The 57671-nt window shown below is 35.5% G+C and carries 59 protein-coding genes, 1 pseudogene and 4 riboswitches (2 of these 64 cut by a window edge); of the genes and pseudogenes, 37 read left to right on the top strand and 23 right to left on the bottom strand.

Translation table 11 applies throughout. The features are described from left to right. On the top strand, nucleotides 1–338 hold the final stretch of the coding sequence (locus NSQ59_RS18085) for an endonuclease/exonuclease/phosphatase family protein (protein ID WP_340832368.1). It extends 376 nt beyond the left edge of the window; the window shows 338 of its 714 coding nt (coding positions 377–714); its start codon lies beyond the left edge, outside the window; it ends in the stop codon at nucleotides 336–338. A gap of 96 nt (nucleotides 339–434) precedes the next feature. Further along, nucleotides 435–1922, top strand: coding sequence for an alkaline phosphatase family protein (locus tag NSQ59_RS18080; RefSeq protein WP_340832367.1), 1488 nt, complete (start codon nucleotides 435–437; stop codon nucleotides 1920–1922). Between the two features lie 252 nt (nucleotides 1923–2174). Here the strand turns inward: NSQ59_RS18080 and NSQ59_RS18075 are convergent, their stop codons facing one another. Next, complete coding sequence (locus NSQ59_RS18075) at nucleotides 2175–2306, bottom strand: YjcZ family sporulation protein (RefSeq protein WP_083489376.1); 132 nt, start codon at nucleotides 2304–2306, stop codon at nucleotides 2175–2177. A gap of 35 nt (nucleotides 2307–2341) precedes the next feature. After that, on the bottom strand, nucleotides 2342–2464 hold the full coding sequence (locus NSQ59_RS18070; RefSeq protein ID WP_083489375.1) for a YjcZ family sporulation protein: 123 nt from the start codon (nucleotides 2462–2464) through the stop codon (nucleotides 2342–2344). A gap of 180 nt (nucleotides 2465–2644) precedes the next feature. Here NSQ59_RS18070 and NSQ59_RS18065 point away from each other — a divergent pair, with 180 nt between their 5' ends. Beyond that, nucleotides 2645–2971 carry a PepSY domain-containing protein gene (locus tag NSQ59_RS18065; RefSeq protein ID WP_340832366.1) on the top strand — a complete coding sequence of 109 codons (327 nt, stop codon included), beginning with the start codon at nucleotides 2645–2647 and terminating at the stop codon, nucleotides 2969–2971. 226 nt (nucleotides 2972–3197) lie between these two features. On the opposite strand, the gene NSQ59_RS18060 is transcribed toward NSQ59_RS18065, so the two are convergent. Continuing rightward, entirely contained in the window at nucleotides 3198–4439 is a 1242-nt protein-coding gene (locus tag NSQ59_RS18060) for an MFS transporter (RefSeq protein WP_340832365.1), read from the bottom strand. A 173-nt stretch (nucleotides 4440–4612) separates the two neighbouring features. Between NSQ59_RS18060 and NSQ59_RS18055 the strand changes: the two genes are divergently transcribed. The 7 genes and pseudogenes from NSQ59_RS18055 (at nucleotide 4613) to ribH (ending at nucleotide 9058) form a co-directional block, all read left to right on the top strand. Next, nucleotides 4613–4921: a hypothetical protein gene (locus NSQ59_RS18055; protein ID WP_055740672.1), complete on the top strand. Its 309-nt coding sequence runs from the start codon at nucleotides 4613–4615 to the stop codon at nucleotides 4919–4921. 22 nt (nucleotides 4922–4943) lie between these two features. Continuing rightward, nucleotides 4944–5093, top strand: a complete 150-nt coding sequence (locus tag NSQ59_RS18050) for a hypothetical protein (protein ID WP_340832364.1) — start codon at nucleotides 4944–4946, stop codon at nucleotides 5091–5093. 56 nt (nucleotides 5094–5149) lie between these two features. Beyond that, on the top strand, nucleotides 5150–5605 hold the full coding sequence (locus tag NSQ59_RS18045) for a DUF2243 domain-containing protein (RefSeq protein WP_055740671.1): 456 nt from the start codon (nucleotides 5150–5152) through the stop codon (nucleotides 5603–5605). Between the two features lie 99 nt (nucleotides 5606–5704). Continuing rightward, nucleotides 5705–5851: riboswitch (FMN riboswitch) on the top strand. A gap of 327 nt (nucleotides 5852–6178) precedes the next feature. Continuing rightward, nucleotides 6179–7270, top strand: coding sequence for a bifunctional diaminohydroxyphosphoribosylaminopyrimidine deaminase/5-amino-6-(5-phosphoribosylamino)uracil reductase RibD (gene ribD, locus NSQ59_RS18040; RefSeq protein ID WP_055740670.1), 1092 nt, complete (start codon nucleotides 6179–6181; stop codon nucleotides 7268–7270). Nucleotides 7271–7276: 6 nt separating this feature from the next. Beyond that, nucleotides 7277–7933 carry a riboflavin synthase gene (gene ribE / locus NSQ59_RS18035; RefSeq protein ID WP_055740669.1) on the top strand — a complete coding sequence of 219 codons (657 nt, stop codon included), beginning with the start codon at nucleotides 7277–7279 and terminating at the stop codon, nucleotides 7931–7933. A 4-nt stretch (nucleotides 7934–7937) separates the two neighbouring features. Beyond that, a pseudogene (gene ribB, locus NSQ59_RS18030) lies at nucleotides 7938–8558 on the top strand (3,4-dihydroxy-2-butanone-4-phosphate synthase); the annotation flags it as partial. Nucleotides 8559–8590: 32 nt separating this feature from the next. Further along, nucleotides 8591–9058, top strand: coding sequence for a 6,7-dimethyl-8-ribityllumazine synthase (gene ribH, locus NSQ59_RS18025; RefSeq protein ID WP_055740668.1), 468 nt, complete (start codon nucleotides 8591–8593; stop codon nucleotides 9056–9058). A gap of 48 nt (nucleotides 9059–9106) precedes the next feature. On the opposite strand, the gene NSQ59_RS18020 is transcribed toward ribH, so the two are convergent. From NSQ59_RS18020 to NSQ59_RS18005, 4 genes are all read right to left on the bottom strand, one after another. Continuing rightward, the gene (locus NSQ59_RS18020; protein WP_161809264.1) at nucleotides 9107–9250 is read right to left on the bottom strand and encodes a hypothetical protein; all 144 of its coding nucleotides are present in this window, start codon (nucleotides 9248–9250) and stop codon (nucleotides 9107–9109) included. A 313-nt stretch (nucleotides 9251–9563) separates the two neighbouring features. After that, nucleotides 9564–10649: a tetratricopeptide repeat-containing glycosyltransferase family 2 protein gene (locus tag NSQ59_RS18015; RefSeq protein WP_055740667.1), complete on the bottom strand. Its 1086-nt coding sequence runs from the start codon at nucleotides 10647–10649 to the stop codon at nucleotides 9564–9566. Nucleotides 10650–10715: 66 nt separating this feature from the next. Next, nucleotides 10716–12188 carry an NTTRR-F1 domain gene (locus NSQ59_RS18010; protein WP_055740666.1) on the bottom strand — a complete coding sequence of 491 codons (1473 nt, stop codon included), beginning with the start codon at nucleotides 12186–12188 and terminating at the stop codon, nucleotides 10716–10718. A 219-nt stretch (nucleotides 12189–12407) separates the two neighbouring features. Further along, the gene (locus tag NSQ59_RS18005; protein ID WP_055740665.1) at nucleotides 12408–13238 is read right to left on the bottom strand and encodes a thermonuclease family protein; all 831 of its coding nucleotides are present in this window, start codon (nucleotides 13236–13238) and stop codon (nucleotides 12408–12410) included. 271 nt (nucleotides 13239–13509) lie between these two features. Here NSQ59_RS18005 and NSQ59_RS18000 point away from each other — a divergent pair, with 271 nt between their 5' ends. Beyond that, nucleotides 13510–14790: an ArsB/NhaD family transporter gene (locus tag NSQ59_RS18000; protein ID WP_055740664.1), complete on the top strand. Its 1281-nt coding sequence runs from the start codon at nucleotides 13510–13512 to the stop codon at nucleotides 14788–14790. Nucleotides 14791–14805: 15 nt separating this feature from the next. Next, complete coding sequence (locus tag NSQ59_RS17995) at nucleotides 14806–15090, top strand: hypothetical protein (protein ID WP_055740663.1); 285 nt, start codon at nucleotides 14806–14808, stop codon at nucleotides 15088–15090. Nucleotides 15091–15121: 31 nt separating this feature from the next. Here the strand turns inward: NSQ59_RS17995 and ytvI are convergent, their stop codons facing one another. Together ytvI and NSQ59_RS17985 are read right to left on the bottom strand one after the other, a co-directional pair. Next, entirely contained in the window at nucleotides 15122–16204 is a 1083-nt protein-coding gene (gene ytvI / locus NSQ59_RS17990) for a sporulation integral membrane protein YtvI (protein WP_055740662.1), read from the bottom strand. A gap of 316 nt (nucleotides 16205–16520) precedes the next feature. Continuing rightward, on the bottom strand, nucleotides 16521–16832 hold the full coding sequence (locus tag NSQ59_RS17985) for a hypothetical protein (RefSeq protein ID WP_055740661.1): 312 nt from the start codon (nucleotides 16830–16832) through the stop codon (nucleotides 16521–16523). 164 nt (nucleotides 16833–16996) lie between these two features. Here NSQ59_RS17985 and NSQ59_RS17980 point away from each other — a divergent pair, with 164 nt between their 5' ends. The 8 genes from NSQ59_RS17980 (at nucleotide 16997) to NSQ59_RS17945 (ending at nucleotide 27152) form a co-directional block, all read left to right on the top strand. Then, complete coding sequence (locus tag NSQ59_RS17980) at nucleotides 16997–17806, top strand: YitT family protein (RefSeq protein ID WP_055740660.1); 810 nt, start codon at nucleotides 16997–16999, stop codon at nucleotides 17804–17806. Nucleotides 17807–17926: 120 nt separating this feature from the next. After that, entirely contained in the window at nucleotides 17927–18865 is a 939-nt protein-coding gene (locus NSQ59_RS17975; protein ID WP_055740659.1) for a manganese-dependent inorganic pyrophosphatase, read from the top strand. A 208-nt stretch (nucleotides 18866–19073) separates the two neighbouring features. Next, nucleotides 19074–19829 (top strand): DeoR/GlpR family DNA-binding transcription regulator, encoded by a 756-nt coding sequence (locus NSQ59_RS17970; protein ID WP_055740658.1) that lies wholly within the window; start codon nucleotides 19074–19076, stop codon nucleotides 19827–19829. Beyond that, complete coding sequence (gene pfkB / locus NSQ59_RS17965) at nucleotides 19826–20743, top strand: 1-phosphofructokinase (protein WP_055740657.1); 918 nt, start codon at nucleotides 19826–19828, stop codon at nucleotides 20741–20743. Before NSQ59_RS17970 ends, pfkB begins: the two co-directional genes overlap by 4 nt. An 11-nt stretch (nucleotides 20744–20754) precedes the next feature. Then, on the top strand, nucleotides 20755–22626 hold the full coding sequence (locus tag NSQ59_RS17960) for a PTS fructose transporter subunit IIABC (protein ID WP_340832362.1): 1872 nt from the start codon (nucleotides 20755–20757) through the stop codon (nucleotides 22624–22626). Between the two features lie 513 nt (nucleotides 22627–23139). Continuing rightward, nucleotides 23140–23760, top strand: a complete 621-nt coding sequence (locus NSQ59_RS17955; RefSeq protein WP_321198428.1) for a DUF47 domain-containing protein — start codon at nucleotides 23140–23142, stop codon at nucleotides 23758–23760. A 14-nt stretch (nucleotides 23761–23774) separates the two neighbouring features. Then, on the top strand, nucleotides 23775–24773 hold the full coding sequence (locus NSQ59_RS17950; protein WP_055740654.1) for an inorganic phosphate transporter: 999 nt from the start codon (nucleotides 23775–23777) through the stop codon (nucleotides 24771–24773). Between the two features lie 207 nt (nucleotides 24774–24980). Beyond that, nucleotides 24981–27152, top strand: a complete 2172-nt coding sequence (locus NSQ59_RS17945; protein WP_340832360.1) for a DNA topoisomerase III — start codon at nucleotides 24981–24983, stop codon at nucleotides 27150–27152. Nucleotides 27153–27721: 569 nt separating this feature from the next. Here NSQ59_RS17945 and NSQ59_RS17940 read toward each other — a convergent pair. Further along, the gene (locus NSQ59_RS17940; RefSeq protein ID WP_161809286.1) at nucleotides 27722–27808 is read right to left on the bottom strand and encodes a YjcZ family sporulation protein; all 87 of its coding nucleotides are present in this window, start codon (nucleotides 27806–27808) and stop codon (nucleotides 27722–27724) included. A gap of 465 nt (nucleotides 27809–28273) precedes the next feature. Between NSQ59_RS17940 and NSQ59_RS17935 the strand changes: the two genes are divergently transcribed. Beyond that, a complete protein-coding gene (locus tag NSQ59_RS17935; RefSeq protein WP_055740652.1) occupies nucleotides 28274–30199 on the top strand; it encodes an LTA synthase family protein in 1926 nt (641 codons plus the stop codon). Between the two features lie 61 nt (nucleotides 30200–30260). Here the strand turns inward: NSQ59_RS17935 and NSQ59_RS17930 are convergent, their stop codons facing one another. From NSQ59_RS17930 to NSQ59_RS17915, 4 genes are all read right to left on the bottom strand, one after another. Further along, on the bottom strand, nucleotides 30261–30722 hold the full coding sequence (locus NSQ59_RS17930) for a YndM family protein (protein ID WP_055740651.1): 462 nt from the start codon (nucleotides 30720–30722) through the stop codon (nucleotides 30261–30263). A gap of 280 nt (nucleotides 30723–31002) precedes the next feature. After that, nucleotides 31003–31992 (bottom strand): Gfo/Idh/MocA family protein, encoded by a 990-nt coding sequence (locus NSQ59_RS17925; protein ID WP_055740650.1) that lies wholly within the window; start codon nucleotides 31990–31992, stop codon nucleotides 31003–31005. An 89-nt stretch (nucleotides 31993–32081) separates the two neighbouring features. Beyond that, nucleotides 32082–32498, bottom strand: a complete 417-nt coding sequence (locus NSQ59_RS17920) for a hypothetical protein (protein ID WP_055740649.1) — start codon at nucleotides 32496–32498, stop codon at nucleotides 32082–32084. Between the two features lie 22 nt (nucleotides 32499–32520). Beyond that, the gene (locus NSQ59_RS17915) at nucleotides 32521–33015 is read right to left on the bottom strand and encodes an Hsp20/alpha crystallin family protein (protein WP_055740648.1); all 495 of its coding nucleotides are present in this window, start codon (nucleotides 33013–33015) and stop codon (nucleotides 32521–32523) included. 140 nt (nucleotides 33016–33155) lie between these two features. Here NSQ59_RS17915 and NSQ59_RS17910 point away from each other — a divergent pair, with 140 nt between their 5' ends. Next, nucleotides 33156–33413 (top strand): hypothetical protein, encoded by a 258-nt coding sequence (locus NSQ59_RS17910; RefSeq protein ID WP_055740647.1) that lies wholly within the window; start codon nucleotides 33156–33158, stop codon nucleotides 33411–33413. A gap of 7 nt (nucleotides 33414–33420) precedes the next feature. Here NSQ59_RS17910 and NSQ59_RS17905 read toward each other — a convergent pair whose 3' ends face one another. Together NSQ59_RS17905 and NSQ59_RS17900 are read right to left on the bottom strand one after the other, a co-directional pair. Next, entirely contained in the window at nucleotides 33421–33579 is a 159-nt protein-coding gene (locus tag NSQ59_RS17905) for a hypothetical protein (protein WP_163258593.1), read from the bottom strand. 91 nt (nucleotides 33580–33670) lie between these two features. After that, complete coding sequence (locus tag NSQ59_RS17900) at nucleotides 33671–34120, bottom strand: OsmC family protein (RefSeq protein WP_055740646.1); 450 nt, start codon at nucleotides 34118–34120, stop codon at nucleotides 33671–33673. Nucleotides 34121–34462: 342 nt separating this feature from the next. Here NSQ59_RS17900 and NSQ59_RS17895 point away from each other — a divergent pair, with 342 nt between their 5' ends. From NSQ59_RS17895 to NSQ59_RS17845, 11 genes are all read left to right on the top strand, one after another. Further along, a complete protein-coding gene (locus NSQ59_RS17895; protein WP_055740645.1) occupies nucleotides 34463–35518 on the top strand; it encodes a M42 family metallopeptidase in 1056 nt (351 codons plus the stop codon). A gap of 188 nt (nucleotides 35519–35706) precedes the next feature. After that, nucleotides 35707–36207 (top strand): type I restriction-modification system subunit M N-terminal domain-containing protein, encoded by a 501-nt coding sequence (locus tag NSQ59_RS17890; protein WP_055740644.1) that lies wholly within the window; start codon nucleotides 35707–35709, stop codon nucleotides 36205–36207. Nucleotides 36208–36519: 312 nt separating this feature from the next. Beyond that, a complete protein-coding gene (locus NSQ59_RS17885) occupies nucleotides 36520–37032 on the top strand; it encodes a hypothetical protein (RefSeq protein WP_055740643.1) in 513 nt (170 codons plus the stop codon). 60 nt (nucleotides 37033–37092) lie between these two features. Next, complete coding sequence (locus tag NSQ59_RS17880; RefSeq protein WP_055740642.1) at nucleotides 37093–38136, top strand: DmpA family aminopeptidase; 1044 nt, start codon at nucleotides 37093–37095, stop codon at nucleotides 38134–38136. Between the two features lie 40 nt (nucleotides 38137–38176). After that, the gene (locus tag NSQ59_RS17875; RefSeq protein WP_055740641.1) at nucleotides 38177–38419 is read left to right on the top strand and encodes a YueH family protein; all 243 of its coding nucleotides are present in this window, start codon (nucleotides 38177–38179) and stop codon (nucleotides 38417–38419) included. A 70-nt stretch (nucleotides 38420–38489) separates the two neighbouring features. Next, nucleotides 38490–40058, top strand: a complete 1569-nt coding sequence (locus tag NSQ59_RS17870) for a peptide chain release factor 3 (protein WP_055740640.1) — start codon at nucleotides 38490–38492, stop codon at nucleotides 40056–40058. A 332-nt stretch (nucleotides 40059–40390) separates the two neighbouring features. Continuing rightward, nucleotides 40391–40543 carry a hypothetical protein gene (locus NSQ59_RS17865; RefSeq protein ID WP_161809261.1) on the top strand — a complete coding sequence of 51 codons (153 nt, stop codon included), beginning with the start codon at nucleotides 40391–40393 and terminating at the stop codon, nucleotides 40541–40543. Between the two features lie 3 nt (nucleotides 40544–40546). Beyond that, nucleotides 40547–41017, top strand: a complete 471-nt coding sequence (locus NSQ59_RS17860) for a hypothetical protein (protein ID WP_055740639.1) — start codon at nucleotides 40547–40549, stop codon at nucleotides 41015–41017. Between the two features lie 81 nt (nucleotides 41018–41098). Further along, nucleotides 41099–41262, top strand: a riboswitch (yybP-ykoY riboswitch). A gap of 23 nt (nucleotides 41263–41285) precedes the next feature. Further along, the gene (locus NSQ59_RS17855; protein ID WP_055740637.1) at nucleotides 41286–42053 is read left to right on the top strand and encodes a TerC family protein; all 768 of its coding nucleotides are present in this window, start codon (nucleotides 41286–41288) and stop codon (nucleotides 42051–42053) included. A gap of 320 nt (nucleotides 42054–42373) precedes the next feature. Continuing rightward, complete coding sequence (sigI, locus tag NSQ59_RS17850) at nucleotides 42374–43114, top strand: RNA polymerase sigma-I factor (RefSeq protein WP_055740636.1); 741 nt, start codon at nucleotides 42374–42376, stop codon at nucleotides 43112–43114. After that, nucleotides 43111–44175, top strand: a complete 1065-nt coding sequence (locus tag NSQ59_RS17845) for an anti-sigma factor domain-containing protein (protein WP_055740635.1) — start codon at nucleotides 43111–43113, stop codon at nucleotides 44173–44175. Before sigI ends, NSQ59_RS17845 begins: the two co-directional genes overlap by 4 nt. Nucleotides 44176–44213: 38 nt before the next feature. Here the strand turns inward: NSQ59_RS17845 and NSQ59_RS17840 are convergent, their stop codons facing one another. Continuing rightward, a complete protein-coding gene (locus NSQ59_RS17840) occupies nucleotides 44214–45668 on the bottom strand; it encodes a PAS domain-containing sensor histidine kinase (protein WP_055740634.1) in 1455 nt (484 codons plus the stop codon). A gap of 227 nt (nucleotides 45669–45895) precedes the next feature. On the opposite strand from NSQ59_RS17840, the gene NSQ59_RS17835 reads away from it, so the two are divergent. Continuing rightward, nucleotides 45896–47641, top strand: coding sequence for a B12-binding domain-containing radical SAM protein (locus NSQ59_RS17835; RefSeq protein WP_055740633.1), 1746 nt, complete (start codon nucleotides 45896–45898; stop codon nucleotides 47639–47641). A gap of 6 nt (nucleotides 47642–47647) precedes the next feature. Here the strand turns inward: NSQ59_RS17835 and NSQ59_RS17830 are convergent, their stop codons facing one another. Further along, entirely contained in the window at nucleotides 47648–47800 is a 153-nt protein-coding gene (locus NSQ59_RS17830; protein ID WP_163258591.1) for a hypothetical protein, read from the bottom strand. After that, nucleotides 47793–47960, bottom strand: coding sequence for a hypothetical protein (locus NSQ59_RS17825; protein WP_055740632.1), 168 nt, complete (start codon nucleotides 47958–47960; stop codon nucleotides 47793–47795). The genes NSQ59_RS17830 and NSQ59_RS17825 overlap by 8 nt, the downstream gene beginning before the upstream one ends. A 188-nt stretch (nucleotides 47961–48148) precedes the next feature. Between NSQ59_RS17825 and NSQ59_RS17820 the strand changes: the two genes are divergently transcribed. Next, entirely contained in the window at nucleotides 48149–48346 is a 198-nt protein-coding gene (locus tag NSQ59_RS17820; RefSeq protein ID WP_055740631.1) for an alpha/beta-type small acid-soluble spore protein, read from the top strand. A gap of 157 nt (nucleotides 48347–48503) precedes the next feature. Here NSQ59_RS17820 and mtnA read toward each other — a convergent pair whose 3' ends face one another. The 4 genes from mtnA to NSQ59_RS17800 form a co-directional block, all read right to left on the bottom strand. Then, complete coding sequence (mtnA, locus tag NSQ59_RS17815; protein ID WP_055740630.1) at nucleotides 48504–49568, bottom strand: S-methyl-5-thioribose-1-phosphate isomerase; 1065 nt, start codon at nucleotides 49566–49568, stop codon at nucleotides 48504–48506. 21 nt (nucleotides 49569–49589) lie between these two features. Continuing rightward, nucleotides 49590–50783, bottom strand: coding sequence for an S-methyl-5-thioribose kinase (gene mtnK, locus NSQ59_RS17810; RefSeq protein WP_055740629.1), 1194 nt, complete (start codon nucleotides 50781–50783; stop codon nucleotides 49590–49592). A gap of 392 nt (nucleotides 50784–51175) precedes the next feature. Continuing rightward, nucleotides 51176–51331, bottom strand: a riboswitch (SAM riboswitch). 317 nt (nucleotides 51332–51648) lie between these two features. After that, on the bottom strand, nucleotides 51649–53475 hold the full coding sequence (gene ltrA / locus NSQ59_RS17805) for a group II intron reverse transcriptase/maturase (RefSeq protein ID WP_340829483.1): 1827 nt from the start codon (nucleotides 53473–53475) through the stop codon (nucleotides 51649–51651). A 730-nt stretch (nucleotides 53476–54205) separates the two neighbouring features. Continuing rightward, nucleotides 54206–54883: a carbon-nitrogen family hydrolase gene (locus NSQ59_RS17800; protein WP_340832358.1), complete on the bottom strand. Its 678-nt coding sequence runs from the start codon at nucleotides 54881–54883 to the stop codon at nucleotides 54206–54208. 154 nt (nucleotides 54884–55037) lie between these two features. Between NSQ59_RS17800 and NSQ59_RS17795 the strand changes: the two genes are divergently transcribed. Further along, nucleotides 55038–56210, top strand: coding sequence for a pyridoxal phosphate-dependent aminotransferase (locus tag NSQ59_RS17795; protein ID WP_055740627.1), 1173 nt, complete (start codon nucleotides 55038–55040; stop codon nucleotides 56208–56210). A gap of 102 nt (nucleotides 56211–56312) precedes the next feature. Then, nucleotides 56313–56420: riboswitch (SAM riboswitch) on the top strand. A 68-nt stretch (nucleotides 56421–56488) separates the two neighbouring features. Beyond that, nucleotides 56489–57671, top strand: partial view of a 2,3-diketo-5-methylthiopentyl-1-phosphate enolase gene (locus NSQ59_RS17790; RefSeq protein ID WP_055740626.1) — the 5' portion only. Its footprint extends 29 nt past the window's final position; 1183 of the gene's 1212 nt are visible here — the first part of the coding sequence; it begins with the start codon at nucleotides 56489–56491; its stop codon lies beyond the right edge, outside the window.

Raw genomic sequence — 57671 nt, 5'->3', positions numbered from 1 at the left:
ATGTTTCACATTTAAGTTTAAATACATTTCTTCATCGAAAACAAACGAATTTTATCCTTCAGAAGTTTAATAAGTCTTCATATCCAACGATAATTATGGGGGATTGGAATATGAAGCCTGGATCAAAAAAATGGTGTCATATAACGAAATCATTTCAAGATGTTTGGGAAATTGCTGGTAGTGGGACAGGCTTTACATATCCATCACAGAAGCCAAGATTAAGATTAGACTATCTTTTTGTGAGCCAAGAGGTTCAAGTAGTTAATGTAGAAGTTTTTAACTTATTATCCATATCATCTGATCATTTGCCTTTAAAAGCAACACTTTTCATTTATTAATTAATGATTTGTCCGGTACCCCAATATTCATATGAATCCGTTATTTGTTCATACTAAAAGCTATACAAAATTCATTCTATGGAAGGAGAAGGATGAATGGCATCATTACAATCTCCGAAAAAAAGAGTTATGTTACTTATGATTGATACATTAATGGATTCTGCATTACAAGCAGCATTAAATTCAGGAAATGTTCCTGCCTTTCAATTTTTTATGGAAAGTGGTTGTTATTATCCTAATGTTGTCAGTCCGTTTCCAACCATGTCTGTTAACGTGGATAGTACATTATTAACAGGTGTTTACTGTGATAAACATAACGTACCAGGACTTGTCTGGTATAATCAAAAAGAAAAAAGAATTGTTAATTATGGCAGTCATGTGAGAGAACTTTATAAACTTGGACTAAAGCAATCCGTGGAGGATGTATTTTTTAATTTAAATCATGTTCATTTAAACCAACAACATAAAACCATTCATCAAATCCTGCATAATGAAGGATTGAAAACGTCATCTATCAATGCACTTCTATATAAGGGAAATCATCCAACTATTTTAAAAACACCATTTCTTTTATCCAAGATAACAGGAATGGAACGGAGAATGGAGGTCGGGTCACCGGAACTATTTTCATATGGAGCTTTTCAATGGTTGAATCCTGTCAAAAAATATGCTTCCTCATGGAGAAAATATGGTTTTAACGATAAATTTTCTGCAAATGAAATGGGTTATCTTATTAAACAAAACAAACTACCGAATTTCACAATTGTTTATTTTCCAGATTTAGATCAAAGTGTGCATAAAAACGGAAGAACAGATATAAAAGGCATACAAAAGGTAGATAAACAATTACAAAAGATCCTCAATCAATACTCATCTTGGGAGGAGGCTTTAACTAACAACATATGGATTATTTCTGGAGACAATGGTCAATCCTGGATTAGCGGCAATAAAAAAGAAGCGTTGATAGATCTTAGGGATCTTTTGAGTTCTTACAAAATCGTCAAATTAAAAAACGGGGTTACATCCCAGGATGAAATCGTACTAGGTGTGAACGAAAGAATGACATTTATTTATAGCCTTGATAATCAAAAAGCACCATTACAGGAAATCGCCAAAATCCTAAAAAATGATGATCGGATTGATGTGATTGCCATTAGAAACGGAAAAACTATTACTGTAACCTCAGGATTACATGAAGGAAGTCTTCAATTTTATCCAGATGGAGAATTTGTCGATGAGTATGAACAAAATTGGTTCTTAGAAGGAAATACAGAAATATTAAATCTATCTATTACGAATAAAAAAGTAACATATGGGGATTATCCTGATGCATTAGCAAGATTATATTCTTCCTTTTTCTCACACGAAGGGGAGTACCTCATTGTAAGTGCAAAACCAGGGTACGAATTTATCGGTGAAGGTTCTCCTACACATGTGGGCGGTGCAAGTCATGGCGGTTTACACAAGGAAGACTCCCTGGTGTCTTTGATTGTTAGTGGCACCACTTCCATGCCCAAGCACTTACGTATCATTGACTATAAGAATTGGATTTTGTCAATGATGGTCAATTGTAACAATCAATGAGGTATAATTTTGAAAAATAAAAGGGTCAGAGTTTATTATTAGAATTTATCTCTTTCAATTGTAATAGTAGGATATATAATACTTCGGAAGTAGCCCAATTTCTAAGTAATTGCTTAGCGTAATTGGGTTTTTATCGTTAATTAAACCCTTCTTTAGGTGCATTAAAGTGTGTACAAAATAAAAAGAAGCCTATTAAAAGGCTTCCTTGATAAATTATTTTTCCGTCGATAACAAACAAGAGTCTAGCTTATCTTAAGCCCAACAAACTGCTCCAACAATAATTAGTAGAATAAACAGCACAACGATAAGGGCAAATCCGGCACCCATACCAGTTGGAGCTGGTGTATAAGCGTATCCTCGATATCTACATCCACCGCACCACATAAAAGTCACCTCCATTTATGAAGTATGATTATTTTTTAGTAATATCCCATACCACCGCCATAGCCGCCACCAACAAAAGCAGCACCAACAATGATAAGCAGGATAAATAATACAACAATTAGAGCAAAGCCTGCTCCATATCCTCCGCCGTCTGACATTCATAAAACCTCCTTTTTGTTCGGATAAAATAGGATATGTCATATCAGAAAAAGGTGGAAAGGCATCAAACTAATTTTGAAAAGTAAAGTAAAATATGATGATTTAGACCAAAAGGCTTAATCGAAAGGATATAAATTCCCTTTATAAAGCAAAATAAAGAAAAAGAGGGGAGTGTGACAATGAGAAAACTATTGTTATCGTTTTGTATATTTATTCCAGTCAGCTTTAATGTTTTCAATACTAATGGGAATGCGGAATTAGCTGGCCAATCAACAGTGAAAAAAAATATAATTTCAGAAAAACAAGCGGAAGATATTGCTTTAAAAAGAATAAAAGGGGATGTTTTAAATGTTGAAATGGAAAAAGAAGATGGGAAAACCTACTACGAGGTAAAAATGATAACTTCTAACAAAGTACTTTTTGAAGTTGAGATAGATGCACATACTGGTAAGATTGTAGAAGTAGAAAATGAGGGCAAGCATAGTCGCAAAAAGGAAAAAAAGTGAAATAAATTTTGACTGCATATCATTTACGATGTGCAGTTGCCACCATGGATGCATTGTTAAAATTGGTGCCATCGGGGGATGTTTTTAACGATACATTAATATTTGTATCGAATGGATTACATCAGTAAATCAAAAAATACAAGAAAACAACTGAAGTTGTGGTCTTCTTGTATGAAAAACAGTTATTATTTTTTTGATTGCTGTTACCTCTATATGAACAGTATTGTTATTGTTCCAGTGTTTCAGTTTTAAAAGAAACCTTTTGTTTGGACTGTAAGAAAAACCAAATAAGAGCCAGGAATAGAAAAATACTAGCGACTCCAAAATAAAGATATAAAAATCCAGATTTAAAGCCAATAAAGAAATAACCAATAAAAGGTCCTAATGCTGCGCCAATATCTTGCACTACGGAGTAAAGTGTTAAGAAAGAAACAGCGTTGAATGATTTTGCAATATCCCCTGCTAATGCATCTATTAATGTCGTGATTCCGGTTGCAGAGACCATGAAGATAAGAGTAATAAATATCCAAGAAGTAATGGTAATTTGGATGGATAGAAAACCATAAGAAACAGCTGCTAAAAGTAATGATCCGATAAATAATGGTTTTCTTCCTTTTGGCCCATCAGACCACTCTCCAATTCGGCTCCCTAAAAAGGGTTCCCAAACCCAGCGAATAGATTGAAGGACACCGGAAAGTGCTGTAACACTGATTATTACCCCTGCTAATTGAATGCTTTTTCCATAATGATGTTCAATTAAGGAGCTCAAGGTTGAAGTGAATATCCCTTGTATGAACATAGTAATGAAAAAACTGCTAATAACTAATATCGCTATGTAAGATTTTGACTGATAGGATGAGCGTATATTTATTTTATGTTGTTTCTTTCGGGACTCGAGAGACTTTGTTTGTAAATATTTGTATATCAATGGAAGTCCCATAAAAGAAAAAATCCCGAAAATAATGGAGACAACATGCAATCCAAGGATCGGAGCAAGAATACCGCCAATCAACATTCCGACTAAACTTCCCGTTCTATACAATCCATTATAAAGTCCCATTGCTTTGCCGCGATCATGATCATTAGAATATTGGACAACTACTGCTAATCCGCCTATTCGAAAAAAGGACCATGCGATTCCCCATAAGCTGCGGAGAATAATCCATCCAAGAAACCCTTTCACGACCCCGTACCCTAATGTACTAATTGACCCGATGATAATAGCAAAAATTAATCCACTTTTTAAAGATATCCTATTATAAAGCCAACCTATTAACGGATTTGCGGGTAGCCGTACAAAACGATTGATGGATAATAGAAAACCTACCTGCCATAAGGAACTAAGTCCTGCTTCTTTCCAAAAAATCGGCAAGGTAATATATAACATGGAGTCTCCCACTAAGCTCAATGCTGTCACTATCGAAACGATCTTTATTGGAAGGTGAACATTTTTCATCTTTTCTCCCAATTACTTCCTCCCCCTTTTTATACATTTTCGATATTGTAAGTATAACAAGAAAAATTTTTCTATTGCGAAAAAGATAAATTCTATATGGAAACTGCCCCTCGAAATTGCAGAAGCGAATAGTATTGCCGTTTGTCCACATAATAAGATGAAAAGGGATAAGGAAGTGAAATTAGATGAAGGGCAGAAAGAAAAACACTGACAAAGAAGAAATTTCTTATACAGATGTTTCGACTGTTGAAACGAGAAAAAATTTTATTATATTTGAAGAATATCCAGAAGGCGCCTATGGAGCTGTTCGAGGAGAGGATGATCCAGTTCAAGGAAAATCTACTCCATGGAGAGAAGGGCAAAGACCATACAGTAACTTTAACTATGAATTTAAATCATTCCATCAGGATCTTCCAAGAGAATATCCAGGTGCACATCCAACACATGATGATCCGGATGAAAATCAAGAACCACCATATGATGAAAGTAATTAAGTGAACTTGGGAGTAGAAGGAAATGTCCAAAGAGGGCCAATTTCAAAGTGATCAAAAACAGTATCAAATGTCAAATGTGCTTCATCAAAAAAAAGAAACAAAGTATCAGAATTCCAGTACTGGAATTGATACAGTGGATAAAAATAATACTATTACAAAGTCTGATCAGTAATTGGGGAGCTGTCAAAAAATTGGCAGCTTTTTTACATAAAAGATTGGGGGATGACTATGAGCAATCGCACATTTATCGGAGCTTTTCTATTTGGGATGGGAATTATCGGAATGCTGGATGGAATTTTACTGCACCAAATATTTCAATTTCACAGTGTATATATGTATACGAATCGATTTAATCAAATTGTCAGCGATGGTTTATTTCATTTTTTTGTAACGATTATTGTATTTATAGGCGGATATATATTATGGACAAGTGAAAAGGAAAAGCTAAACCATCCAAAGCTAACATTTTGGGCAGGATTTCTGTTAGGAGGGGGAATATTTAATCTTGTGGAAGGAATTATTGATCATCATTTATTAGGAATTCATCATGTATATTATCATACCGACAATGTTTTATTTTATGACTTATTGTATGATGGATTTTCTATTGTCTTGATCGCAGCAGGAGCATATGCTTTTTTAATAGCGAAAAGGATAGTAAAGAAGGCCAAACCAGTATTTTAAAAGACTGTACATAAATAAAATTTAATACGTTACCAAAATAAAAAAGTGTTTTAGTTTTCATTTGGATAAAACTATCATATAATAATATTAATTAAATATGTTATCCTTCGGGGTCGGGTGAAATTCCCAACCGGCGGTGATGAAGCCAAGAACTTCTAAGTCCGTGACCCGGTTAACAGTTTGTTAAACGGTGGAGCTGGTGAAAATCCAGCACCGACAGTATAGTCTGGATGGGAGAAGGAAGAAACAAGCAGGTTTTTATAGGGGGAAGTATACCCTTTTTTAAACCTTTATTTGACATTGCCTTAAAATCAATGGACCCTGAATTTTATTATTCATGGGTCCTTTTTTTATTATTACTATCAAATTTAACCCCGTAGATAACTTTTTAATAAATGTCCATGTTAAAGCGCCAATCGTCTAGCGGAATGCAACGTCTTCTCCCTACGATAAGTCAACATGAACTCGTGAACTGCATTAGCACGGTTTACGTTGGTCTCGTATATAACTGCGCAGTCCGTACGCTAGACCTGCGGCGCATACGCGTTTGTTCTGTTTAAAAGGAGAATTTATATGAATGATTATGACTTCATGAAGTTAGCTTTAAGTATGGCAGAGGCAACAACAGGGCAAACTTCCCCAAATCCTATGGTAGGTGCAGTGCTTGTGAAAGACCATCAAGTAGTTGGTTTAGGTGCACATGTGAAAGCGGGTGATGCGCATGCGGAGGTTCATGCCATACAAATGGCCGGCGAAAAATCAAGGGGAGCAACCCTTTATGTGACTCTCGAGCCATGCAGTCATTATGGTAAAACTCCTCCATGTGCAGAATTAATCATCCAATCTGGGATTAAAAAAGTCTTCGTCGCAACAGTAGATCCAAATCCGCAAGTTTGCGGAAACGGTATTCAAAGAATGAAACAAGCAGGTATCGAAGTGGAGGTAGGCTTACTTCAGGAAGAAGCAAAAAAACTTAATAAAGTATTTTTTCATTATGCGAGCTCAGGTCTTCCGTATGTAACTGTTAAAACTGCCATCAGTCTTGATGGGAAAATTGCCACGGTAACGGGAGAAAGCAAATGGATTACCAGCAAAGAAGCAAGAGAGGACGTTCATCGATTCCGCCATATGCATGATGCCATTTTAGTTGGAGTTAATACAATCATAAAAGATGATCCTATGCTTACAACAAGATTAATAAATGGGGGGAAAAATCCCATAAGGATTATTTTGGATACCACCTTAAGAATCCCTTTAAACTCAAATGTAGTTACAGATAAATCTGCGGAAACTTATATAATTTCAGGAAACAGCGTAGATTCATGTAAAGAAGAAGCTCTAATCAGGCAGGGAGTAGAAATCATTAAAATGGAGAAATCCTTTATCGAAATGAAAGAAATGCTAAAAGTGTTAGGTGAGCAGGGAATTACGTCCATCTTTGTTGAAGGAGGCGCAAAGGTACAAGGGAGCTTCCTAAAGGAAAATGCATTCCAGGAAGTAATCACCTATATAGCTCCAAAACTGATAGGAGGAGATAATGCTCCTGCTACATTTGGAGGTGCCGGTATAGAAAAAATCAAGGATGTTCCTTTACTGCGTTTTTCGCAAATTGATAAGATCGGAAATGATATCAGAATTATTGCTGTACCAATGGGGGTGTCTTAAAAGCAAATGTTTACAGGGATTATTGAGGAAATGGGAATCATTCAAGAAATAAAGCGTACAGGAGACTCATTTATCCTGACTATTGGAGCAGACAAAATAATGGATGATATTCATCTAGGAGACAGCATCGCTATAAATGGAGTATGTTTGACCGTTACATCCTATACAAATAATCAATTTTCGGTTGATGTTATGCCAGAAACTGTAAAAGCTACAAGCCTTGTAGCCCTTACCCGAGGATCGAAGGTAAATTTAGAAAGAGCTATGGCGGCAGGCGGCCGGTTTGGCGGCCATTTTGTATCGGGACACGTTGATGGTACAGGCACCATTATAACGAAGAAAAAAGTTGAGAATGCAGTTTACTACGAAATAGAGACGGATAAAGAAATGTTGAAATATATCATCCTGCGTGGATCTGTTGCTGTAGATGGAACAAGCTTAACGGTTTTTGGTGTCAGTGAAAATGGCTTCACTTTATCCATTATCCCACATACTCTCTCCGAAACTGTTTTAGGGTTAAAAAGTAAAGGAGACATCGTAAATATCGAATGCGATATGCTAGGGAAATATGTGAGTCATTTTTTAGTCAATGCCACAGTAAATAGTGCAAAAAAGAGTTTAGGGATTACGGAAGCGTTTTTAGAAGAAAACGGGTTCAAATGAGGAGATGGTTTTGTTGTTTAACACAATTGAAGAGGCTATACAAGATTTAAAACTAGGGAAAGTTGTCATTGTTTGTGATGATGAAAATAGGGAAAACGAGGGAGACTTTATCGCGATTGCGGAGAAAGCTTCACCGGAGATTATTAATTTTATGGTAACACATGGCAGGGGACTTGTTTGTGTGCCAATTGAAAAAGAATTAGCGCAAAAGCTCGAATTAACTCCGATGGTGTCTAAAAATACTGATTCACATGAAACAGCGTTTACCGTGAGTATTGATCATAAGTTTTCTACCACAGGGATTTCGGCTTATGAACGTTCTGCTACTATTCTCCATCTGATAGATGAGAATTCCATTGCTTCTGATTTTAATAGACCTGGCCATGTCTTTCCTTTAATAGCAAGAGAAGGAGGAGTATTACAAAGGCAAGGACATACAGAAGCAGCAGTTGACTTAGCAAGACTTTGCGGTGCAAAACCTGCAGGAGTGATTTGTGAAATAATGAATGCGGATGGCTCCATGGCAAGAGTCCCTCAGTTAAGTATATTAGCAAAAAAATTTGGATTGAAAATGATTACCATAAAAGATCTTGTTCATTACCAACAAACGAAACAAGAATATCTAATTTAATTAAAATGTAATAGGAGGAAGAAAAAATGGGACAAATATTTGAAGGTAATTTAGTAGGAACTGGTTTAAAAATAGGAGTCGTTGTAGGTCGTTTTAACGAATTTATTACAAGCAAGTTACTAGGCGGCGCACAGGATGCATTAAAGCGGCATGGCGTTAGTGAGGAAAATGTAGACATTGCTTGGGTTCCAGGTGCATTTGAAATTCCGCTTATTGCTCAGAAAATGGCGAATAGTAAAAGGTACGATGCTGTTATTACACTTGGAACGGTAATTCGCGGCTCTACTCCACATTTTGATTATGTATGCAAAGAAGCGGCAAAGGGTGTTTCCAATACATCATTAAATTCAAATATCCCAGTTATTTTTGGGATTCTTACAACGGATTCTATCGAACAAGCTATTGAAAGAGCAGGCACAAAAGCTGGGAATAAGGGTTGGGATGCAGCAGTATCTGCCATTGAAATGGCAAACTTATGCAGAAGTTTTGACTGATTTTTAAATCTATATTTTTTTGAAAATGAATAGCCCTTCTGCAAAGGGCTATTTCATCTTTTCCTTAACCGTATTCATTGCATCCTTTAATAAAGATTTATCCTCATATGCTCCTTTTATGGCAACATAGAGAGGAATGACGGTTAATGGAATATACATTCCGTATGTGATCAATTTAAAAACCATATCCATTTACTATCACTCCAAAACAAATATTTATTTATATAATTGTCTATTTATTATTTATTTATGTAAAAATGTGGCTCGTTTAAAATAAGACACCTCATTTTAAATGGATGTCTTATTTTCCAATATTTAGTTACTAAGTACTTTATAAGCTTTGTGTACTTTTCTTGCGAAGGATAGCACCATAGACTTGAAATTAGTGTATATAAGTTGAGGTTTAATATAAAATCAATGCTCTTATACTACAGAAAATGTAATGCCTTGTAATAATGATAGATTAAGGTTTCTAAAAAATGGGGATTCTCCTAATAAGTATTGGTTACATTTTGTTTTTTAATAAATCTTCTAGGAGTTTAATATTATGAGTAATACCTTCATTGTTCGGTTGAAAACTGTGTGCAATTTTGTTGTGATGGTAAGATAGCTCGTATTCGCCAATTTGGAAGTAACAAAGACCGAGCTGCATATGTGGAAGCCAGGTCTTGCTTGTTTCATTTTGTACAGACCAATTACTTGTATCTTTTGATTCTGCCGCCGTTTTATACCAAAATATGGCTTGATGGTATTGTTGCTTTTCCAAGAAATAATAACCTAAGCGGCAACAGCTTTCAGGACGAGGCACATCGTATTCAAACGTTTTAAATGTACATTCTCTTTCCTTTTTTCGATCACCTAGATAATAATAACAATCTGCTAGTCTAGTATATGCAAGAATTCTATTTTCATCTGATAAATTCCCAAAGTCTAGAAATTTCAGATAGTATTCTGTAGCTTTCCTGTATTCTCTATGTTGATGAAGTTCCATCGCATAGTGAAGAGAGTCCCTTGCAGTAAGATCTTTTTCCCTTTTTAAAAGCTTCTCATAAATTTTTAAATTTCGATCAGGATCAGAAGTTTTGTGATTTTTTCTGTGAGTTATAACAATATCAGAATCATAAATATTTCCATCATCTATTAATAAATCTTCGTGGACGGCACCTTCCCACTGGTAATTCCTTAATCGCTTTATCAACCTGATACGCCTAACTTTTAAAGTGGTATTACCAAAGTCATCAAAATCACAATGATATGGCATGGATACAGCATCAACTTCAGGAGAAAGTGACTGTTTAAGTTTTAAAAGCTTCTCATAATCTTTTGGAAGAAGAATATCATCTGCGTCAAGCCACAGTATATAATCCTTTGTCGATTTAGCAAAGGCTGCATTTCGTGCATCAGCAAAATGATCATTCCATTCAAAGTCATAGACCAATGTAGTCCATTTTTTTGCTATCTCTTTTGTTTGGTCTGTTGAACCTGTATCCATTATAATAATTTCGTCTGTTGCATCTTTAACAGACTGTAAACAATGTTCAAGCGTTTGCTGTTCATTTTTAACGATCATACAAAGGCTTATTGTAATCATTTTTTACCTCCATATTTTTTATGATAAGAACTGTAACTAATTGGGGAGGCAACAAATTTTTATTAATTAGGGATTTACACTTATTGCTGTTGGACCAGGTCCAACTAATACAGTAGCTATAACCGTATTGGTAGTTCCGCTGATAACAGAAACATTGTCGTTTCCAAGATTGGACACATAAATTTTATGTGTTAAAGGATTTACACCAACGCCAACAGGTCCAATTCCTACCGTAACAGTAGCTATGACATAATTAGTGTTGCCATCAATTACGGAGATATTGCGGTTTGATGTGTTTGCAACGTAAATTCTACCAGTAATGGGATTTACACCTATCCCTTCCGGTTGTGTACCTACAGCTATGGTGGCCACAACTGTATTAGTCGCACCATCGATGACAGATACATTATTATCGGACTCATTAACAACATAAATTTGGTTTGATATTGGATTGATATCAATCCCCACTGGATCATTGCCTACCGGAATCGTTGCAATTACTGCATTTGTAGTTCCATTGATAACATTGATGTTATTGTATGGGTAATCATTCGAAACGTATACTTGATTTGTTATTGAATTTACACTTACATATCTTGGTCTAGTTAATGGAATTGTGGCGATTACTGTGTAAGAGTCTCCATCGATGACGGAAACATTTGCACTGGTAAAATTTGCAACAAAAGATCGGTTTGTCACCAGATCTACCCCTACACCAATTGGCTCTGTACCGACAGTCACGGTAGCTATGATAGTATTAGTTGTTCCATCAATGACAGAGACATTATGATTAGATGCGTTTGCCACATAAATTCGATTTGTTATCGGATTCACACCAACATTACCAGGACTAAGATCTGAACTGCTGACTGGTATGGTAGCGATTACCGAATTGGTTATTCCATCGATGACGGAGACCTCGGTATCCCCTGAATTTGCCACATAAATTCGATTCATCGCAGGGGTATTGGAGTATGTTTCCATTTGATTAGTTTCCTCTGTTGCACCAACAGTCAAGGATTTGGTTACTGCAGAAGATACAACCTCCTTGTTATTCTCTATATACGTACTTACGTCTAATAGTTCGACGTCATCCACGATTACATCGGCAGTTCCAGTTTGCGGGAGTTTATTAATTAATAGTAAAGCTTGTGTAGTACCAAGTGGGGCGATAGAGGTTGTTTCATTGACCTTAAGCCACTCTTCATCTGCGGTATTTGTCAGGTGACCTTTTGGAAAATTGGTAATTAAACCATATTCTAAGAAGTTAAGGTCCTTATCATAATATGCAAGGGATATAGATAGAGGAGGGCTTGGAAGTTTACCAATTTTACCTAAAAATCCGGAAAAAACAAATTGTTCAGTAGGAGTTGTATTTACTAACTGATAAATAAAGCTATTTTTCGTGTCCCCAATAAGTTTTGCGGCTTGACGTCCACTATGTGAAAATTGAGTTGTGAAGGTTGCATTAGAGTTCTCCCAAGGAGGAAATGTATTGTTTTCAAATCCACCGTTTAAGATTTTGTTGCTGCTTGTCAATATAATACCTCCTTTCAAAATGCTTCACTAATTCATTTTATTACTATGATTAAGCTGTCCTATAATATATGTACTAAATATAGGTTTAGTTTGTGTGTAATTACTATGATATTTAACCGATTTGTAGTAAAAAGACAGGAGCTTCCATGTTTATTCATAAATGTAGAGTTCAATTGAAGAAATTAAAGAAAGCCCTGCTACTATGCAGAGCTTTTCATTTCATCTTTGTGATTTTCGATAGCCGGCCTTTTGTGCATCCGATTCTGAACAAAACCACACAATATGTTTCATGTTGAGATTATAGTATTCTCCGCCAGGAACATGATAGATTTTACTGTTTGCATTTCCTTTAATCTTTCCTTTACAGCTTGTATTGTTCTCTTTCCCATCGGATGAAGTATTTTTAGATGTATTATTAGAAGAATATTGAACACCAGTACTTGTATGTTTTGATACAGTATTTGAAGAACTTTTGGATGATTTGCTAATATCATATCCTCTGTCTGTTACATAGCCTGGAATAGACCAAATACCTAACTTGTGCGACTTCGCATAATTCTCATCTTCTTTTAAGTCACTTAAATGCTTTGTATTAGGTTCGTAAATATATGCAACACGCGCAAGCCCTTTTTTTACAACCTCCTCATTGTACATTTTTCCGTTTGGCAAATAAATATAAGCTAGCAATCTCCCATATTTGTCACGTTCGTGTCCTTTCACTCCTTCTTCTACCATGACTTTCGTGCCCACAGCTAGTTCCTTTTCAGCATAATTACTAGCTTCTGGTCCATATGGTTGTACAGGTGTTCCGGGCTTATGCGTTTCAGGAGTGTCTATAAGCAGTAGTCGTATATCTTCCTCTTTGCCATTAATGCTTACATGAACTGTATCACCATCTACATTTTTAACAACTGTTCCAGAGACTAGACCTTTAGGCAAAGCTGTTTGATTTGTGTGGTTCTCTGTTTGTTGGGAACATGCTCCTAACAATCCGAAAATAAATAGAAGTAAGAAGCCTATTTTTTTAATGTTGTTTTTCTTTGTTGACACCTTTTTCAAACTCCTTAATTAATATGCATTTTAATATCTATGATTAATTTATATATAAAACTGCAATTTTACAAGAGAACGACTTAAAAAGGTTAACGGTTGTATCGAGTATTTTTATTTGTTAATATATTCATATAAAATAATATTTTGGTTATAAAAAAGGTGGAGTCTGTCAAAACAGGCTTCCTTTTTTTATGTACTTCCATTATTTTCAATATCTATTGGAAATAATATATAGAATACATAAATAGCATAAAAGGGATGATCATGCTTGACAAATGAAGCGATAATAGCAATTGCCATTTTTTTACTGACTTACGGACTTATTATTTCAGAAAAAATTCATCGAACGATTATCGCAATGATTGGCGGTTCCCTAATGATTATTTTTGGAATTGTAACGCAGGAAACCGCCATTCATCATATTGATTTTAATACTTTAGGACTACTGATCGGTATGATGATCATGGTTTCGATTACTGGTGAAACGGGTGTATTTAAGTATGTTGCAATATGGTCTGCAAAAAAAGTAAAAGGAAGACCAATCGCGATATTACTTGTTCTATCTCTTATTACTGGTATTGGATCTGCTTTTTTGGACAATGTCACAACAGTTTTGCTGATGGTGCCTGTCACCTTTAGTATCACGCGCCAATTAAACATATCACCGATTCCGTTTCTTATTTCGGAAATATTGATGTCCAATATTGGCGGGACCGCAACGATGATTGGAGATCCGCCAAATATAATGATTGGGAGTGCTGTCCCTTCCTTAACGTTCATGAAATTTATTACAAATTTAACTCCGATTATTCTAATTATTATGGTAGTAACCATTCTTTTACTAATGATGATTTATAGAAAAGACTTTAAAACATCTAACGAAATTCGAAAAAGAATCATGAGCCTGAATGAAAAGGATGAGATTACAGATAAAAAGCTTATGATTAAATCTCTTACCATCATGGGATTAACGATTCTTGGCTTCTTTTTACATGAATTTATAAAAGTAGATACCGCAACCGTTGCATTAGCGGGCGCATTTATCCTATTGCTCTTATCCGGTGAGAGTTATTTAGAAAGTGCCCTTGGAAAAGTGGAATGGACAACTATTTTCTTCTTTGTGGGTTTATTTGTTCTCGTTTCAGGATTAGTAGAAACTGGGGTAATTGCAAAAATTGCGTCCTATGCAATCGAGTTAACGGGAGGCCATGTTACATCAAGTTCTTTTTTAATTCTTTGGCTTAGTGCTGTAGCCTCCGCTTTTATTGATAATATCCCATTTGTGGCAACGATGATTCCGTTAATTCAGCAAATGGGACATTTAGGGATTCATGATCTGGAGCCTTTGTGGTGGTCTTTATCACTTGGAGCCTGTCTTGGAGGAAATGGGACGTTAATTGGAGCAAGCGCTAATTTAGTTGTGGCAGGGCTAGCTGGAAAAGAAGGATATAAGATTACTTTCGTAAAATATTTATTAATCGGATTTCCGCTTATGTTGATTTCAATATTGATTTCGATGGCGTACATCTATCTGAGATACTTATTATAAAGAGGAGGGAAAGAAATGGGGAAAATCAAATATGAAATGAATGAAAATGTTGTGATCATAAATGAAACGAAACGAGAAGATGGAATAGAAATTATGTTTAAACCAAAAAATGATGAGACATTTAAAAGACTTCATGAAGTTCGCAATTTCTTTGAAAGGGATAAGGTATATACAGATGTTTTGTTTTATACCTTTGAAGATAACCAGGTTCAAATTATTGTCCGGGATGATTCATATGCTGTGTTACTGGCAGCTCTATTTCGATGGCAACTTGTAAAGAAATTAGAATGGGTAGACTAAAAAAGACTCGAGCCCGAGTCTTTTTTATTTATCATTCCATTCGAATCCATCTTTTAAAATAACCTTGACTGTATAGTTCTTTTAATAAGATTGTTAGGATTGGCGTTAAGAGCATTCCCCAAAATCCAAATAAACCGAGAAAGATTACCATTAATGAAAGCATAATAAAGGCTGAAACCCCTAATGACTCTCCGACAATCTTTGGCTCCAATAACTGTCTTACAAGGAATACAATACCGTATACAATTAGCAGTTTAATTGCTAATGCTGTGTTTCCGACTATAAACAAATAAATGATCCACGGAACAAATATAGTGGCAACACCTAAAAGTGGAAGTATATCAAATACCGCAGACAATATCGAGATAATAAATGCATTGTTAACACGGAATATTAGCAATGAGATAAAGATAATCACGAACGTAATCGTCATTAATTTTAATTGAGCTGTTATATATTTAGTAATCCCGCTTATAACATTAATCCGTAAAAAATCCCAGCCCTCTTTCATCCAGTTAGGTGCTATTTCATTGAATTTCGCTCTTACTTTTTCAGCGTCTTTTCCTAAGAAGTAAGCTAAAATAATCCCAAGAAGCAAATTCCCGATAAATACTATGCTTGTATTGACTGTTCCAACAAGGGTCCATAAAAATTTGGAAAAATAAACCATAAATTTCTGTCCTATGGAACCAATTTTTTCATTGACCTTTTCTGGTATTCCATATGGAAGGTCGGTATATTGACGCCGAAGATGGTGAAATTCTACTCCAAAATTACTTTTTAATGTGTCAATATAATGAGGCATTTTCGCTATTAAATTATGAACCTGATTGACTGCAATCATTCCTCCGAAAAAAATGACAGCAAGTGCAGCGATTAAATATATGACTAGCGAAATGGCTATTGCGGCGCCTCGCTTTATTTTTATGGCAACAAGTAATTTCACCATTGGTTTGATAAGCATATAAATAATGGCTCCAAACACGATTGGAGTCGCAATTCCGAATATCCAATTGGCAAATTTAAAAGAAAGCCAAATCACTGCAATTAATATCACGATATCAATTATCGTTTTATAATGTCTTTTGATAAAAGACCACACTATCTCACCCATGCAACTTCCCCTTCTTAAGAGATAAGAAAGTATAAGTTTTCTATCTCAAAAATTATTTAAATAAGTTAAGTCTTTGGCTAGCGTAAACAGCTATCAGTAAGCGGATTTCCCTCTCTCCTCCCTGTGGGTAAGGGCATCAGGTAAAATTCGTTTCAAATTTCACGTATCCATACGCCGATGAGCAAGCCGCTTGCGCAGTTCTTAATATGTATAGTATAACAAGAATCTACCAATTTTCCATTACTTGTTTTCATCAAAGAGAATTTACGATAGCAAAGGGAAAACCCATTGTGCAACAATGGGTTTAGTAATCTTTTCATTTGTAATACCGTATGTAATTAAAATTCGATGTTGGTACAACCTTTTGAATATTGCCTTCTTTATCCTTATAAACTTCAAATTCCTGATAGGTTTCGACTGTATACCCATCTACTTCTTCTGTGCCTACCAATCTTTCCTCTAATGTTGGGGAAGTGATACTAGAAGTTTTTGTATCAGAAATTGCTGGGATATCCATTGTGATTTGGTCAAGATCACGATTAGAAATTGTATTTAAATAGGCAACTAAAATTAAGCAAAAAAGAATAATAAAAAATGCGGTTTTCTTGGATTTTAATATTGCATTCAATGTTAATCACCTCTTATCTTTTTTTATGCTTGTCTATAACATAATATGCCACTTTAAATGAAGAAATCGGGTTCAACATTCTGAAAAAACTATTATCTTAAACATTATTTATTTCTCTACTATAATAAATTAAAGCATTTTTACAGAATAAGAGGGGAATAATAATGCGCAATATTTTTACCATTATTATTGGGTCATTAATCGTAGCTGTTGCCTATAATTTTTTTCTCATTCCACATCATATTTTAAGCAGCGGTTTGAGTGGAATTGCGATTATGCTTGGGTTTATCACACCGATTAATACGGGGATTTTCAATTTTCTTTTAAATTTTCCGCTTTTAGTTTTAGGATTTATAAAACTTGGAAAACGATTTATTTTTTATACTATTTTATCCGTAGTTGTCCTATCAGTAGGGTTATATGTAATCCCTGTTGTACAAATAACAACGGAGCCGTTATTGGCTTCCTTAACAGGCGGGGTATTAACTGGTGTAGGAATTGGAATTATTTTCAGGTCTTCAGGTTCTTCCGGTGGATTCGACATCATTGCAATGCTGCTAACAAAGAAAAAGGACTTTCCACTAGGGGCACTTATTTCGGCAATGAATGGAATTATTGTTTTAATTTCAGGATTTATTTTTACATGGGATGCTGCCCTTAATACGTTGGTGGCAATTTATGCTACTGGTAAGGTAATTGATACGATTCATACAAATCATATTAAATTAACTTTAACAATTGTGACGAAAAAAGGCGAGGAAATGAAAGAAAAGCTCTTAGCAAATTTATATCGTGGTGTAACGATTATGAATGGTGAAGGTGCATATTCAGGGGAAGACCGTAAAATTCTAATGACCGTTATTACACGGTACCAATTAACGGATGTTAAAAAATTGATTAATGAAACAGACCGAGATGCATTTGTAAATATAACAGAAACAACTGAGGTTATGGGATTGTTTCACAGAGGATAATTTTAGAACATTTTAGTAAAATAGATATAGTATATGATAAAATAGGAACTATAAATAACGTCCACACGAAGTATGTGGGCGTTATTATTGAATCTACATATAAATTGAAGGAGAAGAGCAATGGAAAAGGTACTTATTTTCGGACACAAAAATCCTGACACGGATACAATTTGTTCTGCAATTGCATATGCGGAATTAAAAACAAAGCTAGGCATGGATGTGGAACCGGTAAGACTTGGAGAAATGAACGGTGAAACAAAGTATGCTTTAGATTATTTTAAGGTTGAGGCACCTCGTTTGGTTGAAAAAGTTGCAAATGAAGTGAAAAACGTTATTTTGGTAGACCATAATGAACGACAACAAAGTGCAGATGACATTAATGAAGTACGCGTTCTTGAAGTTATTGATCATCATCGTATTGCAAACTTTGAAACAAGTGATCCATTATACTATCGTGCTGAGCCAGTTGGCTGTACAGCAACAATTCTAAATAAATTATATAAAGAAAATGGAGTTCAAATTCGAAAAGAAATTGCTGGTTTAATGCTTTCAGCAATCATTTCTGACTCGTTATTATTTAAATCTCCTACCTGCACAAGTGAAGATGTGGCAGCTGCGAAGGAATTAGCTTCTATCGCAGGTGTAGATGCAGATACCTACGGATTAGCGATGCTAAAAGCAGGGGCAGATTTAAGTGATAAAACAATTAATCAGCTTATTTCGTTGGATGCAAAGGAATTTCAAATGGGTGAATACAAAGTCGAAATCGCCCAAGTAAATGCCGTAGATATTAACGATGTTTTCTCCCGTCAAGAAGAAGTGGAGAGTGCGCTATCTAAAGTAATTGGAGATAAGCAGTTAGATTTATTCTTATTTGTTGTAACAGATATTTTAACAAACGATTCCACAGCTATCGCGCTTGGACGAGGCGCAAAGGCAGTGGAGAAAGCTTACAATGTTGAGCTTCAAAACAACACGGCCTTATTAAAAGGTGTTGTTTCCCGCAAAAAGCAAATCGTTCCAGTATTAACAGAAGCATTTAAGTCGATTCAACTTTAATAGATAAAACTTAAAAGGGCAGTGCTACACTAAGTAGTATTGCTCTTTTTGTTTTGCAACAAATAATAAAATAGATATTTATTTAATTATATTTGATTGTTTTTGATTGAAAATGATTAAATTTGATTGTTTTTTATCGATTATGGATGTAGAATAAAAAAGGTAATCAAAAATGTATGCGTTATCAATGATAAGAGGGTGAACCATTTTGTTAACGGCAGAAAGACACCGTATCATACTTGAAATGTTAAAGAAAAAGGATATTGTAAGCTTGCAAGAGCTGGTGAAGGAGACCAATACCTCAGAATCGACCATTCGAAGAGATCTAATAGAACTTGAAAAGAAAAATGCACTTAAAAGGGTACACGGAGGGGCAGCGCGTCTTCAAGGAAAGTTAGAAGAACCGGATATTCTTGAAAAATCAGCCAAAAACCTTCATGCAAAGGACAATATTGCTAAATTTGCTGCTTCTTTGGTGGAGCAGGGTGATTGTATCTATATAGATGCTGGTACTACAACTCTACAAATGATTCCATACTTACCTAATGAAAGTAATATTGTTGTTGTTACGAACGGATTAACGAATATACAGCCGCTCCTAAGCAAAGGAATCAAAACCTTTTTAATTGGTGGATCTATCAAGCCAAAGACTGGCGCTATGATTGGCAGGGGAGCTTTAAAAGGGATAGAAAATTATCGATTTGATAAATGCTTTCTAGGAGTAAATGGAGTTCACTCTTCCTTTGGATTTACGACACCCGATCCAGAAGAAGCATTTATCAAACAAAAAGCACTGCAGCTTTCCAGGGAAGCATTTGTATTGGCGGACCGTTCAAAGTTTGGAGAAATTGCCTTTTCTGAAATTGCACCACTTTCAGAAGCAAGCATTATTACTGATGATTTAGATTTAGAAATGCATGAATTATATAAACAAAAAACTACCATAAAGGTCGTGACATCATGATTTACACCATCACCTTAAATCCTTCCTTGGATTATCATGTTGAAGTTGATCATTTTGAATCTGGAAGGTTAAATCGAACTAAATATGACTATAAGGTTCCAGGAGGTAAGGGAATCAATGTTTCCCGTGTGTTAAAAAGACTAGGAGTCGAATCGAAGGCGCTTGGTTTCATCGGAGGTTTCACAGGGGCTTATATAAAAGAATTTTTAAAAAAAGAACAAATTTCAATGGATTTTGTCGAGGTAGATCAAGATACAAGAATTAATATTAAGCTAAAGTCCGAAGAAGAAACTGAAATTAACGGGACAGGTCCTAATATTACAAAAGAACAATTGGAGCAATTGTTTGCCATGATTCAAACCTTTACTTCGAAAGATATTGTTGTTTTTTCAGGAAGTATTCCGAGTTCGTTACCATCGACAATCTATGTGGATTTAATTAAAAAATGTAAGGCCTCAGGGGCTCGTTTTGTCGCAGATGTTTCTGGAACGGCACTTGAGAGTGTCTTAGGGGAAAAGCCTTTTCTCATTAAGCCGAATCATCACGAGTTAGGTGAATTATTTCAAACTGAAATTCGCACACTTCAGGGAGCATTTACCTATGGTAAAAAGTTAGTGGAAAAAGGCGTAGAGAATATCATCGTATCGATGGCTGAACAGGGAGCACTTTTTATAAATAAAGACTTAGCTATTCAGGCAAATGCACCAAGCGGTGAGTTGAAAAACTCGATAGGTGCCGGTGACTCCTTAGTTGCAGGATTTCTTAGTGCATATTCGAGCGGCAAATCCATAGAAGAGTCCTTCAAAATTGGTGTTGCATCTGGAAGTGCAACTGCCTTTTCGTCTGGGCTTTGCTCCAAGGAAGAGGTTATGAATCTATTAGATCAAGTAAACTTGCAGACAATGGAAGGGTGAGGTGAACTTGCATGAAAATAACAGAATTACTAACATCCGCTACGATAAAGTTAGATGTCTTGTCCACAACCAAGAATGAAATCATACATGAATTAGTAACAGTTTTAGATGATGCGCAGAAATTAAACAATAAAGAGGAATATGAAAAAGCAGTCCTTGCACGTGAAGAGCAAAGTACAACGGGAGTTGGAGAAGGAATCGCGATTCCACATGCGAAAACTGCAGCGGTCAAAATTCCCGCGATTGCTTTCGGACGTTCAAAAGCAGGGATTGATTATCAGTCGTTTGATGGACAAGACAGCCATTTGTTCTTCATGATTGCTGCAAGTGAAGGAGCAAATAACACTCATTTAGAGGCATTATCAAAACTATCAACATTATTAATGAGAAGCGAAATTCGTGAACAATTAATGGCTGCTGAAACTGCAGAAGATATTTTACAAGTTTTTAATAATAGTGAAGAGGAAGAGTCAGAAGAATCTACTGTATCTTTAAATGAAAAAGGTTTAGTCCTAGCTGTAACAGCCTGTCCAACTGGAATTGCTCACACATATATGGCTGCAGATTCTTTAAAGGAAAAAGCAAAAGAATTAGGAATTCCTTTTAAAGTAGAAACAAACGGTTCCGGTGGAGCGAAAAATATTTTAACATCTGAAGAAATTGAAAAAGCAGCAGCGATTATAGTAGCAGCGGATAAACAGGTGGAAATGGAACGTTTTAACGGTAAGCATGTCATAGAAGTTCCAGTTGCAGATGGAATTCGCAGACCTATAGAGCTGCTTGAACAAGCTGTAAAGCAAGATGCTCCTATTTATAGAAGTACAGGTGGTGACAAGTCAAGCGAGTCATCACAAAAGGGAAAAGGCAGAAATGGTTTTTATAAACATTTAATGAATGGTGTTTCCAACATGCTGCCATTCGTCGTTGGTGGAGGTATTTTAATTGCCATCTCCTTTATGTTTGGGATCCATTCTGCAGATCCGCATGATCCTAGCTATAATAAGTTTGCGGAAGCCTTAAATACAATCGGCGGCGGAAATGCTTTTGGATTAATGATTCCTGTTTTAGCTGGTTTTATCGCAATGAGTATTGCAGATAGACCAGGACTTGCACCGGGTATGGTAGGCGGATTTATGGCTGCACAAGGCGGAGCGGGGTTCCTTGGCGGTTTAATCGCCGGATTTTTAGCTGGTTATGTTGTAGTTTTATTGAAAAAAGTGTTTAATAAATTACCACAATCCCTTGAAGGAATAAAACCGGTATTGCTTTATCCGTTATTTGGTATACTTATCACTGGTTTGATTATGTTTTTTGTCATTAACAAGCCTTGTAGTATTTTTAATCAGTATTTATCACATGTATTAAATAGTTTAGGAACTGGAAATCTTATGCTTTTGGGTATCATACTTGGAGGTATGATGGCGATTGATATGGGAGGACCGCTTAATAAAGCAGCATTTACATTTGGAATTGCCATGATTGACGCTGGACAATATGCTCCACACGCAGCGGTAATGGCTGGGGGAATGGTTCCTCCACTTGGAATGGCTCTTGCCACAACGATATTTAGAAATAAATTTACAAAGAGTGAAAAAGATGCAGGTATTACCTGTTATATAATGGGTGCAACTTTTATTACGGAAGGGGCAATCCCATTCGCGGCTGCAGACCCGGCACGTGTCATCCCCTCAGCTGTAGTTGGCTCTGCAGTGGCTGGTGGATTAACAATGCTTTTCCATATCGGCTTGCGGGCACCACATGGAGGAATTTTTGTCATTCAGTTAGTTGATGGAAATCCATTATTGTATGCGTTAGCAATTATTATCGGAGCTTTCGTTACAGCAATCTTGGTCGGATTATTAAAGAAAAAAGTAGTGGAATAAATTTATCCAGCAAAATTAAGGTGTTATCAAGAGTTAGGTAAAAGGTCACAGTATTCGGTCTGTGGCTTTTTTATTTGAAGTAGATAGGACTAAAGTGCTGATTCGCAAGATTTAGCACCGGTTTGACGAGATTACGAACAAAATAGAAGAGATTAAGCATGTACTCTAACAATCCCTATTTATATAGAAGAAACCTGTAAATTATTTTAGTTTTCAGAAGACAAATTAATTAATTATTCCATATAAATGTTAAATTTATTTGAATATTCTACATTTCTTTTGTAAAGATTTCGTAAATTTTTGTCGAAACATATTCCCATCTGATAAAAATCATTTAAAATGATGAAGGTGATATTTTTAATAGATGCTGTTTTTATACAAATGGCTTCTTTTCGCTTTTTGTGTAAAATGTTATAACAGTAAACTGTCTGGGCATCTTATCTTAATAATTTCATCAATTCTTATGGGGAAGACAAGAGCCATCACTAGAATTCAATTTTTGGAGGAATATCAATGCCAATCATCGAAAAAAAAGACAAATTTTCACTGATGCTAAGTAATATAACTGCCAATCTAGAAGATAGTGCAAAGTTTTTAACTGAATTTACCATTGAGAGTGCTGACGATTTAAAAGCTCTTACCACAACGATGAAACATTACGAGTCAAAAGGAGATACCCTTATTCACGATATTATTGTAGAGCTTCATAAAGCTTTTATTACTCCAATTGACCGAGAAGATATTCTTCAGCTTGCTATGCGTTTGGACGATGTTTTAGATGGGCTGGATCATACCGCATCATTGATGGAATTGTATTCGATTACTCAGCCTACAGTATATATGAAGGAGTTTGTTAACGAATTATATGGAAGCTGCCAAGAAATCTCGAAATCTATTCAACTATTATCAAAGAAAAAGCTGCTTGATATTCATTCCCATGCTGTCAAAATTAAAGATTATGAGTCAAAATGTGATGATATATTGAGGGCTTCTGTAAAAGAGTTATTTCAAAATGAGAAGAATCCAATTACGATCATTCAATATAAAGAAATCTATGAAAATCTTGAATTAATTTCCGACTATTGTCAGGATGTTGCCAATATACTTGAAACCATTATCATGAAAAATGCTTAAGGGGAAAAGCGCGAATGAATTCAATCCTAATATTGACTACACTTATTGTAATAGGTGCACTTGTATTTGATTTTATCAATGGGTTTCACGATACTGCCAACACCATTGCAACCTCTGTTTCAACGAAGGCGCTGAAACCAAGACAAGCTATAGTACTTGCGGCAGTGATGAACTTTGTTGGGGCACTTACTTTTACGGGAGTTGCAAAAACAATTACAAGTGATATCGTTGATCCATTTCAGCTTCCTAATGGTGGGGCAGTTATTCTTGCTGCATTATTTTCCGCGATTATTTGGAATTTAATTACTTGGTATTATGGGATACCGAGCAGTTCTTCCCATGCTATTATCGGATCAATTGCTGGTGCTTCCATTGCTGCTGCGGGATTTGGCTCGATTAAATACCATGGCTTTTTAAAGATAATTGAAGGCCTGATTATTTCTCCGATTATCGCATTTGTAATAGGTTTTATTATTTATACGATATTTAAGTTGACTTTAAAAAATCGTAATCTTGCAAAAACCAATAAACAATTTCGTTGGATACAAATAGCAACTGCAGCCATTCAATCTTATTCCCATGGTACAAATGATGCCCAAAAATCTATGGGAATTATAACGATGGCATTGATTGCAAATCATTATGTAACATCGACTGATATCCCTTTCTGGGTACAATTCTCCTGTGCTGCGGCAATGGGATTAGGTACATCCATCGGAGGATGGAAGATTATCAAAACAGTTGGCGGAAAAATTATGAAGATTCGTCCGGTTAACGGAGTGGCTGCTGATTTATCATCTGCATTAATTATTTTTGGTGCTACTTATATTCATTTACCAGTTAGTTCAACCCATGTTATTTCATCATCTATCCTTGGCGTAGGCTCTGCCCATCGTATAAAGGGAGTTAAATGGGGAACCGCACAACGAATTTTGATGACATGGGTCATCACACTGCCTATCTCAGCAGTACTAGCCGGCTGCTTTTACGGCATTATCCAATTATTTTTCTGAAACGGAAGGCCAGGCCCTTTTTAAATAAAATACATTTAAAATTAGGCATTCTTTCCTAGTAGCCAATTTAAGAAAAAAATAAGGATAAGGGAACCTGTCCCTGAAACCGGCTAAAAGTATTTGATTCAAAAAATCAAATACTTTTTTTTGCATTAGCTAATAGTATAATAGATATATTATATTGTATTGGTTTGTGAGGAGTTTTTTATGAAATTAATTATTGCCGAAAAACCTGATCAAGGCTTGAAGCTTGCGTCTCCGTTTTCTTATACCAAAAAAGATGGTTATGTGGAAATTTCCCCTAACCAGTGGTTTCCGAATGGAGCGTTGTTAACTTGGGCTATTGGTCACCTTTGTGAATTAGTTCCACCTGAAGAGTATGATCCAAAATGGAAGAAGTGGTCCCTCGAAACATTGCCTATCATCCCAAATCATTTCCAACATCGAGTAACAAAATCAAAATGGAAACAATTTAACATTATTAAAGGATTTGTGAATCGCAAGGACATTGATGAAATCATTATTGCTGGTGATGCTGAGCGGGAAGGGGAAGCGATAGTTCGAATCATCTTGGAAAAATGTAATAATCAAAAGAAAATGAAGCGTCTCTGGATTTCATCCTTAACTCCTAAATCGGTGATTCACGGATTTGAAAATCTATTAGAAGAATCAGAAACCAGAAGCATTTATTATGAGGCGCTTAGCAGAGCCTGCGCTGACTGGTTAGTAGGCATGAATGCGTCAAGAGCATATACGCTGCTTTTGCAAAAAAAAGGAATATCCGATGTTTTTTCAACAGGTAGAGTCCAAACTCCCACACTTGCATTAATCGTGAAAAGGGAAAAGGAAATAGAAAACTTTAAATCGGAGCCATTTTGGGAAGTTCTAGCTACTTTTCATATGGATGGAAAAAATTATAGTGGAAAATGGCACAAAGATGGGGAAACACGTTTACAAGATGAGTCTATGGCAAAGAAAATTGCTGAGTTTTGCAAGGGAAAGGAAGCAATCATTTCATCCATTGAAAAGGAAAGAAAGGAATTTCAACCGCCGTTATTCTTTAATTTATCTGCTTTGCAAGCAACGGCAAACAAGCTGTATAAATTTTCTCCCAAACATACCCTTGATATTGCTCAAAAATTATATGTAAAAGGGATTATTTCTTATCCTCGGAGTGATTCAAGCTTTGTTACAAAAGAAGAAGCAGCGAGTTTTCCGGAAATACTTCAAAAGCTTAGTAAGCTTGAACGATATAAAGATTATTTTCCACTGCCAAAAACATCGATAATAAATAATTCTCGATATGTGAATGCAAAAAAGGTTACCGATCACTACGCTATAATTCCTACCGAACAGGTGGTAAATCCAACCAAAATGTCAGCGGATGAAGAAAAAATTTATTCGCTCATTGTAGAACGGCTTATTGTAGCTCATTATGAAAAAGCTATCTTCGATTATACGACAATTCACACATTGGTAGAAAATAGGGCAACCTTTATTTCTAAAGGAAAAGAACAGATTCAAGAAGGCTGGAGAGCAGTAATCTATAAAAATAATTCGGAACAAAAGAACGAAAATCAAGAGGATGATCAGGATTTACCTTCTTTGCAAGAAGGAGAGAAAGGCATAGTCAAAGCTATAAAAGTAAAAGGCGGAAAAACACAGCCACCGAAAAGATATACAGAAGGACAATTAATTACTCTAATGAAGACAGCCGGTAAGCATCTGGAAGATGAAGAGCTTATAAAAGTACTTAATAAAACGGAAGGATTAGGTACGGAAGCAACCCGTGCAGGAATCATTGGTGTATTAAAAGACAGAAAGTATATAGAGGTAAAGAAGAACCAAGTATTTGCAACAAATAAAGGTACTTTATTGATTGAATCAGTAGGGGATAGTTTACTAGCTTCGCCTGAAATGACAGCAAAATGGGAACAAAGACTGCATGAAATCGGCGAAGGAAAAGCTTCTCCAAATATTTTTATGGAACAGGCAAAGAAACTATCAATTAAATTAATCAATGATGCTAGAGAAAATAGCGGAGAATGGGACTTCCAGCATTTCGATTTGACGGAATTCCAAAAAAATAAAACTTCTAAAAACGGCAAAAAGCTCGGAACAAAATTAGGAAAATGCAGAAAATGTGATGGTGACGTCGTTGATAAAGGAAAGATTTTTGGATGTTCCAATTACAATACTTCCAAATGTGATTTTGCGATATCCAAAAAAATATTAGGCAGATCCATTTCCCAAACAAATATAAAAAAACTGCTCACCGAAGGAAGTACTGATTTCATTAAAGGTTTTAAAAAGGATGGGAAGGAATTTACCGCAAAATTAGAATGGAAAGATAATAAAATCAGCTTTTTATATAAATAAAGGGCCCTTTTCTTAAACTTTGTATAAAATCCAAAAGCCGATTTTAACCTGTTGCTTTTGTATACGAAATTCAAGTTAACAACCATTATCAGGTTAAACATGAACAAACTTTGTAAGAAAAGTTCCCCGACACCAAGATTACTTAAGATATATAAACATTGACGAAAAGCAAAACCTATTGCAAGGTTAAGTAAATTAGCCTGATTTACTTTTATTCTTATTACCCATTAGTTTTTTTATCAAGCCGAGCATTACAAATAAAACGTATATACCAATAGAAGTTCCAAATCCGATATACGAAATAATTAACTTGTTATGTATAAAGAATTCATTAAAGGTGTTGGAAATATTAAATATGAAATGTTTCAATTCATTCATCCCTTCTGAATCATTATTCTTTGCCAAATTAGGAATATTATTCATTACCCGGGGAGAATAAATGATTTGATAGGTTTTTCCAATTGAAAGGTTAAAAGCCGGTTAAAATAGGATAGAGTTTAAAAAAAATGAAATAGGAAGCATCAAAAATGCTTCCTATTAAAGGTAAGGAGTTAAAACCAGGGGAGATTTTAATACATTCCGCCACCAACATAAGAAGTACCAACAATGATTAGGAGAATGAACAATACTACAATTAACGCAAAACCTGCGCCCATTCCACTTCCGCCATAAGACATACCCTTCACCTCCTTACAACTTTAATATACTGTATGAGAATAATGTCAAATGTGAGTGGACAAATACTACAGTGCTTTGAAAATATGTAAATAACATAGGAGATATTGTTTCAGAAACAGCACATTTTTGGTCAAAATATCAATACTTTATGAAAATACCTCATTTTTCTATTGCCGAATATTCCTTTCCGGATTAAAATGATAAGGTTAAAAAGTTTCGTAGAGATATCCCAGTTGCAGGACTTTGTCGAAATACAAAAGATTTTCTTTTGGTTTTTTCTTTGTTTATTAATTGAAAAAAAAATGTAACATGTTTATAGTATTTATATGCCATAATTAATTCTGTAATTTTCTGTAATAGCAGGAAACACAGTCTGGTTTACACTAAAATTGTTCGGATGATTAGTGTAATTACCTTAGATTTGTAATAAAAGAGGTGCAAAAATGAAAAACTTGCTATTGAAATGCCAAAGTGTATTGAACAAACATCTTGGTTTTTTCTTTTTAGCCGTTATATTATTCTGGTTAAAAACCTATTTGGGGTATGTTAATGAATTTCATTTAGGAATTAGTAATTCACTGCAAAAGTTTCTATTATTTATTAATCCTATTAGTTCAGCGGTGTTCTTTTTAGGACTTGCGTTATTGGCTAAGGGAAGAAGAGCATATATTTGGATCATAATTATTAACTTCTTATTGTCGTTTTTATTGTATGCAAATATTGTCTACTACAGATTTTTTAGCGACTTCATTACAATCCCAACGCTTACTCAAACAAAAAACTTTGGAGACATGGGTGGTAGTGTACTTGCTTTATTGAAGCCGCATGATCCGATTTATTTCTTAGACACCATTATCCTTATTGTTTTGGTAGCTTTTAAGTTAGTGAAGCCTGAGCCTATCCGTTTAGGTCGCAGAAAAGTATTATCTGTTTTTGCAGTTGCTATTCTGGCTTTTTGTGTGAATTTAGGTCTTGCAGAAAAAGATCGTCCAGAATTACTTTCTAGAACATTTGACCGTAATTATTTGGTGAAATACCTGGGGACTTACAATTTTACGATATACGATGCTATTCAAAACACAAAAACGTCTGCACAAAAAGCATTTGCAGATAGCAGTGATATGACAGAAGTACGAAATTACGTGAAAGCGGAATATGCTGAACCTAATCCGAAGTTATTCGGAAAAGGAAAAGGCATGAATGTTATTTACATTCACCTAGAGTCTTTCCAAAACTTTTTAATTAACTACAAGTTAAATGGGGAAGAAGTTACTCCATTCATCAATTCTTTTACAAAAGATAAAAATACCTTTTATTTTGATAACTTCTTCCATCAGACAGGACAAGGTAAGACATCTGATGCAGAGTTTATGTTAGAAAACTCCTTGTTTGGTCTTCCGCAAGGATCTGTTCTTACAACAAAGGCATTAAATACGTTCCAAGCAATGCCTGCAATTATGGATCAAAGAGGATATACAACAGCTGTGTTCCACGGAAATTATAAAACTTTCTGGAACCGTGATGAGGCATATAAATCATTTGGTTTCGATAAATTCTTTGATGCAAGTTACTATGATATGAATGATAATGATGTATTAAATTATGGTTTAAAAGATAAGCCATTCTTTAAGGAATCAATACCATTGCTAGAAACGTTGAAACAACCATTTTATGCTAAGTTTATTACTTTATCAAATCACTTTCCATATCCTATAGCTAGTGATGAAGCAAGCATTGGTCCAGATAATACTGGTGATCCTTCGGTGGATAGATATTTCCAAACAGCTAGATATTTGGATGAGGCAGTAAAGGGATTTGTTGATTATTTGAAGCAATCAGGATTATATAATAATTCAATCATTATTATGTACGGTGACCATTATGGAATCTCAGAAAACCATAATAAAGCAATGTCACAAGTAATGGGCAAGAAAGTGGATACATTCGAAAATGCTCAGTTACAACGAGTTCCATTGATCATTCATGTGCCAGGAGTAAAAGGTGGAGTAATGCATCAATATGGTGGAGAAATTGATGTTTTACCAACATTAGAACATTTATTAGGAATTGATACAAAAGACTATATCCAATTTGGAACTGATCTATTTTCTAAGGAGCATTCACAGGTTGTTCCTTTCCGTAATGGAAGTTTTGTAACACCAACTGTTACTTCGATTAATGGAAAGTACTACGATACAAAAACAGGTGAACGAATTGAGAAAAATAATGAGATCAGAAAAGATGAACAAATGGTTCAAACAAAACTACAGTTATCAGATAAGGTAGTTTATGGAGATCTTTTACGATTCTATACACCAAAAGGATTTACGCCTGTAGATAGGTCAAAATATAATTATAATCACAAATAATGAGAAATATGGAAGCTCTATAGTAAAAGGCTGATTCCCTACTCAGGGAATCAGCCTTTTTTTATTCTTTTTCCGTATTTCGATTTTCATTCTTATTTATTTCGGGATGTAGTTCTTCAGAGGACTCCATTTGGAATCTTGTTCGTGATGGAGGATAGTAATAGGTTTGTTTTTCATGTATAAATGCTTTTAACAAATATAAGTGATAAAAATATTCAAAAGCAGCGATTGCTAACGAACCAATTAACGAACTATAGTATAGCAGAAGTGTATGATAATTGAGACTGTAGGCATTTAATCCCCAAATTACCGCAAATGCAATTCCTAAGTCAACTGCTGTTGCTACTACATTATTGGACCATGGCAATAAAACTAAATCTCCAATAATATAGGAGATAGTGCCAAGAACCACTGTTATTAATAAAACTCTGCCAAATGACATATTATAACCGAGCCCTAAGATAGCATATAAAAGAACAAGACTAGCAAGACCTTTTATACCAATGGACACTAATCGCTTCATTTTTAAGTAACCCCTTTATAGTGAATATGTGATGAAAACCTATTATTAAGTTTTACTTTTCGTTTTGACAATATACATGTTCATAATTGAAATAAATGGACAAATCAATCCAAGAACATTTTTTTACACGAAATAACCCGGCATAAGTTGCCGGGTTATAACGAGGAAAATATTTTTTTCAGGAGGTTACTGCTAGCTGCTGCCCTAGCAAGTCCATCTTACTCTAAGAAAAACAAAGAAATCATGAAAATAAGATAAAAAATACATTAGAAAATAAGGGTTATCCTTCTTGTTCTGATTTAAAAAGAATGTTATTTTGCCTGCGAGCTTCTTCGGTAATTTCTAGAACCGTATTGCTTAACCTTTTAAGTCGATCGTATTCCTGTATATCGTTTGTTTCCATTATATTTATAAAGTCATTAATTTCGTAAACCATATCATCTTCTACTTGTTCTGTAGAAAAGGTTGTAGAGGTTTTAGAACGATGATCTTTAAATTCAAGATTGGTGATACAGGAAGGCATGTCAAGCAAGATAGTTCCATCTTCTCCGTGAATTTCAGAAGGAAGATAGGAATGAGAAATTTTCGAGCATAAAATGTTACAAGTAAAATCAGTATATTGCAGAATCAAAGTGCCGTTTCCATCAATACCATTTCTTAACTTAACAGGGAAGTAATGAATTTTGTTTGGTTTTCCGAATAGGGATATCGCCATAAAAAGTGGATAAACGCCTAAATCTACGAGTGCACCTCCAGAAAATTCAAGAGAAAAAACATTTGGTACATCACCATTTAAAAAAGCATCATACCTAGATGAGTACTGCAAATAATTTAAAGAAGCACTACGCAGTTTTCCAACTTTATGTAATTCTTTCGCTAGCAAGTGAAAATTGGGAGTGTGGATGTTGCGAATTGCTTCAAATAAAAAGACATTGTTTTCTTCTGCACATCTATATGCAGCAATATACTCTTTTGTATTTGAAAAAATAGGTTTTTCACAAATAACATGTTTTTTTGCTTCTAAGCATTTGATAGCATGCTGATAATGCAGTGAATTTGGTGAAGCAATATAAATAACGTCAATTTCTTCGTTCGTAAGCATCTCATCAAGATCTGTGTAGAAATTAGCTGCTTGGTGTTTGCGTGCGAATTCCTTTGATTGTTCAAGAGAGCGAGAATAAACAGAATGTAGGTTTAATCTTCCAGATTTTTTTGCTGCCTGTATAAAAGCGGAAGTAATCCAGCTTGTCCCGATTGTTGCTAGGTTCATACCTTATACAACTCCTTCATATAAATAATGAATAAATAATAATTTATATTTTACCTGGAACTTAAAGTTTAGTCACTTGTAAAATAGATTTACCGGGCTCTGACATTCACTTTGGGAGCTTGTACATTCTTTTCCCTTAAAGGTTTTTCTGCGGAAGAGCTCTCCTCATTTTTTTCACTATTTTCCTTTTTTAAATGCTCATATATGGCTCCTTCTCCATAGGTGGCACCAATATTTAATCTCCCTTTTAATTCTTTAATCCCTAATTGACCGAAATTATTATTCAACTCCACTTTATCAACTATAAGCCTTTCGACATTTAACCGTTCGACGACGATAGGCGGTTGAAGTAGTTCCTCTTTTTTTTGTTCTTGAAGCTCTTTAACCAGATTTTCCATTTCTTGATATTTTTCTAATTTATTTTCTAAAAGGATGATTTTTTTCTTAAGTTGCTTTAAAGATGAATCATTTTTAATAAAATAGTGGAATAATTGTTTAAGTGACATGTCATCCCCACACTTTAATTTTTTATTCGATATCGATTGGCTCTGCATTTCTAATAGTCTTTTCAAAAGTAACGATTAGTAATCCATTCATATACTTGGCTTTAATTTTCGATGCATCAATTGATTCTGTCAGCTTTATGGCTCTTTCAAAGGGGCCGTATTTACTTTCTGTTGAAATGGTGTGAGCATTTGGAATAACAGGTCTTACAATTCCTTTTAGAATTACGGTGTCATTTGTAACTGCAAGGTTCAAATCTTCCTTTGCAACCCCCGGCAGTGAAGCAATGATATATAAAAACTGTTCATCCATAAGAATATCAACAAGCGGAAATGTGGTTTTGGGTGCAGCGGATTGTTCCATTGTAAAAGGTGAGGTAGGATGGTTAGGTTGGTTAGTCGTCTGTTGTTGCCCAAACGAATTAGTATAATCTTTATCGAAAATAGAATTCCAAAAATCTCCGCCGCCTTGCATTTGTTGTGCAAATTGTAACCACTGCCTTATTTTATCGACATCCACTACAAAAACACCCCCATTTCTAACAAATTCATCAATTGATTATATTAATATATGCTCCCGGAGGTATTCCAATAGAGTATCAAAGGGAAATTTCATAAATAAGTTCAAACGTTCATATACATACCTTAAAGAGGAGGGATATAATTTTGGCAGCACCTGCTATTAACATTAATATTTTTGTTTTGAAAATTAATTCCTTTGAAAATTGTTCTGCTGTAAATATTGGTCAAAACTTATTAGCGGATTGGCATAATTCGGATAAGAAAAATCAGGGGTTTGGTCAACTTATGGGGGATGATTCTCCAATTGTCGGAACTAGAAGTCTTGTCGATGACAGAGATCAAATTGATTCTGCATCGTCCTTTGAATCAGTGCCTTTTAAAATAAAGAATGACTGACAAATCGTCAGTCATCGCTTGGGTCCACTTCATCCCAGGAGAGAGTGGTAACACTTGTATAATCGCCTGCTTCAATTTCTGCTTCTGTAGCATCACGGTCAAGTTCTTCAGCATCATCCATGCCTGGGGCAATCGATGGTTCTTGACCGTTCCTTTTCTTCTGCATGTATACTAACCTCCTAACCATAATTGATGCTGATAGTTTACCCATTATCCTTCAAATAATAAGGTAAGTAAGATGGTCAAGAGGAAATGAATTAATTTACTTCTTCGATAATTGGTTCCAATCCGATTACCACATTACCTTGGATTGCTCTTGAAATCATACAGCTTTTTTCTGCCTTTTCTGTTAATTGTTTTACTTTTTCTTCTTGTTCACTCAAATCTCCCTTATTTAAAACGACATGTGGGCGATGAATGATCTTTTTGTATGTAATGATACCCTTTTCAACCTCTACAATGCCTTCGGATTCAATGGTTAGACTGCTAACACCTATTTTTCTTCTTTCCAACATTGCAGCTAGCGTAATAATATAACATGTGGCGGCTGCACCTAAAAGCATTTCGTCTGGATTCGTGCCAACACCTGGGCCATCCATTTCAGGAGGAATAGAAATCTTTGTTTTTAAATTTTTTGTTTCTAAATCTCCAACGCTATTTCTTCCTTCTGGCCAATTGATTTTTAAATGAAAATGATGTTCTTCCATGAAAATTCCTCCTTTTATCTTACAAATTATAATAAGAATTGTTTTATCGTATAAAGTATTTCAAAAGATTTATCTATTTCTAGCGCAGGGCAGCCATCGGCAAGCGGATTTCACCGTCTCCTCGTCCTTCGGGTTATCAGGTAAAATTACATTTCAAATTTCACTCATCCGTACACTAGAGCTGCGGCGCCCCTGCTTTTCTAATTATATTATAGAATAAAAACAATTCGTACATATAAGCTTCAGACTGTATTGTTTCCGAATTTTCCAATATAATAATCACATATAGGGAAACCTTCGACTAACGGTTAACCGTTTATGTCGGATAAAAGGAGAGGGATAATGTTGAATACATACGGAAACGCAAGAGAAACAATGCAATTAATAAAAGAACTTGTTTCTATTCCAAGCCCATCTGGGAATACAACCAAGGTTATTGAGTTTTGTGAAAACTTTTTAGGCGAGTATCATGTAAAAATGGCAAGAAACCGTAAAGGCGGACTACTCGTTACCATACCTGGGAAAAATGACAGGAAGCATAGAATGTTAACTGCACATGTTGATACCCTTGGTGCAATGGTAAAGGAAGTAAAAGCAAACGGACGTTTAAAACTCACGATGATTGGCGGGTTCCGTTGGAATTCTGTGGAAGGGGAATATTGTGAAATAGAAACCTCAGCAGGAGATATCTATACAGGTACCATTTTAATGCATCAACAATCTGTCCATGTTTATAAGGATGCAGGAAAAGCAGAAAGAAATGAAGAAAATATTGAAGTTCGAATTGATGAAAAAGTGAAAAATGCCGAGGAAGTACGCGCCTTAGGAATTGAAGAAGGTGATTTTGTTTCCTTTAATCCACGGGTTGAAATAACAGAGAGCGGCTATATAAAGTCAAGACATTTGGATGACAAAGCGAGTACTGCCATTTTACTAAGGTTAATCAAATATATTCAGGAAAATAATGTGGAGCTTCCATACACAACTCATTTCCTTATTTCTAATAATGAAGAGATTGGTTATGGCGGAAACTCCAATATTACTCCGGAAACGGTTGAATATCTAGCTGTTGATATGGGAGCGCTTGGTGATGGCCAAGCATCAGATGAGTATACGGTATCTATATGTGCAAAAGATTCAAGCGGTCCCTATCATTATGGTTTGAGAAAGCATTTAGTAAACTTAGCGAAAGCGAATGATATTGATTACAAGGTTGATATCTATCCTTTTTATGGCTCAGATGCTTCCGCTGCCATTAGGGCGGGTTTTGACATCGTTCATGGCTTAGTTGGCCCTGGAATTGAGTCATCACATGCATTTGAAAGAACACATGAAACTTCCATTGCTAATACGGAAAAATTATTATTTACTTATGTTCAATCTGAAATGGTTATCTAACTTTATCATTTAATAAAAAATATAGGTGTCCCAATTGGAAAATATAGGGGCACCTCTTTCATAGATAAGAAAATGATAAAATGTAACAATGAGGATAGCTATTCTATAAAAAACGTTTGCTTTCAGCTTCGCGCATTCTGCTACCAGATGGGCAAGGTGCATACTCATTTGTTATTGGGGATGAGAATATGGTTGAAATAAAGCATATTTTAGAAAAATGTCGGTTAATGCTTGAGATGAGGCAACTAGCCTTCGCCATTGAAATGACAACACTTAAGCTTTTGAACGATCAATTCGAGATGGAAAGAATGGATATTCGCAATGATTTTTTAGTTAGAGGTATATGTATGAAAGAAGTGGATGGATTAATGGAAGAGCCGTCTTACTATCAAATGAAGTTCATACCAAAGCATGCACGCTGGAATTATTTAAAAAATGAAAAGGATCAATTGGCACAATGCATTCAGAAAGCGTTAACAGATTTAACTTCTTCGTATGATAAAAAATGGGATTTGGAGAATTTTACAATTGCTAACATAATTAATATTTTAGATTTGTATCAGTTCACAGGAAGAGCTTCTTCTAAAAGAGAATTAGAAATACAACAAATGAAGACATGGATGAAAGAAAATAAAGTGAACTCTAAGCAAGCATTACTCTTCAATGCTTATTCAGAATTATTAAAATAAATATGGATGAAACTTTTACAGTATGGTAAAATATTGTTAAGTTTATTTGGATAGAAAGGAGCAGTTCCGACTTATGCCAACATCTACTTTGTAATGGACCTAATAATTGGATATGACTTTACTGGAAAACGCTGTTTTTCTCCCAGGGAGAGGTCTGTCTATTTATCCCATTACAAAGGAACGGAACAAATCTGTAGTATCGAAGTGTACAGAGGTTCTCTTTGGGAATCTCTTTTTTATTTCTGCAAAACTTCATACTAAATTTATCCAAATAAAGGTTACGTTCCTTTATCTTATTAGAGGTGAAGGAAAATGCAAGATTTTCAATTGTATTGGAATATTGTTCGTGATGAAGCAGAAGAAATACTTTATAAGCATTGCAAAAATTGCGGAAAAACTGTGGTATTTAAAGACACACTTATTCGAAGACATAATGCAAATGGGAAGAATATCTATCGTTATGCCATTTATAAGTGTGAAAAAGATCATACATGGAATCAGAAGCTTAGTGTATATAAAACTTATACAGATCATGTAAAAGTATACGATACAAAAGAAGAAAAAGATCTGCCAAAGATAGAAGAAATGAATTTGGAATGGAATAAACTTATGGATAAAGGCATATGCACGATTTCGATTACTATCCAAAATATTATTGGAAATAAGCATAGAATCGATAAGACATTGGCAGAACGAATCCCCGATTTGAGCCGTTCGCAAATAGTTCAAAGAATAAGGGATCATTCGATTTTGGTTAATCGGGAAACATGTAAGCCTAGTCAAACATTAATGAAGGACGATATCATAACCATTAAATTAAAATAATCTGTATTCTCTGCTTCCTGTAATGGTTGCAGGGAATTAATTATAAGGAGGATACACCATATGAAAGCTAGTGTTGCTGGGATCAAAATCGGATCGTTAAAAACTGGTGAAAAGAATTGCATTACGGATGTGAAAGGTGTTCGTGTTGGACATGTTACATTAAAGGAAAATGTAAATGCAGATGAGTGTATACGGACAGGTGTGACCGCGATTTTACCGCACAGTGGTAATCCATTTAAGGAAAAAGTGCCGGCAGCAAGTTATGTCATCAATGGCTTTGGGAAGACAACTGGCCTTGTCCAAATTGATGAACTGGGACTTCTTGAATCTCCAATCTTACTAACCAATACATTTTGTGTGGGGAATGTATTACAGGGATCACTTCAATACATGCTTCAAGAAAATCCGGAAATTGGGGATACTACCAGTTCCATTAATATTGTAGTTGGAGAATGTAATGATAGCTATTTAAATACAGCACGCTTAATGGCTGTAACACCCGAGCATGCAATAGAAGCAATAAAAGCAGCATCAGGAGACAAAGTGCAAGAAGGAGCAGTTGGTGCTGGAACAGGGACAATGTGTTTTGGATATAAGGGCGGAATTGGTTGTGCATCTCGAGTTGTCCCTTTTAATGAAAATGAAACATATACAGTAGGAATTCTTGTTCAAAGTAACTTTGGTAAGAAAGATGAATTTTATTTTGATATAATCAAACAGGAAGATAAAATGGAACGGCCAGACGGATCGATTATGATGATTCTTGCAACAGACGCACCAGTGTCAGATCGACAACTGAAACGATTGGCAAAAAGATGTCCAATTGGACTTGGCAGAATTGGCAGTAACATTCATCATGGAAGTGGAGATGTTGTGGTTGCTTTCTCCAATGCTGCAACAATACCGCATGATCAAAAGAACGGTAAGGAAAACGTCCATGTATTAAGAGAGGATCATCCAGTTATGAGTTTACTTTTTCAAGCAGTTGCAGAGGCAACAGAGGAGGCAATACTAAATTCATTACTGCAAGCAGAAACAACTTCGGGAAGAATGGGCAGAGTAGCAGAAAGACTGCCGGAAAATATTATTAATGTGTTAAAATAGGCATCGGTTTTAATCTAACAGCTTTTAGGAGGTTCCCCAGTTGAAAATCAGGAAGACCACAATATTAAATAAGCAGGAAGATCTTTATATATATGAAAATAAAAAGGATGATTATTTTGTGGTTGCCGTTCCAGTACTTGAATGGTCAACGTATTTTACATATGATGATCCTAAAGATGAGCTTGTATCACGCTGGTCTGAAAGTTTAAATGAAAAGGTCGGAGGAGAAGAACAAGCAATAGAGTTGGCATTAAAAATATTTGGGTGGACAAGAGAAATGTAATAACCGATAATTGGTGATATTACAAATATATATTTATAAATGAATTTTAGGAACGAAAGGAATTTACATCATGACTTTTAAAGATGAGGTTTTATCACGTAGAACCTTTGCTATTATTTCGCATCCGGATGCCGGAAAAACAACCTTAACCGAGCAATTGCTTTTATTTGGCGGTGCTATTCGTGCTGCAGGAACAGTAAAAGGGAAGAAATCAGGAAAATTCGCCACATCCGATTGGATGGAAATCGAAAAGCAAAGAGGTATTTCCGTTACATCCTCCGTTATGCAATTCGAGTACAACGGATACCGTGTAAATATTTTAGATACTCCGGGACACCAAGATTTTAGTGAAGATACTTATCGAACTTTAATGGCAGTTGATAGTGCTGTTATGATCATTGACTCTGCAAAAGGGATTGAGGATCAAACGATTAAGCTGTTTAAGGTTTGTAGAATGAGAGGCATACCAATCTTTACTTTTATCAATAAGCTTGACCGCCAAGGGAAAAATCCGCTCGAGCTTTTAGCTGAACTGGAGGAAGTATTAGGGATTGAGTCATATCCAATGAATTGGCCGATTGGAATGGGAAAAGAATTTCTTGGGATATATGATCGATATTATAATCGGATTGAGCAATTTCGTGTAGAAGATAGTGAGAGATTTATCCCACTTAATGAAGAAGGAGAAATTAGTAACGATTCATCTAAGCTGAAACAATCCGGACTATATGAACAAGCACTGGAAGAAATTTTATTATTAAATGAGGCAGGAAATGAATTTTCTCGTGAGAAAATCGCTGACGGTACTTTAACACCTGTGTTCTTCGGCAGTGCACTTACAAACTTTGGGGTGCAAACTTTTTTAGAAACATATTTGCAATTTGCACCTTCTCCACAGCCGCGCAATTCCAATGAAGGTCTTATTGAACCGATTTCTGAAGAATTTTCTGGATTTATTTTTAAAATCCAGGCAAACATGAACCCTGCGCATCGTGATAGGATCGCCTTTTTGCGCATTTGTTCCGGTGAATTTGAAAGGGGTATGAATGTTACTTTATCAAGAACCGGTAAATCTATCAAGCTTTCTCAATCCACTCAATTTTTGGCGGATGATCGAAGCACCGTCAATAATGCGGTAAGCGGAGATATTATTGGAATTTATGATACCGGTACCTATCAAATTGGCGATACCTTATCGTCAACCAAAGGAAAGCTTCAATATGAAAAATTACCGCAATTTACTCCAGAATTGTTTGTGAAGGTTTCAGCTAAAAATGTGTTAAAGCAAAAACATTTTCACAAAGGTGTTCTTCAGCTCGTCCAAGAAGGAGCAATACAATTGTATAAAACATACAGAATGGAAGATTATATTTTAGGCGCTGTCGGACAACTGCAGTTTGAAGTATTTGAACACAGAATGAGAAATGAGTATAATTCTGAAGTCATTATGGAGTCTATCGGTTCCAAAATCCCACGCTGGATTGATGAATCCCAAGTGGATGAATCTCTTTCCAGCTCACGTAGCCTTCTTGTGAAGGATCGATTTGATAAACCATTATTCTTATTTGAAAATGACTTTGCGTTAAGATGGTTTCAAGATAAACATCCGGATATAAAATTAAGCAATCCATTAGAATAGTCATATTTATATAGACAGGTGCATAGAACGCCTGTCTATTTCTTTTTTTAAGGTTCGTTTTGTGTAAATGGAGATACACAAATTTCATTTCTTCTATATCATTGCATAAATCCTGTTATAGATGGGAAAATTATGGTTGACTTCTTTAATAATGGCTCTTTTCTTAAACAATGTTGTTTTTGTATTCGAATACTTTCGTCACAACTTTAATCGGGTTAAATAACTTTAAAAGAAAAGATGCCTCTAAACCATATCTGATTAGGATTTATTATAATTGACGAAAAGCAATAATCAATACGAAAACAGCCTTAATGACAACGGAGGAAAATGGTATGAGCGTAAAAGATAATTCTTCATTTGATATTGCTGATTTTTGGATAGCCTTTTTAAATGGACCAGGTGGAAAAGTTAATAATGACTTTAATGAAATGGACGAAAATCCTAAGTTTTTTGATGATGACCAATCTAACACATACAAGGGTTAAACAATGAAAAAAGTGGAGCCACTTGAGGCTATTCTATGGAGCATTGCCTTGCCGGGCTTTGCCCAACTATTATCTGGGTCACTTGTAAAAGGAATACTGTTCATTTTATTAGAGTTTCTCATTAATGTTAAAAGCAATTTTAATGAAGGGATTATGCTCAGCTTTTTAGGGCAAACTGTTATGGCAAGTAAAATCATTAACTATCAATGGCTAATGTTCTATCCATGTTTATATATGTATGCAATGTGGGATGCGTATAAATCTGCTCAGGAGAAGGTGAAAAAATACAGTTATCTCCCTTTCGCATTTGGTGCATATTTTGTAACTGTTGGCCTCATGTATTCGCCGCAAATCAAGATCTTTAATATTTTTATCGGACCAATTTTTCTTCCTATGATTTTCTTAATCCCTGGTTTAATCATCGGGAATGGCATTCGTTTAATACTGATAAAGATATCCAAATCCTCCATTTAACTTAATTTAGATAAATACAGGTAATTATTTATTGCCAGCAGGTTAGCTGTTTAGTATAATAAAGAAAAATAATAATACTTTGACAATGTCAAAGGGGAGTAGCTTTGGGTGTGAAAACATCTAAACAAAGTCGTCATTACATGAAGAAATTCATCGGCTTTGTTGGCATGATACATATGTCTAGCAAGACCTTTGCCTATAAAGGGCAGAGGTCTTTTTTTGCGTCCTTTATAGGGTTTGTTGTTAAAAGTAAGGGAGGCAAATTCTTTTGGACATTTCATTGTTGATGGAGTATGGCTGGGTGTTACTTGTATTAGTGGGATTAGAAGGGATATTGGCAGCTGATAATGCTATTGTTATGGCGGTAATGGTTAAACATTTACCTAAAGAAAAGCAAAAGAAAGCATTATTTTATGGCTTAATCGGCGCATTCCTGTTTCGATTTCTCGCCCTATTCCTAATATCCTTCTTAGTAAATGTATGGCAAATTCAAGCAATTGGTGCTTTATATTTACTATATATTTCTGCCCATCATCTGTTAAAAAGAAAAAAAGGCTTGGATGGTGATCACAAGGAACCAAGACAAAAACAATCTTCTTTTTGGATGACAGTATTTAAGGTAGAAATTGCTGATATTGCTTTTGCTATAGACTCAATGCTCGCATCTGTTGCACTTGCAATCACATTAAAACCAGCTGGGTGGTTTAATATTGGCGGAATAGACGGTGCGCAATTTATTGTTATGCTGCTTGGAGGGATTATCGGATTAGTGATTATTCGATTTGCTGCAAATGGTTTTGTAAAATTACTGCAAAAATATCCAAGCCTAGAGACGGCAGCCTTTCTCATTGTTGGCTGGGTGGGAGTAAAGCTGACCGTTTTAACATTGGCTCATGAAAAAATAAGTATAGTAGATGAACATTTTCCGGAATCTTTTACTTGGAAACTAGTATTCTGGTCAGTTCTCATAATGATTGTTTTATCAGGGTATTTGACTGCCAGAAAACATAATACTGAAATCAGCCAGGGAATGTAAGAACAAATACAAAAGTTCAGCAGCTTTAGCATATGGATTTCTTATTCCCCGACAAGACCATCTGATACACAGTTAGGTAGTTCAGTCGATGGCTGCCTGCGCGAGACGTATACAATTTTCAGTTATCTACGGATGAAATGTTATGATCTCTAAGTAATAGAAAAATTGCTCCTACCAGAGCAGTTTTTTATTTATTTTAACACCCTCACAAATTAGTAATCTTTGTCGTACTTTTATATTGATTGAAATATTTTTGTAAATACAAAGAAAACAAGTCAATTTTCCCATCCATGTTATAATAATAGGATGGGGTGAGTTCTATGCTCAAATTGCTATGGAAAGAAAAGAATAAATCACTTGAAGAAATAGCGGTTTCTATCCAAAATGGTGACGAAGCAGCATTACGTGAATTGCTTTCGCAGTATAAGCCTTTTGTAAAGAAAACGGTTTCTACCGTTTGCAAGCACTATATTGACGATAGTGATGATGAGTTTAGTATTGGTCTAATTGCTTTTCATGAGGCAATTATGAAATATGATGAAAATAGAGGCTCATCCTTACTGGCATTTGCAGAGGTAATTATTAAGCGGAAAGTGATTGACTATATACGAAGTAATTCTAAATATAAAGAAATAAGTATGCAATTGGTTACCAATGAAAGTGAAACAAATGGTACGCTGCAATCAATAGAGGACAATTTATCCATTGAAAAATTTCATATAAAAAAAGATGATGAAAAAAGAAAAGAAGAGATTATTCGATTCGGAGAACTATTAAAGACGTTTAAGCTTTCTTTTAACGATTTAATAAAACAATCACCTAAGCATGAGGATGCAAGAATCAATGCTTTTAAGGCAGCAATAGAAATTGTGAATGACCGCGAACTTCTGGAGCAATTAATGGAAAACAAAAAGCTGCCGATGAAATTACTGGAAAAGAAAGTAGATGTAAGCCGGAAAACTTTGGAACGAAATCGTAAATATATTATTGCTGTGGTTTTAATTTTAGCGGGTGATTTTCTTTATTTGAAGGAGTATATAAAAGGCAGGTTAGAGGGATGAGAAAAGGAGTTATACTTGAAATTAAGAAAAAATATCTTGTCATGCTTACCCCGGATGGTGAGTTTGTTAAAGGAATGAAACCTCATGATCACCTTTATATAGGACAAGAAATATCCTTTGATCCATATTTAAAAAAACTTCATTTCCCCCTGGTCTTGACTCCCGCTAAAATTGGTAGTTTAGCTGTGGTAAGTATAATGATTTTATGTGCACTATTATTTAATTTTACTAATCAAAACAAGGCCTATGCCTATGTTTCAATTGATGCGAACCCTAGTGTAGAACTGGTTTTAAATAAAAATTTGCAGGTTATTGGTGCTAAAGCACTGAATGCAGATGGTCAGAAAGTGTTAGCAAAAGTGGATGTGGAAGGAAAACAGGATTTTGAGGATATTGCAAAACAGGTGTTATTGACTAGTAACTCACTTGGATTTATAGATCTCAATTCAAAAGTTGTAATTGCATCTGTTTTGAAAGATGAAAATAATAAACAGAGATTAGAGAAAAAAGTTCAAGACTTAGCTCCGGTCGCAAAAAGCGTTAATGCGGATCTTAAAGTGGTAAATGCATCAATGGATGAAAGAAAAAATGCATTAAAAAGCGGTGTATCGACAGGGAAATATGTAATGGAAAAAGAAATGAAGAAAAATATTGAAAAAGAAAATACATTAAAAAATCAAACACAACCGCCTAAACAAAATGTAGACATTCCAAAAAATAAACAAAATGAAATAATACATAAGGAAAAAGAGCCTGTCCAAAAGAATATACAATACAAGCAAATAATACCGGATAGAAACTATGGGCAACAAAAGAAGATAGAAAGAATACAAGAGAACAAAAGAAAAATGGAAGAAAAAAAAGGAACGAAAAATCACCATTGGTCCAATCATCATGATAATGGAAATCATGGCAATTATGGAAATCATAAAAATAATGGAAATCATGGGAATAATAATAGATGGCATAAAGATAACGGTAATCATTATGGTCATCAAAAGCATAAAAATAACGGTAATCATGGGGAAAAGAATCAAGAACAAAAAAGGAAAGGAAAATGAACTCATTTTCCTTTCCTTTTTTTATACACAGTTAACCGCTAGTTTCTTTTAATAGGAATATAAATATGAAATTTGGTTCCCACACCAACTTCACTTTCAACCTCGACTTTCCCCTTATGTTCTTTAATAATTTTGTAGCTTACCATTAAGCCTAATCCTGTCCCGCGTTCCTTCGTGGTATAAAATGGTTCTCCTAGCCGTTTTATCTTCTTTTCCGGGATTCCTTCGCCTTCATCTTCTATAACAATATGTATGTACTCATTTGGCTGATTATCAATCGTAATCGTAACAAAGCCGCCTTCTGGCATTACCTCAATAGCATTTTTGATAATATTAATGAAAACCTGTTTCATTTGATTTGGTTCACAAAATACATCAGGAAGCTCGTCTGCATACTTAAAGTTAAACTGAACATTATTCATTAATGCTTGTCCATTTAATAACTCTAATGTTTCCTGCATTACCTTTCTCATATCATTGTTTTTAAATTGGATTGCCTGCGGTTTTGCTAAAATTAAAAACTCTGTAATAGTTGATTCAATTCTTCTTAATTCGGACATGATCACCTTAAAATACATGGAGTGATCTTCCTTTATACTCATTTCCAATAGCTGAATGAATCCTTTTAATGCTGTCATTGGATTTCGTATTTCATGAGCAATACCTGCGGCCAATTCTCCGACTACACTAAGGGTATCTGACTTTTGCAATTGCTCCTGCAATCCTATTTTTTCGGTTACGTTTCTAATCACTGTTAAGCTTAAATCGGAGGCAAGATTCCATTTGGAGTTTATTTCGAAATACTTACTGCCATTTTCCGATGAGATGGTTAGTGTTGAATCTGAAGTACCGAGTTGCTCTAATTCTTTTATATGTGCTTCAATATCATCCTTAAATCGATCATCAATAATTTCCCAAATACCTTTTCCAATAATGTCATCTCTATTAGCTTTTAAAATTTGTGCGGCAAGAGGGTTTATATCGACAATTTCGTATTGACGATTCCACAATACCATCCCATCAAACGAGCCTTCAAAGACATTACGAAATCTCTCTTCACTTTCCCGTAATTCCTTTTCCATTTTGTATCGTTCACTGGCATTTCGAAAGATAGTCATATTAGAGCCGTCTACAAAATGCTTTTTTGAGGTGAATTCCAGTTGTTTCAATTGACCATTTGGCATGAGAAATAACAGCTCATCTCTTATTTCTCCTTTTTTATAAAATTTACTTAGAAGTGAGTAAAAATGTTCGTTCTTCTCTAATACAAAATCCCATAAATTACTTTGTAAGAATTCTTCTGAACTGCATTCAAATATTCGTAAAGCCGATTGATTTGCCATCAGCACATTTCCATCATTATCCCAAAAGACAATCCCGTCAATGGCTTCTTCGAATAGGCTTCTGTAAAGCTCATCGCTTTGCTTAAAATTGAAGTTTTTTTGTTTGGCAAATTTTAGACGGTCTTCTGTTTTCTCATCACTAATCTCCATTCACGCTCTCTCCTATATAATCTTATATGTATAATATGGACAAGGACCTAACCCTTCGTGTCCTATTTGGAATAGTTTTCTATATCCATTATTTTCGGTGTTTTCCCCGAAATTCCTGCGTAATTAACAATTTTTTTATCACCTGTCATACATTGAGGTTTTTTATTTTCTTAGGTAAAATGGTAAAGATGTTCAATTCCTTAAAAAAGATGAGGTAATAATATAAAATGAATATTATTGTTAGTACACTGAATGCTAAATATATTCATACTAATTTAGCGATTCGGTATTTAAAAGCATATGCAGCTCCTGAATTCAATGTCAAAATAGCGGAATATACTATTAAAGATCCAATTATGAATATTGTGTCGGATTTATTTTCTAAAAAACCGGATGTATTAGGATTTAGTTGTTATATCTGGAATATCGAGGAAACGATAAAAGTCATACAAGTAATGAAAAAAATTATGCCTGAGTTAATTATTGTTCTAGGGGGTCCTGAAGTAACATATGATTTTACCTATTGGCTAAAACGTTTGCCAGAAGTTGATTATATTGTAGTTGGGGAAGGGGAAGAGACCTTTAAACAGCTCCTTATACAGCTTGAAGGGCCTGCGGATATCGAAAGTGTACAGGGCATTTCTTATATGAAGGATGGTAAGGTCGTCATTAATCCATCCCGTTCCAAAATCGACTTAAAACAACTTCCGACTCCATTTCGTTTTGAAGAGGATTTGCCGCATCTTTCGAAAAGGGTTGTATATGTTGAAACAAGTCGTGGCTGCCCTTTTAATTGTCAATTTTGTTTATCCTCTATCGAGCTTGGTGTACGTTATTTTAATCGTGAAAGAATTAAAGAGGATATTCGTTTCTTAATGGACCATGGTGCAAAAACCATAAAATTTGTTGACAGGACTTTTAATATTAGCCGCAGCTACGCAATGGAGATGTTTCAATTTTTAATTGATGAGCATAGACCTGGAACGGTTTTTCAATTTGAAATCACCGGTGATATTATGAGACCTGAGGTCATTAACTTTTTGAATGAAAATGCCCCAAGAGGATTATTCCGATTCGAAATTGGTGTTCAATCGACAAATGATCTTACGAATGAACTTGTTAAAAGAAGACAGAATTTCGAAAAACTATCTAGAACTGTAACAATGGTGAAGGAAGGCAAAAAGATTGATCAGCATCTTGACCTTATTGCCGGCTTACCAGAAGAGGATTATCATTCCTTTCGAAAGACATTTAACGATGTATTTGCCTTACGCCCTGAAGAATTACAACTTGGATTTTTAAAAATGTTGAGAGGGACGGGAGTTAGAATAAGAGCAAAGGAACATGACTATGTCTACATGGATCATGCACCTTATGAAATTCTGAAGAATAATGTTCTATCATTTGAAGATGTTGTAAAAATAAAACAAGTCGAAGATGTCTTAGAAAAATATTGGAATGATCATCGAATGGACGAAACCATTGAATATCTAGTAACACAGTTATTCGAAACCCCTTTTGACTTTTTCCAGGAGTTTGGTACGTATTGGGACGAGCAAGGCTGGAGTCGGATAGGTCACCAATTAGAGGATTTATTTAAACGCTTGAGCCAATTTTTGAGCAGTATTCATTCATCCCAATTAGAAATAGTAGAAGGGCTAATGAAATATGATTATTTAAAACAACATCGCTATAAACCACGAAAATCATGGTGGAATCAAAACATTAGCAAAGAAGAAAGTAAACAGGTATATGAATATGTAAAAAATCATCCTGAACAATTAGGGAAATCATTTCAGGAACTTTCACTTTCCGAAAAGGACTTAATAAAGCATACAATTGTAGAAAAAGTTCCATTTGATAGTGCTGAGTTTTTACAAACAAAAGTTTTAAAAGAGCACCCATCTTATATGTTGATTTACTTCGACCCAATTTCAGGCAAGTCAACTATTTTTCCAGTAAGGAAACAATAATGCCAATTACTTGGCACTATTGTTTCTTTTTTCGTTGTCCTTCTTATTATCATTGCTTTTGGCAGCTTGACTAAGCTCAAAAAATTTTGAAGCATTAATATCGCCAAATTCTGAACCGAGTTCTTCGCTAGTTGTTATTTGTTCTTTCTTTTTAGCCATTGTTTTTTCCTTTTCTTCCTTGTTTGGAATTACGATTAGCATGTTTTGCCGTTTCTTCCCCACTCGAATATTCAGTAGCAAATTCTGATTCGGCAAGATTCTTTATTGGAGTTTTATTATTTTTTAATGCAGCGCCACGCTCTGCTTTTCTTTTTACCATAAACTGCATCCCCTTTAGTTGAAAAATTTAATAAATGTACATTGATATGATATCCGAAAGAAAATAATTTAGTCGGGTTTTATAAAATACGCGGTTCAACATTTTACCACTTATGATTCTGCTTTTTTATTTCATACTAATACTACAAAGCAACAAACCATCTTTTTATATGAAAGGGAGAAAAAACAATGGCAAGAAGCAGCAATAAACTATTAGTTCCAGGAGTGGAACAATATTTAGATTCAATAAAATATGAAATTGCACAGGAATTTGGTGTAAATCTTGGCTCAGATACTGTATCAAGAGCAAATGGCTCTGTTGGCGGAGAAATTACAAAACGGTTAGTTAAGCAAGCACAATCAGAGCTTTCCGGACAAAATAAGTAATGGGGATAAAATGGGGTTCCCTATAAGTCCCTAAAATAAAGGAAGTGAGAAAAATCAATTTGTTTTCTTCACTTCCTTTTGTTTTTTTAGGGATTATTACTGAAATAGTTGAAGGGTTCCTTTTACTTCAAGTATAAAGAAATAGCAATTTTGTAACTTATAAGGAGATATATTTATCACACATATTTTCCCGGATCTGTTCTACATAATCAGGATATAATATCCCTTTTTCGGTAATAATTGCAGTAATTAAATGGTTCGGTGTAACATCAAATGCCGGGTTATACACATTTGTGTTTTCAGGTGCAATGGTTGTATTCACTATTTGAAGCACTTCCATAGGACTTCTTTCTTCTATTGTAATTTCATCACCTGTGTTAATGGTTAAATCAAAGCTTGTCGAAGGAGCAGCAACATAAAATGGGATGTTAAGGGCTTTTGCTATTAATGCTAACCCAAAAGTGCCGATTTTATTAGCTGTATCACCGTTTGCAGCTATTCGATCTGCTCCAACAATGACTGCCTTAATTCCCTTTGTTTTCATTGTATGAGCAGCCATATTATCGGTAATTAAGGTAGTTTCTACACCTGATTGCTGAAGTTCCCAAGCGGTTAATCGTGCTCCTTGTAAAACAGGTCGGGTTTCACAAACGTATACATGAAATTGTTTTCCTTTTTCCCTAGCAAGATGAAAAGGAGCAAGCGCTGTTCCATATTTTGCAGTAGCGATAGAGCCTGCATTGCAGATGGTCATCACGGAGTCTCCGGGATGCAGCAATGTTAAGGCGTTCTCACCAATTTGCCTGCACATTTCCTCATCTTCCGCTTGAATTTGAAACGCCTCATGAAGAAGAGTAGTTTTTGCTTCGTTAATGGAACGAACATTTTCCAATGATTTTTCTAAACGATTAAGCGCCCAAAATAAATTTACAGCGGTCGGTCTTGAACTGGCCAAGTAGCTTTTTTCTGTGTTTACTTTCAACTTAAATTGTTCAAGTGTTTCAAAGTCATACTTTTGCGCAGACATTGCAAGTCCATATGCTGCCGCAATTCCGATTGCAGGCGCTCCCCGAACCTTTAGTGTAACGATCGCATCATATACATCCTCAATTGTAGTCAAATTAATATAATCTGTATGATGGGGAAGATTTTGCTGATTTAAAAGTTTAATATGATCTTCCTTCCATTCTACAGATATCGGAATCCGTATTGTTTGAACCATTCTAATACTCCTTTTTGCCTATTATTCATTGATGTTTTGTTTTATAAAAGAAATATAGTCTTCCATACCATTAATTTTATGGCGATAAAGAATACAAGCCCTGCCTAGCTTTAAAGCTGTCTTTTTCGCAGCAATTCTCACCTTTATATCCGTTATTCCATCTAAATCCTTTACATGTGAAAGACCAATGGTACGGCGGATTAATTCACAGCCCGCAAAGCCGATAGAGTCCGTAAAGATTTTTCCAAGGATATACGGCAAATAGCTTTCAATCTCCGCAAATGGTTCAAGGCAATCTTTTTGCCATGAATCGGTGAAAATCGTTTGAAAGATATCCCAAGTTTTTTCTAAATGATTTAGAATTACTTGTCTTTGTTCACCAGTTCTTACGATTACTTGAAAAATTAGATTCGCAAAAAATTGGCCAACGTCGAAACCAAACGGGCCATAGAAGGCAAACTCGGGATCAATGACCTTTGTTTCGGTTATACTGGCAAAAATGCTGCCTGTATGTAAATCTCCATGCAGAAGGGCTTCGGTTTCAGTAAGAAATTGCTTCTTTAATTTGGCAACCTCGAATTTTAAGGATGCATCTTTCCATATCTCACGCACGGTATCCTTTAGTTCCTCTTCAAAATCATTTGTATCAACATCAAAAAATGGATCTGTAAAGACTAAGTCCTCCGTAATTTTGCATAGTTCTGGGTTGGAAAATTGTTTCACCAAATCCTTCTTCTTGAAAGGGTGAAGAGCATAATCGGATGTATAAAACAATGTCTTTGCTAAATATTCTCCAACATGTGAAGAAAGCAGCGGATAGTTTTGACCATCGATTAAGCCAGTACGGGCAATAGTTAAATGAGATAGATCCTCCATAACGGTAATCGCCAAGGTTTTGTCAGTATGATAAACCTTTGGTACAAGATGCGAAACAAACTCACCGTGAGTTTTTAAGGCATTAGCCTCGATTTCAGAGCGATGGATGGTTAACGGCCAGCTTTCTCCAACCACTTTAGCATAAGGAAGAGCTTGTTTTATAATAATTCCTTTTTGCTTTTCATTATCGACAATATGGAAAACTAAGTTTAAATTGCCATCGCCTATTTCTTTACATACAAGGTTTTCTTTATTGGTAAACAGTTGTAAGTTGATTGCTAAATTAATCGCTGATTCCACTGTTAATGGTTTGTACGTGTTTTCTGTCAATACTGCCATGATAACTCCTCCTTCAATAACACATTAAATGCAAATATAGATAGTGTTTTCTTGTTGCTCAGGGATTTATAAAATTGAACCTTGTGGATAACTTTTTGAAAAGTTGTCTACGTCTAGCTTCAAGTGAAATTGGCACTTCAAATTTCACCAGCGCCTATCGGCTAGTGGATTTCTCCGTCTCCTCCCTACGATAAGTCAACATCAGTTGAAAATGGAAGTGCTATTTTCACTTGTTCGTGAACTACCTCATTGTGTTTCCTTTATCTCGAGGTGAGCGACTACGAAATCCATACGCCGATGGGCAAGGCGCTTACGCATTTGTTCTTAAGAGGCTTTTCAACATTAGAAAAGCCTCTTTCCACATAGAAAGAGGCTTGAAGTCATCTTCGCACCTCTTATCTGCCAGAAGGAAATCCTTCTGTTGGAATTAGCACCGTGCCTTATGGGAAAAATCCCGGCGCATTCATTAGCGCCCCGTTTCACAACGGTATTACGGTCGGTTGCTGGGCTTCATCGGGCCAAATCCCTCTGCCTACTCTTGATAAGAGAAAATTAAGTCATAATCAAATATTCAATTAACGCTATTTTACAAACATAAAAATCATTTTGTCAATAATAATAAAAAATTTTAATAGAATTCTGGTAATCTGTCAGCAAAAACAGGGATTGTGTTTCGGACCTTTGAAACGGTTTCTAAATCAATTTCTCCCGTAATGAGCTGTTCATTTTCCGTTCCTTCCGCAATAATCTATAGTGATAGGTAAGAGTTTGATGTAATCTCCGTCTTTTCCCCCACTTCACACTGAGCGAGCCCCTTTCAGAGCACTCAGCGTTCCATCGTTTCCAACTGATACAATAAATTATTTTAAACTACTATTGGTTCATTTCCAGATTCAGTTCTCAAGCGATTAAGCTTGTTAAACTGTTTCGTATTAAGATTTAGAGTTCGAAGAACCTCCCGGATTCTATCAGGATTTTTCATGTATATGAGTTTATGTACTTTGGAATCTATAATCACTAAGTTAGAGTACTTATCAGTGCCACCCATCCTACGGGGCTTAACGTTATGACAATAGATTCTATCGATTCCTATTACTTCACCTGTTACATAACATTTTCCATACTGGGCTACGTATTTTGATATTTTGTTGTCGTTGTACTCAATGCTCCGATTGACAGAATAATTGGACATGACATATTTCAAAACATCTCTTGGTATGGCTTTAAGATTGCTATGAACTTTCTCACGACCAACCTTTGAAAAGTTGCATATATTTTGTGAAAAGTTCATTGGCTTCTTGTGATGTACTCCGGTGATTGGAAGTAAAGGTGCATTTTGAACTACATATACCTTAGTATCTGATTTTATCCCTTGAGTTTTCTTTTTAAATTCTTCGGATGTCTCTTTGAATCTAATAACGCTCATGTTGTTTCTTAATCTGGTTTTAATGGCTTTGCGCAAACCGTAGCTAATCTCCGTTAAATCAAGATATATTTTCGTGGCATATCGGTAGTAATTTTGTATACCAATTAAGGTGGTATTATATCGAATTACATTTTCTGCTATAGGATTCTTTTGAATTTCTCGAACTCTATCCTTTAATACTCTTTTGGTTTTAGTGATAGCTTTATCAGTCATGTTTGTTTTTGCTACCCAACCAAATTTAGATTTTCCTTGAGGAACCAATTTGACTTTAAAACCTAGAAAAGTAGAAGAGTTCTTTTTTAAATTGACTACTTTAGATTTGTCGGCATTGACTTCAAGACCGAGTCTTTTCTTAAGAAAGTCAACTGTGGCATGATAGTATCGCTTGGCATCCTTATATGTTCTACACATGATTTTAAAATCATCAGCGTAGCGTATAATATAGCCATCCTTGAGATTAGTGTATTTCCTAGCATATTGACGAAACCCAATGGTGGTCGCATTTTTAGGTTTGTAAGTTTCCCATTGATTGCTGACCCACCAATCCAGTTCATTAAGAACAATATTGGACAACAAAGGGGAGATTATCCCACCTTGCGGTGTTCCTTTAGTAGGAATTCCTTCACCCTCAATTTCGGATTTAAGAATTTTAGAGATAATACAGAGTAGGGACTTATCTCTTATTCCAATTGTCCATAGCTGCTTCAAAAGTTTTCCATGATTGACATTGTCAAAGAAACCTTTTATGTCAATATCAACACAGTAATGATGATGTCCAATGTTCATGAGACTAATCATCCTACTAAGTGCATGGTGGGTGCTTCTGTTTGGTCTAAAACCATAACTGTGGTTATGGAATTTTGCTTCACAAATTGGTTCAAGAACTTGCAAAATACTCTGTTGAACCAATCTGTCCCAAATAGTAGGAATGCCTAAAGGTCGCAATTTATCGCTTCCTTCTTTAGGTATATACACTCTTCTAACCGGTTGTGGTTGATACCAATCCAACCTATCTCTTACACCACGTATAATTTCACGGTCATTCAAATGCCAAATATCTTTAATAGTTAATCCATCTGTTCCCGCAGTTTTACTACCCTTATTACTTTTAATATTTCTAAATGCTAAACGGATGTTATCTTCGGAACCAATAATAGACATTAATTTATAGAAGTTGTTACCGTTAAGACTGTTGGAATATAATTCATCAAAATAATCTTGCATATTATAATATTCACTGTGTCTTAACTTGGGCTTCTTCAACATGGGCTGTACCCTCCCCAGAAGGAGAAAGCTACATCTCTTAGTTTTACTCAAAACCACGTTGAACCGTTTAAATAACTATCAGTCTTCAATCGACTAGTGGCTATCCCTCCACGTTCATTACACGCTTCATAGGTACTGTGCCACCACTTTCACTGCCATAAATTTTAGTTATACATTTACTAATATCATAAATGCTTTCCTAAGAACCGTTTCATTGGAGTGCAAGTCCTCAACGTTGGCAGTTTACCACGTTCCATTATTCCTATCTTTACATATACACTTTTAGGTTTCTCCTATGAGCCTGCTACCTCGATATTGCCTTTAACAATATATGGACTTTCATAAAGGAGAGTTTTACTAATCCACAGTAGCGACACCACTTGTGTCAACAGACCTTTCGACCTGCTTCCGATATAGACCCGTACCATCAGAGATTCGTCCGTACGAAACACCAATCACATGCGTTTCTTAGTACATCCTAACCATAAGTGTTTTATAGACTCCCGGTCTATAGGTTGCACCATCCACCTCTGGACAGTTTTCGTGTCATAAGACTTACGGCAACTCTCGACCGACTTCATCGAGCTTCATACAGAATAATTCTTGCCAATTATTCTGCATGTCGAAGGATTAGAGGAAGCCCTTCAAGGCGTTACCCTTTCATTTGACTTCTCGGAATAATAGTTCACTCGAAACAGGAAATATGTTTCAAAGCGCCTAAGCTTTTCACTTAGGAACGTGTCGCGCCTCCCCATGGATCGATAATAAGCGAATGTCCAAAAAAATGGTTGTTTGGGTCACGGCCAACTCGGTTGCATGCAATAACATAACATTGATTTTCAATAGCTCTAGCAGTTAATAAGGTTTTCCAGTGATGCAACCTAGGATTTGGCCATTCGGCAGAAACAAAGATAGCTTTTGCTCCATTTAATGCGAGCTTACGTATCCATTCAGGAAAACGAATATCATAGCAAATAACAGTGCCGAATGTTTCATTCTCCAACTGGAATAAGCCGTCTCTTTTTCCTCCTTGAAGATATAGATGCTCATCCATTAATTTAAATAAATGCAGCTTATCGTATTCTTTAACCAATTGTCCTTCACGATCTACAATTAACATCGTATTGAAGATTCCATCTGCTGTTTTTTTCGCCACTGATCCTCCAACCAGGTGTATTTGAAATTCCTTTGCAGCATTTTGCAGAAAACGCACAGATTCCTTTGCATTTTCATCCCCAATTTCGAATAATCGAGTTAGATCGTATCCAGTAGTCCATAACTCTGGTAGAATAGCAATATCACAATTTGCCTTTGCAGCTTTTTGAATCCACTTTCTAGCTTCTGCATAATTTTTATCCGGATTACCATACTTAATATCCATTTGAATACAGGCGATTTTCCACTTCATCCATACCACTCCTCAAAAAATTCCTTTACATCGTATTGTTTTCGTTATAACATTTGTAATTAGATTTTGAAAGTAATATTTAAAAACAGGCGAATATTCCTTACAATTTGAAGTTACATAACACTTTATAAATATAATTAAAAAGGGTGATTTTATGAAAACGTTTCCTAAATCCGATATTCTGAAACACTTACCGAAGCAATTTTTTGCATCCCTAGTTTCAAAGGTGGAGCAGGTGAAAACGCAAGGGCATGATGTGATAAATCTTGGACAAGGAAATCCGGATCAGCCTACACCTGAGCATATTGTCAAACGATTGCAGGAGGCAGCTTCCAATCCTATTAATCATAAATATTCCCCTTTTAGAGGATATAGTTATTTAAAAGAAGCGGTTGCAGCGTTTTATAAACGTGAATACGGGGTAACACTTGACTCGGAAACAGAGGTGGCAGTTTTGTTTGGCGGAAAAGCTGGCCTTGTGGAAATTTCCCAATGCTTGCTAAATCCCGGTGATACGGTACTTGTGCCAGATCCGGGATATCCGGACTATATGTCAGGAGTAGCGTTGGCCCAAGCAGTGACGCATAATATGCCTTTACTTGCAGAGAATCATTTCTTGCCAAAATATGATTCTATTCCACAGAAAATCGCAGATTCGGCAAAACTGATGTTCTTAAACTATCCAAATAACCCGACAGGTGCGTGTGCAGATGTGTCTTTCTTCGATGAAACGGTTCAATTTGCGGAAAAGCACAATATTTGTGTAGTACACGACTTTGCTTATGGTGCAATTGGCTTTGATAATAAAAAGCCAGTGAGTTTTCTGCAAGCAGAAGGTGCAAAAAATACTGGAATTGAAATTTATACATTATCTAAAACATATAATATGGCAGGGTGGCGTGTAGGATTTGCTGTTGGAAATGCAAGTGTGATTGAAGCGATAAATTTGATACAGGATCATTTGTATGTTAGTTTATTTGGAGCTGTACAAGAAGCAGCAGCGGCAGCGCTTTTGGAATCACAAGAATGCGTCCATGAATTAACGGCAATGTATGAGGAGAGAAGAAATGCTTTTATCAAAAGCTTACAAGATATTGGATGGGACGTTCAAGCACCAAAAGGATCTTTTTTTGCATGGTTAAAGGTACCAGACGGGTATTCTTCCATTGAATTTTCGGATTTGTTGTTAGAGCGTGCCTATGTTGCAGTAGCACCAGGGATTGGCTTTGGGGAATACGGGGAAGGCTACGTAAGAGTAGGTCTATTAACGTCTGAATCCAGACTGACAGAAGCAGCCAATCGTATAAAGAAATTAAATATTTTTTGATTGACAACCTGAAAAAATGGTGGCATAATTCATAATAATTTGAAGTAAAGATTAAATTGAAAACGCAAAAAAGTATATAAAATCGAATTAAAAATAAAATGATTCTTATCAAGAGCAGGTGGAGGGACGAGCCCTTTGAAGCCCGGCAACCGATCTAATTTGTTTAGACACGGTGCTAATTCTTGCAGCTATAAGGCTGAGAGATAAGAAGAAGTTTTTCCATAAAACCTCTTCTTATGAAGAGGTTTTTGTATTTTTTAATGTGGAGGGCAAATAACTTGAGTGAGGTAATTGCAACATATTCCATATACGGAAAACCGAAAACATTTGATAAAAAGGCAGAAGATATTGCCTTAGGATTAACCATCGGCTCTTGGACAAATTTGCCGATTATTGAACAAGATCAGTTAAAGAAGCATAAGGGAAGAGTTATCTCCGTGGAAGAGATTAAAACTGATTCTGAAGAAAATGCCAAGGCAACGATCAAAATTGCATATCCATCCGCTAATTTTACACCAGATTTACCAGCTATATTGACTACGGTTTTTGGAAAACTCTCTTTAGACGGAAAAGTAAGATTAGTAGATTTAGAGCTAGAAGGGGATATTACTAAATATTTTAAGGGTCCGCGCTTTGGTATTCATGGTATACGTGAAAAACTGAATATATTTGACCGCCCCCTCCTTATGAGTATTTTTAAAGGCGTAATCGGCAGGGACATCCCTTTTCTAGAAAAACAGCTCCGTAATCAAGCGCTCGGTGGTGTTGACTTAGTCAAAGACGATGAGATTTTATTTGATTTAGAATCAGCACCCTTTGAAAAGCGAATTGAAATGGGGAGAAGGGTTTTGGATGATGTCTTTCAGGAAACAGGGAATCGAACCTTGTATGCTGTTAATTTAACTGGAAGAACATTGGAACTCCGAGATAAAGCTAGAAAAGCCAGAGAATTAGGTGCTGATCTTTTATTATTTAATGTTTTCACCTATGGCTTAGATGCTCTGCAACAATTGCGGGAGGACGATGAGATTGGTTTGCCGTTAATGGCACATCCAGCTTACAGTGGTGCAATAACACAATCAAAAGAATATGGTGTTTCCCATTCGTTGTTATTAGGGAAATTACTGCGATTAGCAGGTGCGGATTTTTCGCTGTTTCCATCTCCGTATGGAAGTGTAGCTTTGGAAAAAAACGCTGCATTGTCGATAGGGAAAGCATTAACGGAAGAAAGCTTTGTAAAAACGACTTTCCCAGTTCCATCCGCAGGGATTCATCCAGGATTGGTGCCGCTTCTTTACCAGGATTTTGGACTAGATAGTGTTATTAATGCCGGTGGAGGAATTCACGGACATCCTGAAGGTGCCATTGGCGGCGGAAAAGCGTTTAGGCAAGCTATCCAGGCAGTTTTACAGAATCAATCTCTCGAGGATGCAGCCTCCCAATTTTCTGAATTAAGGACAG

This window comes from Margalitia sp. FSL K6-0131 (assembly GCF_038008735.1).
GTDB lineage: Bacteria > Bacillota > Bacilli > Bacillales > Bacillaceae_C > Margalitia > Margalitia shackletonii.
This window is presented reverse-complemented; position numbering and strand designations above follow the sequence as displayed.

Coding starts and splice junctions, on each gene's coding strand:
- NSQ59_RS17795 (WP_055740627.1), top strand. CDS start 55,038: ATGAAAACGTTTCCTAAATCCGATATTCTGAAACACTTACCGAAGCAA.
- NSQ59_RS17925 (WP_055740650.1), bottom strand. CDS start 31,992: ATGAACCTAGCAACAATCGGGACAAGCTGGATTACTTCCGCTTTTATA.
- NSQ59_RS17860 (WP_055740639.1), top strand. CDS start 40,547: ATGAAAAAAGTGGAGCCACTTGAGGCTATTCTATGGAGCATTGCCTTG.
- NSQ59_RS17935 (WP_055740652.1), top strand. CDS start 28,274: ATGAAAAACTTGCTATTGAAATGCCAAAGTGTATTGAACAAACATCTT.
- NSQ59_RS18070 (WP_083489375.1), bottom strand. CDS start 2,464: ATGTCAGACGGCGGAGGATATGGAGCAGGCTTTGCTCTAATTGTTGTA.
- ribE (WP_055740669.1), top strand. CDS start 7,277: ATGTTTACAGGGATTATTGAGGAAATGGGAATCATTCAAGAAATAAAG.
- ltrA (WP_340829483.1), bottom strand. CDS start 53,475: ATGTTGAAGAAGCCCAAGTTAAGACACAGTGAATATTATAATATGCAA.
- sigI (WP_055740636.1), top strand. CDS start 42,374: ATGCTCAAATTGCTATGGAAAGAAAAGAATAAATCACTTGAAGAAATA.
- NSQ59_RS17840 (WP_055740634.1), bottom strand. CDS start 45,668: ATGGAGATTAGTGATGAGAAAACAGAAGACCGTCTAAAATTTGCCAAA.
- NSQ59_RS17975 (WP_055740659.1), top strand. CDS start 17,927: ATGGAAAAGGTACTTATTTTCGGACACAAAAATCCTGACACGGATACA.
- NSQ59_RS17895 (WP_055740645.1), top strand. CDS start 34,463: ATGTTGAATACATACGGAAACGCAAGAGAAACAATGCAATTAATAAAA.
- NSQ59_RS18065 (WP_340832366.1), top strand. CDS start 2,645: ATGAGAAAACTATTGTTATCGTTTTGTATATTTATTCCAGTCAGCTTT.
- NSQ59_RS17830 (WP_163258591.1), bottom strand. CDS start 47,800: ATGGCTAAAAAGAAAGAACAAATAACAACTAGCGAAGAACTCGGTTCA.
- NSQ59_RS17820 (WP_055740631.1), top strand. CDS start 48,149: ATGGCAAGAAGCAGCAATAAACTATTAGTTCCAGGAGTGGAACAATAT.
- NSQ59_RS17945 (WP_340832360.1), top strand. CDS start 24,981: ATGAAATTAATTATTGCCGAAAAACCTGATCAAGGCTTGAAGCTTGCG.
- NSQ59_RS17920 (WP_055740649.1), bottom strand. CDS start 32,498: ATGTCACTTAAACAATTATTCCACTATTTTATTAAAAATGATTCATCT.
- NSQ59_RS18050 (WP_340832364.1), top strand. CDS start 4,944: ATGTCCAAAGAGGGCCAATTTCAAAGTGATCAAAAACAGTATCAAATG.
- NSQ59_RS18015 (WP_055740667.1), bottom strand. CDS start 10,649: ATGATTACAATAAGCCTTTGTATGATCGTTAAAAATGAACAGCAAACG.
- NSQ59_RS17940 (WP_161809286.1), bottom strand. CDS start 27,808: ATGGGCGCAGGTTTTGCGTTAATTGTAGTATTGTTCATTCTCCTAATC.
- ytvI (WP_055740662.1), bottom strand. CDS start 16,204: ATGGGTGAGATAGTGTGGTCTTTTATCAAAAGACATTATAAAACGATA.
- pfkB (WP_055740657.1), top strand. CDS start 19,826: ATGATTTACACCATCACCTTAAATCCTTCCTTGGATTATCATGTTGAA.
- NSQ59_RS17995 (WP_055740663.1), top strand. CDS start 14,806: ATGGGGAAAATCAAATATGAAATGAATGAAAATGTTGTGATCATAAAT.
- NSQ59_RS17930 (WP_055740651.1), bottom strand. CDS start 30,722: ATGAAGCGATTAGTGTCCATTGGTATAAAAGGTCTTGCTAGTCTTGTT.
- NSQ59_RS17955 (WP_321198428.1), top strand. CDS start 23,140: ATGCCAATCATCGAAAAAAAAGACAAATTTTCACTGATGCTAAGTAAT.
- ribD (WP_055740670.1), top strand. CDS start 6,179: ATGAATGATTATGACTTCATGAAGTTAGCTTTAAGTATGGCAGAGGCA.
- NSQ59_RS17950 (WP_055740654.1), top strand. CDS start 23,775: ATGAATTCAATCCTAATATTGACTACACTTATTGTAATAGGTGCACTT.
- NSQ59_RS18020 (WP_161809264.1), bottom strand. CDS start 9,250: ATGGATATGGTTTTTAAATTGATCACATACGGAATGTATATTCCATTA.
- NSQ59_RS18080 (WP_340832367.1), top strand. CDS start 435: ATGGCATCATTACAATCTCCGAAAAAAAGAGTTATGTTACTTATGATT.
- ribH (WP_055740668.1), top strand. CDS start 8,591: ATGGGACAAATATTTGAAGGTAATTTAGTAGGAACTGGTTTAAAAATA.
- NSQ59_RS17845 (WP_055740635.1), top strand. CDS start 43,111: ATGAGAAAAGGAGTTATACTTGAAATTAAGAAAAAATATCTTGTCATG.
- NSQ59_RS17870 (WP_055740640.1), top strand. CDS start 38,490: ATGACTTTTAAAGATGAGGTTTTATCACGTAGAACCTTTGCTATTATT.
- NSQ59_RS18075 (WP_083489376.1), bottom strand. CDS start 2,306: ATGTGGTGCGGTGGATGTAGATATCGAGGATACGCTTATACACCAGCT.
- NSQ59_RS17835 (WP_055740633.1), top strand. CDS start 45,896: ATGAATATTATTGTTAGTACACTGAATGCTAAATATATTCATACTAAT.
- NSQ59_RS17905 (WP_163258593.1), bottom strand. CDS start 33,579: ATGCAGAAGAAAAGGAACGGTCAAGAACCATCGATTGCCCCAGGCATG.
- mtnA (WP_055740630.1), bottom strand. CDS start 49,568: ATGGTTCAAACAATACGGATTCCGATATCTGTAGAATGGAAGGAAGAT.
- NSQ59_RS17880 (WP_055740642.1), top strand. CDS start 37,093: ATGAAAGCTAGTGTTGCTGGGATCAAAATCGGATCGTTAAAAACTGGT.
- NSQ59_RS17900 (WP_055740646.1), bottom strand. CDS start 34,120: ATGGAAGAACATCATTTTCATTTAAAAATCAATTGGCCAGAAGGAAGA.
- NSQ59_RS17885 (WP_055740643.1), top strand. CDS start 36,520: ATGCAAGATTTTCAATTGTATTGGAATATTGTTCGTGATGAAGCAGAA.
- NSQ59_RS18045 (WP_055740671.1), top strand. CDS start 5,150: ATGAGCAATCGCACATTTATCGGAGCTTTTCTATTTGGGATGGGAATT.
- NSQ59_RS17890 (WP_055740644.1), top strand. CDS start 35,707: ATGGTTGAAATAAAGCATATTTTAGAAAAATGTCGGTTAATGCTTGAG.
- NSQ59_RS17980 (WP_055740660.1), top strand. CDS start 16,997: ATGCGCAATATTTTTACCATTATTATTGGGTCATTAATCGTAGCTGTT.
- NSQ59_RS17865 (WP_161809261.1), top strand. CDS start 40,391: ATGAGCGTAAAAGATAATTCTTCATTTGATATTGCTGATTTTTGGATA.
- NSQ59_RS18055 (WP_055740672.1), top strand. CDS start 4,613: ATGAAGGGCAGAAAGAAAAACACTGACAAAGAAGAAATTTCTTATACA.
- NSQ59_RS17960 (WP_340832362.1), top strand. CDS start 20,755: ATGAAAATAACAGAATTACTAACATCCGCTACGATAAAGTTAGATGTC.
- mtnK (WP_055740629.1), bottom strand. CDS start 50,783: ATGGCAGTATTGACAGAAAACACGTACAAACCATTAACAGTGGAATCA.
- NSQ59_RS17800 (WP_340832358.1), bottom strand. CDS start 54,883: ATGAAGTGGAAAATCGCCTGTATTCAAATGGATATTAAGTATGGTAAT.
- NSQ59_RS17825 (WP_055740632.1), bottom strand. CDS start 47,960: ATGGTAAAAAGAAAAGCAGAGCGTGGCGCTGCATTAAAAAATAATAAA.